At 68.0% G+C, this 41,356-nt stretch carries 43 protein-coding genes and 2 tRNA genes; 20 read left to right on the plus strand and 25 right to left on the minus strand.

The features are described from left to right. Positions 1-164: 164 nt before the first annotated feature. On the minus strand, positions 165-2,501 hold the full coding sequence (locus tag A3ES_RS0141065) for a polysaccharide lyase 8 family protein (RefSeq protein WP_020392673.1): 2,337 nt from the start codon (positions 2,499-2,501) through the stop codon (positions 165-167). 126 nt (positions 2,502-2,627) lie between these two features. Between A3ES_RS0141065 and A3ES_RS50215 the strand changes: the two genes are divergently transcribed. Then, entirely contained in the window at positions 2,628-3,686 is a 1,059-nt protein-coding gene (locus tag A3ES_RS50215) for a GntR family transcriptional regulator (RefSeq protein WP_020392674.1), read from the plus strand. Positions 3,687-3,907: 221 nt separating this feature from the next. Here the strand turns inward: A3ES_RS50215 and A3ES_RS0141075 are convergent, their stop codons facing one another. Then, entirely contained in the window at positions 3,908-4,789 is an 882-nt protein-coding gene (locus tag A3ES_RS0141075; protein WP_020392675.1) for a hypothetical protein, read from the minus strand. Beyond that, a complete protein-coding gene (locus tag A3ES_RS0141080; RefSeq protein ID WP_020392676.1) occupies positions 4,786-5,358 on the minus strand; it encodes an RNA polymerase sigma factor in 573 nt (190 codons plus the stop codon). Before A3ES_RS0141080 ends, A3ES_RS0141075 begins: the two co-directional genes overlap by 4 nt. Positions 5,359-5,642: 284 nt before the next feature. Between A3ES_RS0141080 and A3ES_RS0141085 the strand changes: the two genes are divergently transcribed. The 4 genes from A3ES_RS0141085 (at position 5,643) to A3ES_RS0141100 (ending at position 12,229) form a co-directional block, all read left to right on the plus strand. Next, positions 5,643-6,470 (plus strand): SAM-dependent methyltransferase, encoded by an 828-nt coding sequence (locus A3ES_RS0141085; protein WP_020392677.1) that lies wholly within the window; start codon positions 5,643-5,645, stop codon positions 6,468-6,470. A 133-nt stretch (positions 6,471-6,603) separates the two neighbouring features. Then, positions 6,604-7,026 (plus strand): hypothetical protein, encoded by a 423-nt coding sequence (locus A3ES_RS0141090; RefSeq protein WP_157631028.1) that lies wholly within the window; start codon positions 6,604-6,606, stop codon positions 7,024-7,026. A gap of 677 nt (positions 7,027-7,703) precedes the next feature. Next, entirely contained in the window at positions 7,704-11,318 is a 3,615-nt protein-coding gene (locus A3ES_RS0141095) for a CARDB domain-containing protein (RefSeq protein WP_020392679.1), read from the plus strand. A 155-nt stretch (positions 11,319-11,473) separates the two neighbouring features. After that, entirely contained in the window at positions 11,474-12,229 is a 756-nt protein-coding gene (locus tag A3ES_RS0141100; protein ID WP_026163675.1) for an SDR family NAD(P)-dependent oxidoreductase, read from the plus strand. On the opposite strand, the gene A3ES_RS0141105 is transcribed toward A3ES_RS0141100, so the two are convergent. From A3ES_RS0141105 to A3ES_RS0141115, 3 genes are all read right to left on the minus strand, one after another. Continuing rightward, entirely contained in the window at positions 12,217-12,495 is a 279-nt protein-coding gene (locus A3ES_RS0141105) for a hypothetical protein (protein WP_020392681.1), read from the minus strand. The two genes, A3ES_RS0141100 and A3ES_RS0141105, sit on opposite strands and share 13 nt — an antisense overlap. Before the next feature lie 82 nt (positions 12,496-12,577). Next, the gene (locus tag A3ES_RS50220) at positions 12,578-14,122 is read right to left on the minus strand and encodes a LuxR C-terminal-related transcriptional regulator (protein WP_020392682.1); all 1,545 of its coding nucleotides are present in this window, start codon (positions 14,120-14,122) and stop codon (positions 12,578-12,580) included. Between the two features lie 83 nt (positions 14,123-14,205). Then, positions 14,206-14,934 carry an LmeA family phospholipid-binding protein gene (locus A3ES_RS0141115; RefSeq protein WP_020392683.1) on the minus strand — a complete coding sequence of 243 codons (729 nt, stop codon included), beginning with the start codon at positions 14,932-14,934 and terminating at the stop codon, positions 14,206-14,208. A 31-nt stretch (positions 14,935-14,965) separates the two neighbouring features. On the opposite strand from A3ES_RS0141115, the gene A3ES_RS50225 reads away from it, so the two are divergent. After that, entirely contained in the window at positions 14,966-15,403 is a 438-nt protein-coding gene (locus tag A3ES_RS50225; RefSeq protein ID WP_020392684.1) for a VOC family protein, read from the plus strand. Here the strand turns inward: A3ES_RS50225 and A3ES_RS0141125 are convergent. Then, positions 15,351-15,776, minus strand: a complete 426-nt coding sequence (locus tag A3ES_RS0141125; RefSeq protein WP_020392685.1) for a DUF1707 SHOCT-like domain-containing protein — start codon at positions 15,774-15,776, stop codon at positions 15,351-15,353. The two genes, A3ES_RS50225 and A3ES_RS0141125, sit on opposite strands and share 53 nt — an antisense overlap. Next, positions 15,773-16,456, minus strand: coding sequence for a PadR family transcriptional regulator (locus A3ES_RS0141130; RefSeq protein WP_020392686.1), 684 nt, complete (start codon positions 16,454-16,456; stop codon positions 15,773-15,775). Before A3ES_RS0141130 ends, A3ES_RS0141125 begins: the two co-directional genes overlap by 4 nt. 162 nt (positions 16,457-16,618) lie before the next feature. On the opposite strand from A3ES_RS0141130, the gene A3ES_RS50230 reads away from it, so the two are divergent. Then, on the plus strand, positions 16,619-16,987 hold the full coding sequence (locus tag A3ES_RS50230) for a hypothetical protein (protein WP_020392687.1): 369 nt from the start codon (positions 16,619-16,621) through the stop codon (positions 16,985-16,987). 67 nt (positions 16,988-17,054) lie between these two features. On the opposite strand, the gene A3ES_RS0141140 is transcribed toward A3ES_RS50230, so the two are convergent. From A3ES_RS0141140 to A3ES_RS50235, 6 genes are all read right to left on the minus strand, one after another. Continuing rightward, positions 17,055-19,091: an AAA family ATPase gene (locus A3ES_RS0141140; protein WP_020392688.1), complete on the minus strand. Its 2,037-nt coding sequence runs from the start codon at positions 19,089-19,091 to the stop codon at positions 17,055-17,057. 501 nt (positions 19,092-19,592) lie between these two features. Then, a tRNA-Arg gene (locus tag A3ES_RS0141145) sits at positions 19,593-19,665 on the minus strand. A 34-nt stretch (positions 19,666-19,699) separates the two neighbouring features. Continuing rightward, positions 19,700-20,998 (minus strand): S1 family peptidase, encoded by a 1,299-nt coding sequence (locus A3ES_RS0141150; protein WP_237745187.1) that lies wholly within the window; start codon positions 20,996-20,998, stop codon positions 19,700-19,702. 91 nt (positions 20,999-21,089) lie between these two features. Continuing rightward, positions 21,090-21,710, minus strand: a complete 621-nt coding sequence (locus A3ES_RS0141160) for an META domain-containing protein (RefSeq protein ID WP_020392691.1) — start codon at positions 21,708-21,710, stop codon at positions 21,090-21,092. After that, entirely contained in the window at positions 21,707-22,201 is a 495-nt protein-coding gene (locus tag A3ES_RS0141165) for a SigE family RNA polymerase sigma factor (protein WP_020392692.1), read from the minus strand. Before A3ES_RS0141165 ends, A3ES_RS0141160 begins: the two co-directional genes overlap by 4 nt. Before the next feature lie 242 nt (positions 22,202-22,443). After that, positions 22,444-23,046: a hypothetical protein gene (locus A3ES_RS50235; RefSeq protein ID WP_237745188.1), complete on the minus strand. Its 603-nt coding sequence runs from the start codon at positions 23,044-23,046 to the stop codon at positions 22,444-22,446. A 210-nt stretch (positions 23,047-23,256) separates the two neighbouring features. Between A3ES_RS50235 and A3ES_RS0141175 the strand changes: the two genes are divergently transcribed. The 3 genes from A3ES_RS0141175 to A3ES_RS0141185 all read left to right on the plus strand — a co-directional run bounded on the left by A3ES_RS0141175 (position 23,257) and on the right by A3ES_RS0141185 (position 24,724). Beyond that, positions 23,257-23,937, plus strand: coding sequence for a hypothetical protein (locus A3ES_RS0141175; RefSeq protein WP_020392694.1), 681 nt, complete (start codon positions 23,257-23,259; stop codon positions 23,935-23,937). A gap of 54 nt (positions 23,938-23,991) precedes the next feature. Beyond that, positions 23,992-24,132: a hypothetical protein gene (locus A3ES_RS55300; protein WP_020392695.1), complete on the plus strand. Its 141-nt coding sequence runs from the start codon at positions 23,992-23,994 to the stop codon at positions 24,130-24,132. 109 nt (positions 24,133-24,241) lie between these two features. Further along, a complete protein-coding gene (locus A3ES_RS0141185; protein ID WP_020392696.1) occupies positions 24,242-24,724 on the plus strand; it encodes a GNAT family N-acetyltransferase in 483 nt (160 codons plus the stop codon). 61 nt (positions 24,725-24,785) lie between these two features. Here A3ES_RS0141185 and mscL read toward each other — a convergent pair whose 3' ends face one another. From mscL to A3ES_RS50240, 4 genes are all read right to left on the minus strand, one after another. Further along, entirely contained in the window at positions 24,786-25,187 is a 402-nt protein-coding gene (mscL, locus tag A3ES_RS0141190; protein ID WP_020392697.1) for a large conductance mechanosensitive channel protein MscL, read from the minus strand. Positions 25,188-25,339: 152 nt separating this feature from the next. Then, positions 25,340-25,963: a CpaB family protein gene (locus A3ES_RS0141195; protein ID WP_026163676.1), complete on the minus strand. Its 624-nt coding sequence runs from the start codon at positions 25,961-25,963 to the stop codon at positions 25,340-25,342. Positions 25,964-26,027: 64 nt separating this feature from the next. Then, on the minus strand, positions 26,028-26,378 hold the full coding sequence (locus A3ES_RS57480; RefSeq protein ID WP_083934023.1) for an FmdB family zinc ribbon protein: 351 nt from the start codon (positions 26,376-26,378) through the stop codon (positions 26,028-26,030). Positions 26,379-26,477: 99 nt separating this feature from the next. After that, positions 26,478-26,945 carry a DUF1203 domain-containing protein gene (locus tag A3ES_RS50240; protein ID WP_020392700.1) on the minus strand — a complete coding sequence of 156 codons (468 nt, stop codon included), beginning with the start codon at positions 26,943-26,945 and terminating at the stop codon, positions 26,478-26,480. A gap of 96 nt (positions 26,946-27,041) precedes the next feature. Between A3ES_RS50240 and A3ES_RS0141210 the strand changes: the two genes are divergently transcribed. Continuing rightward, positions 27,042-29,576 (plus strand): penicillin acylase family protein, encoded by a 2,535-nt coding sequence (locus A3ES_RS0141210; protein ID WP_020392701.1) that lies wholly within the window; start codon positions 27,042-27,044, stop codon positions 29,574-29,576. On the opposite strand, the gene A3ES_RS50245 is transcribed toward A3ES_RS0141210, so the two are convergent. Further along, complete coding sequence (locus tag A3ES_RS50245) at positions 29,573-30,649, minus strand: serine hydrolase domain-containing protein (RefSeq protein ID WP_020392702.1); 1,077 nt, start codon at positions 30,647-30,649, stop codon at positions 29,573-29,575. The two genes, A3ES_RS0141210 and A3ES_RS50245, sit on opposite strands and share 4 nt — an antisense overlap. Next, positions 30,649-31,224: a 5-formyltetrahydrofolate cyclo-ligase gene (locus tag A3ES_RS0141220; RefSeq protein ID WP_020392703.1), complete on the minus strand. Its 576-nt coding sequence runs from the start codon at positions 31,222-31,224 to the stop codon at positions 30,649-30,651. The genes A3ES_RS50245 and A3ES_RS0141220 overlap by 1 nt, the downstream gene beginning before the upstream one ends. A gap of 70 nt (positions 31,225-31,294) precedes the next feature. Here A3ES_RS0141220 and A3ES_RS0141225 point away from each other — a divergent pair, with 70 nt between their 5' ends. Together A3ES_RS0141225 and A3ES_RS0141230 are read left to right on the plus strand one after the other, a co-directional pair. Further along, positions 31,295-32,683 carry a UTP--glucose-1-phosphate uridylyltransferase gene (locus A3ES_RS0141225; protein WP_026163677.1) on the plus strand — a complete coding sequence of 463 codons (1,389 nt, stop codon included), beginning with the start codon at positions 31,295-31,297 and terminating at the stop codon, positions 32,681-32,683. Next, on the plus strand, positions 32,676-33,146 hold the full coding sequence (locus A3ES_RS0141230; RefSeq protein WP_020392705.1) for a GNAT family N-acetyltransferase: 471 nt from the start codon (positions 32,676-32,678) through the stop codon (positions 33,144-33,146). Before A3ES_RS0141225 ends, A3ES_RS0141230 begins: the two co-directional genes overlap by 8 nt. Here the strand turns inward: A3ES_RS0141230 and A3ES_RS0141235 are convergent. Beyond that, complete coding sequence (locus A3ES_RS0141235) at positions 33,106-34,173, minus strand: ArsR/SmtB family transcription factor (RefSeq protein ID WP_020392706.1); 1,068 nt, start codon at positions 34,171-34,173, stop codon at positions 33,106-33,108. The two genes, A3ES_RS0141230 and A3ES_RS0141235, sit on opposite strands and share 41 nt — an antisense overlap. Positions 34,174-34,286: 113 nt before the next feature. Between A3ES_RS0141235 and A3ES_RS50250 the strand changes: the two genes are divergently transcribed. The 7 genes from A3ES_RS50250 to A3ES_RS0141270 all read left to right on the plus strand — a co-directional run bounded on the left by A3ES_RS50250 (position 34,287) and on the right by A3ES_RS0141270 (position 39,612). After that, the gene (locus A3ES_RS50250) at positions 34,287-35,645 is read left to right on the plus strand and encodes an alpha/beta hydrolase (protein WP_063746055.1); all 1,359 of its coding nucleotides are present in this window, start codon (positions 34,287-34,289) and stop codon (positions 35,643-35,645) included. A 52-nt stretch (positions 35,646-35,697) separates the two neighbouring features. Continuing rightward, on the plus strand, positions 35,698-36,924 hold the full coding sequence (gene glp / locus A3ES_RS0141245; RefSeq protein WP_026163679.1) for a molybdotransferase-like divisome protein Glp: 1,227 nt from the start codon (positions 35,698-35,700) through the stop codon (positions 36,922-36,924). Beyond that, positions 36,921-37,403 carry a cyclic pyranopterin monophosphate synthase MoaC gene (moaC, locus tag A3ES_RS0141250; protein ID WP_020392709.1) on the plus strand — a complete coding sequence of 161 codons (483 nt, stop codon included), beginning with the start codon at positions 36,921-36,923 and terminating at the stop codon, positions 37,401-37,403. The genes glp and moaC overlap by 4 nt, the downstream gene beginning before the upstream one ends. Next, the gene (locus A3ES_RS0141255; protein WP_020392710.1) at positions 37,400-37,888 is read left to right on the plus strand and encodes a MogA/MoaB family molybdenum cofactor biosynthesis protein; all 489 of its coding nucleotides are present in this window, start codon (positions 37,400-37,402) and stop codon (positions 37,886-37,888) included. Before moaC ends, A3ES_RS0141255 begins: the two co-directional genes overlap by 4 nt. Positions 37,889-37,929: 41 nt before the next feature. Beyond that, positions 37,930-38,505, plus strand: a complete 576-nt coding sequence (locus A3ES_RS0141260) for a GNAT family N-acetyltransferase (protein WP_272944665.1) — start codon at positions 37,930-37,932, stop codon at positions 38,503-38,505. A 98-nt stretch (positions 38,506-38,603) separates the two neighbouring features. Next, entirely contained in the window at positions 38,604-39,437 is an 834-nt protein-coding gene (gene sepX, locus A3ES_RS0141265) for a divisome protein SepX/GlpR (RefSeq protein ID WP_020392712.1), read from the plus strand. 102 nt (positions 39,438-39,539) lie between these two features. Beyond that, a tRNA-Ala gene (locus tag A3ES_RS0141270) sits at positions 39,540-39,612 on the plus strand. 127 nt (positions 39,613-39,739) lie between these two features. Here the strand turns inward: A3ES_RS0141270 and A3ES_RS0141275 are convergent. The 4 genes from A3ES_RS0141275 to A3ES_RS0141285 all read right to left on the minus strand — a co-directional run. Then, positions 39,740-40,141, minus strand: a complete 402-nt coding sequence (locus A3ES_RS0141275) for a hypothetical protein (protein ID WP_020392713.1) — start codon at positions 40,139-40,141, stop codon at positions 39,740-39,742. Next, a complete protein-coding gene (locus A3ES_RS0141280; protein WP_020392714.1) occupies positions 40,141-40,731 on the minus strand; it encodes a nucleotidyltransferase domain-containing protein in 591 nt (196 codons plus the stop codon). Before A3ES_RS0141280 ends, A3ES_RS0141275 begins: the two co-directional genes overlap by 1 nt. A gap of 36 nt (positions 40,732-40,767) precedes the next feature. Further along, positions 40,768-41,163, minus strand: coding sequence for a TOTE conflict system archaeo-eukaryotic primase domain-containing protein (locus A3ES_RS57340; protein ID WP_420323166.1), 396 nt, complete (start codon positions 41,161-41,163; stop codon positions 40,768-40,770). Beyond that, a partial coding sequence (locus A3ES_RS0141285; protein WP_020390813.1) for an integrase core domain-containing protein occupies positions 41,097-41,356 on the minus strand: 260 nt, incomplete at its 5' end. The genes A3ES_RS57340 and A3ES_RS0141285, both read right to left, overlap by 67 nt.

A 41,356-nucleotide genomic window follows, 5' to 3' on the forward strand; every position in this document is an offset into this window, starting at 1 on the left:
CCCCCCGGGACCTGTCCACAGCCCCCAAGCGCCGCTCACACGCCCCATCACCGCATCCGCGCGAAGAACAACCACGCTACCGACCCCAGCGAACCGACCCACCACCGCACACACAGGCCCCTCCCGCGCTTCCCGCCCCCAAACCTCCCTTGTTCAGCAGGCTCCTAGAACCGCAGGGTGACGTAGCGGGTCGACCCGGCTGCACCGGTGACGTCGACGGTCACCTCGGTACTGCGGCCTGCGCGACGGGTGGTGACGCCTGGGTCGGCCTTCACCACCTGCAGTGAGGGCAGCATGATCGTCAGCCGGACAGTGGTCGCCAGCTGCGTCGGATCGGAGATGCCCAGCTCCATGTCTCGCCCGCGGACTCGCCGGATCACCGAGCACGGTGTCGCCGCCTGGAGGTCTCCCACTCGGTCGGGCTTCCAGAAGTTGGCCAGCGTCAGCCCTAGCGACGGGTGGAGCACAGCTTGAGCTGTCGCCGTGTTTCGCAGTACCAGGATGCCGGGGGAGCGGGAGAGCTGCTTGGTCCGCGCAGCAGAGGCTCCCGGTGCCAGCAGATAGCTGTACGCCGCTCCGGATGGGTCGGTGCCGTGGTCGAGCCACATGGTCACGTAGCGGCGAGTGATCGCGGTAGTGGGACCGCCCGTGTTGACGTCACGCCAGGAACCCGTCCGTGCCTCGCGTCGGAGCTGCAGGGCCAACCCACTCGGGAACACGTAGCCACCGACGCCGTCCAGGTGGGCCCAGCGGGCGTTGCCGACCGTCGCCGAGTCACCTAGCGCGGGGACACGGTTGACGTCGTCCACGGTCAAGGCGTTGGTGCCGTCGCTGTGGAGGTTGCGGTTCTCGATCACTGTCTCCACGGGATAGCCACTGCTGCCAGTGATCCCAGCGCCCAGCGCTACGACGTACTCGTCGAGGCAGAACCAGGACTTGCGGGCGCGCATGGGAGAGACAGGCCCCTCCAGCTCTTGCCCGACGGCTGCGTAGCCGTCGAGGGTGCTGCCGCCGACCCAGGTCGCTGTCGGCGGGCGGGCCGCGCCCCACTCGCCGCCGGCCTTCGGTGGCAGCGGGAGCTTGTCCACTGTGATGCCGGGCAGCCGGGTGCGATCCACAGTCGGCCAGAAGGCATCGGCGTACTGGCCGTTGTCCTTGTCGTACAGGTAGGTCATGCCGGAGCCGGTGTGGTAGCCCTGCTCGTTCTCGCCGTTGCCGGATTCGTAGTACGCGATCCGGCGGCTGGCCATCGAGATCGAGTACGCCCAGCCGGAGCGGCGGTGCACTGAGCGGTCCATGCTCGCGAACAAGGTGTGCCCGTCGCGTTCGGAGGCCGGTGTCACTCCGCGCAGCGACTTCACCAGTGCCACGCGCGGAATGGTTGCCCCTGACAACATGTTGCCGAAGGTATCGCGCTGCAGCCAGCCGGCCACCGCGGATCGCCACTGGGTCGCGAGCGTGGTGTCGACACCTTGTGCGAGACGCAGGATCGCCTCAGCTGCCGTGTAGCCGTCGTTGTGATCGGAGGCGTTGTGGCGCGAGACGGCGCGGCCGCGGACGAAATCCATCATCCGTGCGTCGTGGACGACCGGAAGATAGGCCTTCGCGACCGAGTCGAACAGGATCTGCCGCTTCGGGTCGGTGACCTGCCACGGCGAATTCGCCAGCAGGGCAAGGAGTTTGCCGATCCCGCTCAGCAGGACGTGGCCGTACGTGCCGGTGTAGGCGACCCAGGTGTGCTGCACGAACGAGCCGTCCCGGTAGAAGCCGTCGCCACTCGTCACGTACTGCCAGGTGTCGCTGAGACCGTCCCGGGCGTGGGTCAGTTTGGCCTCGTCGTCGGTGACGAGCGCACGCACGATGATCGCCTGGCAGAGGTCGACCCGGTTGGCTCCGGTGGACAGCACTCTGCGCGCCGGCGGGAACATCCAGTACGGGTCGGGGACGAAGTGGTCGATGGCCGCGCAGTACCGTTCGCGCGCGGCCGGCGCCAGTTCGGCGTACAGGAGGACCATCGTGCTGGCGAGTGGGCGGGTGGCGCCGATCTCCCAGGACCACCAGTTGCCGAACTCGGCCGTGCCGGGCTTGTAGATCAGCTGGTACATCGACTCCAGTGCGGCCTGGAGGTCGGCGAGCAGGGACGGGCTCGAGTGGTACGCCGAACCGGGCGTGGCCCAGGCGGTCGCCAGCTGCTCCAGCCGGACGTAGGTGTTGGCGATCGACGGGTCCACCGTCAGCGGGTAGTCGGTGAAGACGGCCGTGCGGGTCGTCGAGCGATCGAGCTTGGCGAGCGAGGCCCTGGCTGCGTTGTCGAGGCGAGTCAGGGCGGCGGCGTAGTCGGGGTCGGCCGGGTCGAGCGACGCGCCACCGGTCAGATCGGCCGCCCACTTGGCGCGCAACGCGGCGAAGTCAGCGGGAGCAGCTGTGGCGGTCGGGACTCCGAGGTGCATCGCCGCGACGGTAGCGGTACCGGCGGCCAGGAACGTACGGCGGTTCAGCATGGCGGTTCCTTCAGAGAGGCGGATCACTGAGGAGTGCTGTTCGCATGAGTCTGTGGCAAGTCATTCCTTGCGTCAATGGATTCATGCTAATGAATTTCCGGAGGACGGGGCAGTAGAGTCGGCGCCGTGAGTGCGTCGGAGGCTGTGCGGGGGCAGAAGGCCCGGCATCTCGCCGCGGAGTTGCGGCGCGGGATCTCGGAGCTGCGCTGGCCGGGTGGGAAGCTCCCGACCGAACAGCAGTTGGCTGGCGAGCAGGGCGTCAGCCTGAACACTGTGCGCCGGGCGGTCGACCTGCTGGTCCAGGACGGGCTGGTCTACCGGCGGCAGGGCTCCGGGATGTACATCGCGAGCAACGAGACGGGACCGCTGATCGGCGTCGCGGTGCCGTCGATGACGTATTACTACCCGCGCATCATCGTCGGGATCGAGCGCGAGCTGGCCAAGCACGGCGCGCAGATGCTGTTGCGCAGTACGGAGTGGGACTCGGCCGAGGAGCGGCTGGCCATCGACGGGCTGATCGGGGCCGGAGTCGCAGGGCTGATCCTCGCGCCCGATGGGCCGTCAGGGCTGGCGGAACTCGAGGACCTGGAGCTGCCAATCGTGCTGGTCGAGCGAGGCTTGGAGGATCCCGCGACGCTGCACGAGTTCGTCGGCTCGAACCACGCGGCGGGTGCGCGAGCGGCGCTCAAACACCTGCATGGCTTGGGACATCGCCGCATCGCCTATCTGGAACGCGTCAGCCCGCACACCGCCCCGCAGATCCGCGCCGGCCTCGGCGATGTTCCTGTTCTGATGGAATCCCGCGATCGCTGGACCAGCGCGGGCGTCGACGAGTTCCTCGACGAAATGCTGCGCCAGAAGGCGACGGCGGTGCTCTGCTTCGCCGACCGCGAAGCGACCCTGTTGCTGAACGCGGCACTTGCCCGCGGCATCGACGTACCGGGGGAGTTGTCGGTGATCAGCTATGACGACGAGGTCGCCGACCTGTCCGAAGTACCACTGACCGCCGTTTCCCCTGCAAAACTTGAGGTCGGACGAGTCGCAGTAGAACTCCTACGAGCCCGCCTGGCCGACCCCGCCGCCCCCCGCCGTCAGCAGTCCCTGGTCCCACGCCTCGTAGTACGAGCCTCTACTGGACCACCCGGAACCACAGGTTTGTTGCCATTGGCATCTGGGCTGCGCTGAGGCGTTCGAGCTTGACCGGCGTCCCACCAGCAGCGGCCCGATCCGCCCGATCAGGTCAGCCACCTCGGGGTTCGGCCCGAGGTACGGGGTCATCCACTGGATGTCCCCGCCCGCGCCGCGATGTAGCCGTCCAGCGACATCGTCACCGCATACAGCACCTTCGCCATGGTTCCTCCCACTGCTCGCCGGTTTCCCATCAAGACGAGCGAGCGGGCGAAAACTCATCGCGGCAGGTAGTTCCAGATGTAGCTGCGCTTGCAGGTCTTCGGATCGGGACGCGGGTTGTCACTCATCCAGGCGACCAGCTTGCCATTGGGATCGACGTAGCAGGCGTTGCGGTTGCCGTGGAACTCTCCGTCGGTCCGCGGGCTGGTGTAGACGAGCTTGCCGGCGGCGTCGTAGCCGCGCGCGACCACCGGGATGGCGGTCGAGGGGGAGTGCGGACCACGGACCCGCACGTACGGGACGGGTGCGAAGTAGAACCCGTTGCGAAGCACTGCCTCCATGGGCGGCCTGGTGCCGACGTTGATCGTGATGCGGGCGATCGACTTGTCGTAGGGACCAGCGCCGACTATGTAGGTCTCCAACGCGCGGTACATCGTCTGGTCCTGGCCGAAGGTGAGCCCTTGGAGGATCTTGCCGGAACTGTCGATGCCGCAGACGCTCCATCCGTCGAGCTTGGTATGCACCACGACCCAAGTGGCCGTGTGGGTGGTGGGTCTCGCCTTCGGGAACCTGAAGGCGTCGACCACCTGGTACGGCTCGACCTGAGGGGGCAGGCCCGGCTTCTGGTGCTGGTTTTTCTCCGCACAGTCCTTCCCGTAACGCGCCTTGTCGGCCTCGTTGAGCGCTTCGACGGCAGGCCCGCGAGACGGCCCGTTCACCGCCGGCTCACTGCCCTGGTTCCGCAGCGCCGGTACGCCGATCGCGAGTCCGGCGGTCAGGGCCAGTACTGCCGCGGCTGCGGCCAGCGGAACGAAACGGCGGCGGGGTTCTCCTTCGTGGGACTCGTGTCCGACGATGGCGATCAGCTCGTCGCGCTGACGATCGCGGGTCGAGGGCCGGAGATCGTACTCCGGCGGAGGGGTGCTCAGGTTGTTCATGACTGGTTCTCCACGGCTGAAACGGGGGTGAGCTCGCGCAGGTGTTTGCGGGCTCGGGAGAGGCGGGACTTCACGGTGCCGAGCGGGACGTTCAGCGCGACGGCAGCGGCCTGCTGGTCGAGTCCGGCCCAGATGCAGAGCTCGACGATCTCCTGCTCCTGCTTGGGGAGCTTGCGGAGTGCGGTCCTGGCCCGGCGGATCTGCTGGTCGTCGTCCAGACGGCCGGCGACTTCGTCCGCGTGGTCCCGCTCATGGGAGACGAGGAGATGCGCGGCGGCGACTGCCCGGCGATAGCGCGCCTTCGAACGCCACTCGTTGCGGACGGTGTAGTCCGCCGTACGGAGCAGCCAGGGCAGCGCCGAGTCGCGATCGAGCTGGACCTCCGCGCGCCGACGCCAGGCGTGCAGGAACACCGCCGACGTGAGGTCCTCGGCGTCGCTCCAGGAAGCGGTGCGACGGTAGAGGAAGTTGTAGATCGCCCGGGCATGCCGGTCGTAGAGCTGCGCGAAGGCCTCCGCGTCGCCCTCGGCGGCGCGAAACCACAAGGCGCGGTCGGTGCTGGTTGCCATGGTCTGCCCATACTGCCCGGGCTGAAGGCCTATCACCGGCCCGGTCCGGTCGTTGTCCGGCGCATCCGCGCTCCCTTTCATCCAGCAGTTTGTCTGTGCGGCACGCCCTCTCTGTGTTCATCCACCCAAGGTGGTTCCCGACGGGGTCGGGTGGAATGCGGTTCCGTGGGGCAGGTCGGGGCAGTTGGCGGGCAGATCGCCGGTGAGGGTGTGCTGGCGGTGTACGGAGCGAATTGCTGCGATAGCCTCCGGTAATTGCGATTTTCGGATTCCGGGCGGTGGAAATGGACGAGGGTGCTGACGGCAGGCGCAGGTTCGCGCCGGACGTCGACATGCAGCGCCCGAGCGACGCCCGGGTGTACGACCTCCTGCTGGGTGGCAAGGACAACTTCGAGGCCGACCGGCAGCTCGCCCAGCAGGTCCTCAAGGTCGCGCCGGAAATGCCCGAGCTGCTCCAGGCGAACCGGCGCTGGCTGGCCGAGGTGGTCGAGCGCCTGCTCCGCGAGGCGGCCGTCGTCCAGTTCCTCGACCTCGGCTCCGGGCTGCCGACCTCGGACAACACGCACGAGATCGCGGCCCGGGTGAATCCTCAGGCGAGGGTCGTCTACCTCGACAAGGACCCGACGGTGATCCGGCACGGCCAGGCGCTGCTCGCCGACGACCGGCGCAGCTTCTTCGCCGCCGGTGACCTCACCAACCCCGCCGCGGTGCTCGCCGATCCGGTCGTCACCGACGCGCTGGACCTCACCCAGCCGGTCGCGGTGATCCAGTGCCTCGTGCTGCACCACATCCGGGACACCAACCAGGCCCGCGAGATCGTCACCGGGTACCTCGACGCGCTGCCCTCGGGGTCGTTCCTGGCGCTCACGCACCCGTGCAACCCGCGGGACGGGAGCCGGCGGGCGGAGTTCGCGACCGGGGTGGAGGACAAGCTGAGGGTCGGCTTCAAGGCCGTCACCTTCCGTACGCCGGACGAGATCGCCTCACTCTTCGACGGTCTCGAACTGCTCGACCCGGGGCTGGTCAGCCTCGGCGAGTGGTGGCCCGCGCCGGTGGTCGCCCCCGGTGGCGCCAGCCACCTGATCCTGGCCGGCCTCGCCCGCAAACCCTGACGAAACCGGGTGGCGGTTCCCCGCCGGGCCCGTCGATGATGGGTGCATGTCTGCTGAGAAGGCTGCTGCCGCTTTCTGATCCGCGCAACCTCCGCGTGATCGACGACCCCGCCTCGCGCCGGGTCCCTCAAGCGTGCAGTCTTTTCCTTCTCAGGGAGCCCTATGCCTCGCGGTCGAATGGCTGCTCGGCACCCTGTCCGGCCGGGCGACCGTGCACCTCACCGACAAGACCTACTTCACGGTCACCCGGCTGGTCGACCTGCTCATCGGCGAACCGTCGTACGCCGCGGGGACCAGCCTCGCGCTCGACCTCCACGACGAGCAGAGCGCGCTCACGCCGTACCGCGTCGCGCAGGTCGGTGCTCTATTGCGGACGGTCTCTCCAAGCCCAGAACCCCTGCTGGGCTTGACGATGCTGGACTCCCGCACCGACCCCCGAATCCAACTGGCCGGCTTCCTGGCCGGCGTCGCCCGCCACCTGGCCACCGCCGAACTCCGCAACCACGCAGACCCCCACCTCACCTCCCTTTCGCCCCCTGGCACACCGACGGGTTAGCCCCAAGCCAGTCAGCCAATGGTCCGGGGAGGTGCTCGCCGAGTCCGACCGGCGGGCAAGCACGGAATCAGTTGGTCGGCCGCTCGACCATGCGACCGCCGTACCGAAGCCGCGGACGGCTGCGCATACCCACCCCGGCCCCGATGCCCCGACACGCCGAGGGAAGCGTTTGCCGACCAGGGACGGGTATGCACGGGCGTCCGGACCCCTCCCGGCATCGCGCCTCAACGGGTTCTCGTGGTCGCCAACCCTTCGGCGTGACGTCCGGCCGGGTGGTGGCCGAGCTCTGGTTCCCGCCATCTCGGCCCTCGCCGACCGACGGCACCCGACCATTCGCCACCTTTTGACCACCCCGAGCCACCTTGCGCACCGGCCAGGCACCCAACTCGCCGTACGACGCCCAGCCCGTGCCCAAGGTCGATCACCTCTCGCCGGTTGCGGAGGAAATGTCCCGGATCGGGGGCAAAACCCTCCGAGGGGTTAACCCCTCGGAGGGGCGAGCCGGGGCGGGTTGTTTGGGGTTGGGGGTGGTGAGGCGTTGACGAACGGTGAGCGTGGCTGCAATCTTTGGCTACCGTCTCGCAAAAAACTTGCAGGAGTCGCGCAAGTTACTAAGAGTGCTTCGCAGGTTTGAGGCGGCGATTAGGTCCACCGTCCCCCCGCCCCTTAGGACTCTCATGAAACGCAAGCAGCCCCCACGGCTGATCGCAGCCCTGCTCGCCGCCGCCCTGATCGTCATCGGTCTCGTGCCGACCGGCGCCTCCGCCGCCGCGACGGCGGTCCTGACCAAGACTCTGACCGCCAACAGTTCGCTGGGGGACTACCCGGTCGGCAACGCCGGCGACGGCAACCAGAACTCGTACTGGGAGAGCTCCAACAACGCCTTCCCACAGTGGATCCGCGCCGACCTCGGCAGCTCCGTCGCCGTCGACCGGCTCGTGCTCAAGCTGCCCGCCCCATGGGGCGCGCGCACCCAGACGCTCACCGTCCAGGGCAGCACCAACGGCACGTCGTACTCCGATCTGGTGGCGAGCGCCGGCTACAACTTCACGCCCGCGAGCAACAACACCGTCACCATCACCTTCCCGGCGGCGACCACCCGGTACGTCCGGCTCAATATCACCGGCAACACCGGCTGGGCGGCGGGCCAACTGTCCGAGTTCGAGCTCTACGGGCCAGACACAGGCGGCGACAACCAGGCACCGACCGCGCCCGGCAACCTCGCGCTGACCGAGCCCACCTCCGGCCAGATCCGCCTCGCCTGGACCGCGTCGACCGACAACATCGGCGTCACCGGCTACACCGTCTACCGCAACAACGCCGCCGTCACCACGGTCGCCGGCAACGTGCTCACCTTCACCGAATCGCAGCCCGCGTCGGCGACCGTCGAGTACTACGTCCGCGCCCGCGACGCCGCCGGCAACGAGTCCGGCGACAGCAACCGGGTCCGCCGCAACGGCGAGTCGGACGGCACAAACCTGGCCAACGGCAAGCCGATCGAGGCCTCCTCATCGGTCCACAGCTTCGTCGCGACCAACGCCAACGACAACAACGTCGGCAGCTACTGGGAGTCCAACGGCTTCCCGGCCACGCTGACCGTCAAGCTCGGCGCCAACGCCGACGTCAGCTCGGTCGTCGTCAAGCTCAACCCCGACCAGATCTGGGGCTCGCGCACCCAGAGCATCGAGGTGCTCGGCCGCGACCAGGGCGCCACCGGCTTCACCTCCCTGAAAGCGCGCGCGAACTACGACTTCAACCCTGCCTCGGGAAACACCGTCGAGATCCCGGTCGCAGGCCGCGTCGCCGAAGTACGGCTGCAGGTCTTCAGCAACACGGGCGCTCCCGGTGCTCAGGTCGCCGAACTACAGGTGATCGGTACGCCGGCGCCGAACCCGGACCTGGTCGTAACCTCGACCACCTGGACCCCCGCCTCGCCGAGTGAGAGCACCCCGATCACGCTCTCCGCGACCGTCCAGAACATCGGCTCCGCCGCGTCCGGCGCGACCACCGCCAACTTCAACCTCGGCGGCACCGTCGTCGGAACCGCCGCAGTGGGCGCACTCGCCGCCGGCGCCTCGACCACAGTCTCCGTCAACGCGGGTACCCGGGCCGAAGGCACCTACAGCGTGACCACCACCGTCGACCCGACCAACACGATCGTCGAGCAGAACGACGCCAACAACACCTTCACCGCGCCTACGCAACTGGTGATTGCGCAGGCGCCCGGTCCCGACCTGCAGGTCTTGAGCATCACCTCCAACCCGCCCAACCCGGCAGTCGGCGCCCCGGTCACCTTCACCGTCGCGGTCAACAACCGCGGCACGTCCTCAGCCGCCGCCAGTACTACGCGTCTGACGGTCGGCAGCACCACTCTCAACGGCAGCACCGGCGCGATCGCGGCCGGCGCCACCGCCAACGTCGCCATCAGCGGAAGCTGGACTGCCACCAGCGGTGGAGCGACTCTCACCGCGACGGCGGATGCGACCAACGCCGTCACCGAGACGAACGAAACCAACAACGTCTTCACCCGATCGATCGTGGTCGGACGAGGCGCGGCGGTTCCGTGGATCTCGTACGAGGCAGAGGCCGCGAACTACCAGGGCACCCTGCTGGTCACCGACCAGTTGCGGACCTTCGGCCACACCAACTTCGCCACCGAGTCGTCCGGCCGGTCGTCGGTGCGGCTGAACAGCCAGGGCCAGTTCGTCGAGTTCACCTCGGCCAACCAGTCCAACTCGATCGTCGTCCGCAACTCGATCCCGGACTCGGCCAACGGCCAGGGCTTGGAGGCGACGATCAGCCTCTACATCAACGGCACGTTCGCGCAGAAGCTCAACCTGTCGTCGCGCCACAGCTGGCTCTACGGCAACAGCGACGGACCCGAGGCCCTGACGAACACGCCCGGTGGCGACGCCCGGCGGCTGTTCGACGAGTCGCATGCGCTGCTGTCCCAGTCCTACCCGGCGGGCACGAAGTTCAAGTTGCAGCGCGATTCGGGTGACACCGCGGCGTTCTACATCATCGACACGATCGACCTCGAGCAGGTGGCCGCGCCGTTGAGTCAACCGGCGGGCTGCACCAGCATCACGCAGTACGGCGCTGTCGCGGGGGACGGGATCGATGACGCGGACGCCATCCAGCGGGCCGTCTCCGACGACCAGAACGGCGTGATCAGCTGCGTCTGGATCCCGGCCGGCCAATGGCGGCAGGAAAAGAAGATCCTCACCGACGACCCGCTCAACCGGGGGCAGTTCAACCAGGTCGGGATCAGCAACGTCACCGTACGCGGCGCGGGCATGTGGCATTCGCAGCTCTACTCCACGATCGAGCCGCAGAACGCGGGCGGCATCAACCACCCGCACGAGGGCAACTTCGGCTTCGACATCGACAAGAACACCCAGATCTCGGATATCGCGATCTTCGGGTCCGGCCGGATCCGCGGCGGCGACGGCAACGCCGAGGGTGGCGTCGCGCTGAACGGGCGGTTCGGTACCGGCACCAAGATCACCAACGTCTGGATCGAGCATGCCAACGTCGGCGCCTGGGTCGGCCGCGACTACGACAACATCCAGGAGCTGTGGGGCCCGGCCGACGGACTGGAGTTCAGCGGGATGCGGATCCGCGACACCTATGCCGACGGCATCAACTTCAGTAACGGTTCGCGGAACTCGAAGGTCTTCAACTCGTCCTTCCGTACGACGGGAGACGACGCGCTGGCCGTCTGGGCGAACAAGTACGTGAAGGACCAGTCGGTCGACATCGGCCATGACAACTCGTTCACCAACAACACCGTCCAGCTGCCCTGGCGCGCGAACGGCATCGCGATCTACGGCGGCTACGGCAACAAGATCGAGAACAACCTGATCTACGACACGATGAACTACCCCGGCATCATGCTCGCGACCGACCACGACCCGCTGCCGTTCTCGGGCACGACGCTGATCGCGAACAACGGCCTGTACCGCTGCGGCGGCGCGTTCTGGAACGAGGACCAGGAGTTCGGCGCGATCACCCTCTTCCCGTCCAACCTGCCGATCCCGGGCGTCACCATCCGCGACACCGACATCTCCGACTCGACGTACGACGGAATCCAGTTCAAGACCGGCGGCGGCGAGATGCCGAACGTCGCCATCACCAACGTCCGGATCGACAAGTCGAACAACGGCTCCGGCATCCTCGCGATGGGCGGCGCCCGAGGCAACGCCAACCTCTCCAGCGTCACCATCACCAACTCCCGCGACGGCGACATCACCAAGGAACCAGGCTCAACCTTCACCTTCTCCGGCCAGTAGCCGTCCCGACCGACAGGAAGTAGTCCCCGTACTGCGGCCGGGCGCCCCTCCCGTGAGCGTGGCGCCCGGCCGAACGGCCGACTACTTCCTGTCGGTCGGTACAGCCACACCCTCGGGCAGGATGGCAGGGACCATCGGCGAAGGGGTGTGTTGGGATGAGCGTTTGCATTGTGACTGGTGGGGGAGGGCCGCGGATCGGGAATGGGATTTGCCGGGCGTTGGTGGGTAAGGGGTGGGACGTGGTGGTTGCCGATCGGGAGTTGGCGGCTGCTGAGGCGGTGGTTGAGGAGTTGCGGGCGGCCGGTGGGGTCGCAGTACCGATGGGGCTTGATGTCACGGATGCGGAGTCGGTGCGGGAGGTTGTGGCGGCGACCGTGGCTGAGTTCGGGCGGATCGATGCCTTGGTCAACAGTGCCGGTGTCGGGCTGCGGAAGGATGGGGCCGAGGCGACGCCCGAGGAGTTCGATCGGTTGCATGCGATCAACTACCGCGGGCCCTGGACGTGCGTCAAGGAAGTACTGCCGGTCATGCTCGCGAACGGTGGCGGCAGCATCGTCAACATCGGGTCCGTCCACGCGGCCGGTGCGGCCGAGACCTTCACCCTGTACGCCGCTACGAAGGCGGCGCTGGCCGCGTTGACTCGTGGGATCGCGCGGGACTACGGACTGCGCGGCATCCGCTGCAACATCGTCCATCCGGGTGCGGTCGAGAGTCGCGGCAACGCTCATCTGCTCGACGAGTTCGTCGCCAACCGTCAGATGTTGCCGACGGCAATCGAGTCGATCGACATCGGCAACGCGGTCGCCTTCCTGATCTCAGCGGACGCGCGGGCCATCACCGGCGCCGAACTCTTCGTCGACGCCGGTACGACGGCAATGCTCTTCGAGCAAGAGCACTCTCAGCGGGTATAGGTACGGGCCACGTCGATGCCCAGGACCGCGGGAGCGCCCGACGGTTCGGGGCCGAGGGCCTTGGCCAGCGCCGGGCCGAGGCGTTCGGCGAAGAAGCGGTCGGCGTGCGCCTTCGACTCCCACAACGTGACGACGCGCAGGCCGTCCTCCGACGATCCGGCGTAGCGGGCTTCGAGGCCTTCCGGCTCGGTACCGATGTGCTCCATCACCTGGTCGAACTGGTCGATCGAGGCGTAGGGCGGGGTGGCGACTGCGATCCATTGCATGACTGGCTCCTCTGCTCGGGCGGCCGGGTCCCGGCCACACGAGTAACGCTAGGAATCAGCCGCCGATCGCGAATCCGCCGAATCACTCATCGGAGTACTCAAAACCACCGCGAGTCGCCCACGTCGCGATCTGGCTGCGGGTAGCGAAGCCGAGTTTGGTCAGGATGTGCTGGACGTGGTTCTGTGCGGTGCGCTCGGAGATGACGAGCTTGGCCGCGATCTGCTTGTTGGTGAGGCCGTCGGCGACCAAGGCGGCGACTTCGGTTTCGCGGGTGCTCAACGCAGTACGGGTGATCAGTGGTTTGTCCTGGTAGGCGGTCATGCCGAGGGAGTCGGCCAGCCGGGCCGCGTCCTGGGCGTGGGCCTCGGCGCGGGCACGATCGCCCGGTTGGTTGCGGTCGAGCAGGGCTCGTGCGAGGTGGTACTGCGCTTCGGCGACGAACCCAGGTGCACCGGCGCAGTCGGCCTGGTGGACGGCCGCGGTCAGGTCCTCGATGGCGTCATCCAGCCGACCGAGTACTGCGGCGCCGCGGCCGAGAGTCAGCTCGATCGGGCCCATGTAGGCGACTCCGTTGCCTGCGGCGTGTTCGCCCCGGAAGGGTTCCAGCCGTCGCAGGAGTTCCTCGAGGTCGTCGTACCGGCCGATGCCGGCACAGGCGAGGGCGGCGTACACATAGCCGGGGAGGACGAAGAAGGCGGGCAGCGACCAGGTTTCGATGGGACCTGCTTGCCGGTACGACGCGGCGGCCTCGTGGGTGAGGCCGGCGCACGTCTGGAGGTAGGCGCGGGACAGGTGAGCCATCATGGCGAAGCGCGGTGGTGGATCGGACGCTTGTTTGGTGATGTCTTCACTGACCCCGAGATGGCCTGCCAGAGCGACGAGCAGGGCTACGTGTGCGCCGGTCGCGGGCGCCTTCTCGACTACTCGCATCCGCTCGAATCCGCGCCGGCTGAGCGCGGCAGCCTCGGCGTTCCGGCCGCGGGCCTGGGCGATGCAGGCGGCGACGCGATCGTGGTGCCAGGCGCTGACCGGGCCGCCGACGCGGTCGACGGCGACCTTGAGCGCGGGGAGTTCCTCGGCCGCGGCGGCGAGTCTGCCGCTCTCGATCAGGGCATCGAGTCGCCAGAGTTCGCCCCACATCGCCGCGCGAGGACTGTCCGTCCGTTGGGCGAGGTCGAGCATTTCTGTTGCTAACAGCAATCTTTCGGCCCGGCCCGCTGGTCCCGGACAGGCTTCTTGTCTGGCGTGCAACGCATCGGCCAGCGCTCGGTCGTCGAGCAGCACGACCAGTCCTTGGGCTCCCGCGGCCGTTGCGATCGCCTCAGTCACCGCTTCGAACAAGCGGAACCGATCGTCACCCGCCAGTACGCCGTCGGCATCGACCTTGAGGCCCTTCAGCACCTGTCGCCACGGCCAGTAGGCGGGCGCTCCTTCGCCTTCGATGCAGCGCCCCGACACCACCGCGGCGCCCGTCGCCAAGGCGCTCCCGGCAAACTCCTGCGCCAGCCGGGTCTTGCCGATCCCGGCCTCGCCGCCGCAGATCACCACCCGGCCGCGGCCGGCCTGCGCTTGCTCCAGCCGGCCCCGCAAGGCCCCGAGTTCGCGCCCCCGCCCAACGATCCCCATCCGCCTAGCATCACCCCTCACCGTGTACTTCGGGAAGGCCGGTGGATCGTTGCCTTGGCTATCGAAGCCCTTGCCGCCCACGCCTAGGCGCCGGCTAGCTCCAGGTTCGAGGCGGTGGCGGTGAGGACGACCGATTGGCCTTCGACGGCGATCTGTTGGACGGTGGCCTTGAACGGCAGTTTCGGTACGGCGATGCCGCGGGAGAGTACGGAGCTCACCGTGCCACGGAGGGCTTCGGGAATGCCTTCCAGGGCGAGCTTGTCGACAACCAAGACGATCCGGCCGTTCCGTACCTGGGGGAGGACCGTCGCGGACGCGTCCATGCCGCGGACCGTCACCTGGGCCACCAGCTTGCCGCCGACGATCCGCAGCTTCATTGCCTCGATGCCGCTGGTGTTCGCGGTGAGCTTCGCCAGAGCGGCCGGCGACAGGCGCAGCTTGAGATCGGCCTTCTCCACCGTGACTGCCGCACTAGTGTCCCCGGTCAGCAGCTCCCGCGGGATGTGGATCTTCTTCATCTCCACGGTCAGATCCTCGGCCGGGATCTTCTCGATCGTCGGCTCCCGCATCGTCAGCGTGACCTGATCGAACTCGCTCCTGGCCACCTGCGGCAGGAACCCGAAGCCACCGATCTCCACCGACGTGTCGGCTGCGCGTACGTCGTACTGGGCGGCCTCGTCAGCGGCAGCCGTCGCGAGCCGGTCCTCGGCGAGCGACTCACCGACCCGGTCAGCGGCGACGCCGAGGCCGGCCAGGATCAGCAGGGTGACGATCAGCGCCCGGAGTGCGCGCCGTGGTCTCGAAGAGCTCATGCTGGCCGAGCCTAGACGTAGCGTTGTAACCATGGACCGGCTCGGGTACGTGATCCTGTACGTCGCCGACCTCGAAGCGTCGATCGCGTTCTATCGGGACGTGATCGGTCTGCCCTTTCGCTTCGTCGACGCGGGCTACGCCGAATTCGGTACCGAGGGGACGCGCTTCGCCCTCTATGAGCAACGGCGCGCCGAGTGGCTGACCGGCCGGCCCGTCACGCCCGGCCCGGCCGCTGAGGTCGTGCTGCTGGTGGAAGACGTCGACGCGGCAGCCCGCCGTGTCGAGTCCCTCGGCGCCACGATCCTCTCCGGCCCGGCCGACCGCCCGTGGGGCCACCGCACGGTGCACCTGGCCGACCCGGACGGCTTCATCGTCGAACTGGCCGAGGAGATCCCGCGGCGGCGGACCCGTTCGCCTAACCCCGGCGGTGGCCCTGATGCCAGTGACGGTGACGAGCAGGGCCGCTGAACAAGGCGATCCAGAACAGCATCCACAGGAGCCACGGAGCAGCCAGTACTACGGCTGACACCACCAGGCCGACCATCAGCACCGGCACGATCATCAAGAACGGCGGTGGTCCGCCGGTTCTGAGTCTGGGATGGCCTGCCCTGAAGCCTCGGTGGTTCGCTGCCGGAGCAGCGGTCAGGTCGGGGAGGTCGGCGAACAGGAGTTCCACCTCATCGGCGTACCGGGCCTGTGTCGCCTGGTTGCTGCGCTCCTCGAACTCCTCCTGCGTCAGCCGCCCGGCCACGAAGTGCTCACTCAGCGAGGACACGGCCTCGTCTCGCTCGGCATCACCGATGCGAAGGGAACCGCCCCGAACAGCTAGCGGCTCGCTCATGACCGGTCCTGCTCGTCGTCGGCGAGGATCGTGTACAGCGTGCGCCGTAAGGTGATCACTGCGTCGCGTGCCTTCGCCTGCTGCTCGGGCGAGCCCGCGGCCATGATCTGCCACATCGCCGTCGCCACCTGCCCGAGGATCGGCTTCAGCCCGTTCTCGTCGTCATCGGCAGGAGCCGACATCGCCTCCCACGGAGCCGAGACCTCGTCGGCATGCTCGGCCACATACGTGCGACCCTCATCCGTCAGCGTGAACGTCCGACGGCCGGTTGCCGCGTCCGCTGTCACCAAGCCTTCATCCTCGAGCTGCTGCAGGGTCGGATAGATCGACCCCGGACTGGGCTTCCAAACTCCGCCACTGCGCTCGGCAACCTCCTGAATGATCTGGTATCCATTCATCGGCTGCTCCGCCAGTACTGCGAGGATCGCCGCCCGCACGTCTCCGCGCCGGGCCTTCGGACCCTTGAACCCGCGCGGGCCGGCCCACGGCGGTCCACCGAATCCGGGCCCACCGAACATCCCCCAGGCCCCGAACGGATGCTGCCCGCCGAACGCCTGCTGCCCTCGCGCCGTCCGCCGGCCGGTCATCGCGGCCAGCAACTCTTCCTTGATTTCCTCGAACCCCGAACAACCCCGCCGCCCGAACCCGGGCCATCCGCCGATGTACGCCGATCCCGTCATCACAACCACTCCTCACCGAGCCATCACGATAATCCGACGATATATCGCGAACCGTCGTCACCCAAGGGCCGATGAGCAGCCCGCGCGGGTTTGGCCCCGGTTGCTAAGTTGGTGGTTCTGCCCGCTCCCCTCCATGCCGACAACCCACTGAAGGGTCATGAGATGAGCATCTTCGACAAGTTCAAGGACAAGGCCACCGAGCTGATACAGGGCGCAGGCGACAAGGTCAGCGAAGCCACCGGTGTAGACCTGAGCGGAGTCACGGACAAGGTCACCGAAGCGACCGGCGTGGACCTCGGCGGCGTCGCCGACCAGGCCACCCAATCCGCGGAAGGCCTCACCGAAACCGCCCAGGGCGTTGGCGAAGAGGCTGCCCAGGGGCTTGGTGAAACCGCCCAGGGCGTTGGCGAAACCGCTCAGGGGTACGCCGACACCGCCGGCGACCAGCTCGCCGGCGCGACCGGCATCGACGTACCGACCGACGGCATCGTCGACCAGGCCGCCGACCAGCTCCGCCCCAACCAGCAGTAAGCCAGTCCCCGACGGCCCCACCGGTTCGCAGCACCGGTGGGGCTTTTTGGTGTACCAGGTTGGTGACTCAGGTCCCGGGCTTCTGGAAGAGGTAGTCCTCGGCTCGCATGGAGGCGGCCGGCTTGATGTCCTCGGGGAGGAGTTCGCGCAGGTCGCGCTCGGTCAGGCTGTCCGGGTCGCGGAGTGCGAGCCGGGTCGCCTGGTTGGAGATGGCCTCCTCGAGCATGTTCCGGATGAACCGGCCGTTGCCGAAGCTGTGGCCGCGGGGAGCCGGCGGGATGACCCGGCGTACCGCGGCCAGCACGTCGTTGGTGTGGATGATCCCCTTCTGCCGGGCCTGGAGTGCGAAGATGTCGACCAGTTGGTCGGTGTCGTACTCGCTGAAGGAGAGCAGCTTCGGGAACCGCGACGCGAGTCCGGTGTTCGACTCCATCAACCGCTGGATCTCGCGGTGGTAGCCGGCGAAGATCACGACGACGTCGTCGCGGTGGTCTTCCATCATCTTCAGCAGCGTCGCGATGGATTCGAGGCCGAAGTCGCCCGGGGTGTTCTCCGGGACCAGCGTGTAGGCCTCGTCGACGAACAGCACCCCGCCGATGGCCTCGCGGAACTTGGCCGCCGTCATCGGCGCGGTCTGGCCGACGGCGGACCCGACCAGGTCGGACCGGTCGACCTCGACCACATGGCCCTTCTCGAGCACATCCAGCTCTTTGTAGATCCGGGCGAGCAACCGGGCGATGGTGGTCTTGGCGGTACCGGGCTTGCCGACGAAGATCATGTGCCGGGCGCGTTCCTGGGTCGGCAGGCCGAGCTCCCTGCGGCGCTGGTTGGTCTTGATCTCGGCCACCATCCGGCGAACCGAGTCCTTGACCGACGCCAGCCCGATCAGCGCTTCCAGCTCAGCCTGCGCGCCTATGTAGGCCTCTGGCTTCAGGGCCTCCGACTCGTCGGCCTCGGAAGCAGCAGGCATGGCTTCTTCTGGTACGTCGCTGGCCGCAGGCTCGGGCAGCTCTTGGGTCGCAGGCTGGGCCTCGGGCAGCGGTTCGGCGTACTTGCTGGTGTCCGGCTCTTGGCTGGGTAGCTGGATCGGTGTGTAGCGCTCGCGGTCGAGGAGCTGGAAGAACGCGGTCAGGTCGGGGACCTCTGGGTCCGGCCACGGCCCGTTCTCGAGTACTCCGGCCAGGTGTACCGACACACGAGTGGCCGCGGCCGCCCACGACCGCGCGAGCACCTGCTGGTCTTGGGCTACCGCACGCGCCAGCCACTCGGTGTTGCGGGCCACCCAGGCGTGCGGGTCGAAGCCGTCCCTGAGCTCGGCGAGAGCATGCTCGACATCCCAGCCGGCGACCCCGAGGATCTGCCCCACTGCCGGCGGCTGGCTACCGAGCCCAGTGGCCCGAATCAGCCTGGCCAGCAGGTGCGGGAAGTCCCGGGCGTCGTCATCCGCCACAGCGGCCGACAGCTTGTCGTGAGCGTCCCGCAGCGTCTCCAGCGAGTACTGCAGAGCTGACGAGGTGCCGGCCAGTTCCGGGAGCACTGCGCGCTCGGCGTTACTGAGTACGCCGGTTCGCCAGTGCTGGACGATTGTCTCGTAGTCGGCCGTGCAGTGTGCCCGGGTGGCATCGCGGTCGCCTAGTACCCGGTCAAACACGGCAGTCAGAGCCTGGGCGCGGGCAGCCATGGGTGGGGCGTCGACGAACAGGCTCATCACGTCACGGGACAGCTGCAGCGCCTGCTGTCGCCCCCCTTCAGGGAGGCCACGTGCTCCGGCCACTGCCTGCAGCGGCCAGTCGGTAGCCGCGACCTGGACCAGGTGCCCAGCGCCGCCGTACCGGACAGACGGCCGGTGGAAGTCCCGGGTCAGCTCGGCGGCGATGTCGGCGCACTCGCCCTGGAGCACAGGGACCCAGCCGGTGAGCAGTGGGGCGACCTGATGGGTAAACCACACCGCTGCGGGCGTTCCGTCGACAAAGTCCGGGAAAGCGCCCGGCGGCGGCCGCAGGCTGGTCGAGTCCTCGGCCCAGGCGCGGAGCTGCCCCCGAACCCCAGCTAGCCACTCCTCCGGCACTTCCCACGGCTGATCGGCAGCAAGAACATCAAGCACGAGCGGTCTCCGGGTGCGCTGAGCCACAAATTTCCTTCCCGCCCACCGGGCACCTAGCTCCAACTACACACGGACCACTTCGCCCGCCCACTTTAGTGCGTAACCAGCCGACCCCCACTCCCGGTGCCGCCACCAGAGTGAGCGGTACAAACGGATCAACACCCACCCAAGCCCAGCCAGTACTCCAACGATCCTCATCGACCAGATCTCCCTCTCGGCATCGCCTCCGAATATCCGTGGCACCGATTAGATCGGCGATTGGCGACGAAACTGGCCTCGGTGAGGATTTCTGTGGACAACTCCATAGAGTGGTGACGCGGTGGAGGCTGTGTCCGATCAGGATCGCTGTGCGCCGTGGACGGCACGAAGAACTGGCCGGCGAACCCGATCGGCCCGGCGGAAGCTCGGCCCGCGAGCGGCGACGGAGGAGCCGCGGATTGGGTGGGTGGGAGCTGCGACGGAGGAGCTGCGTGGGGGCTGTTCGGCGTACGAGGTGGTGGGTGCCCCCGGCAGGATTCGAACCTGCGACGCACGGTTTAGGAAACCGACGCTCTATCCCCTGAGCTACGGGGGCGCACGAGGTGGAACGGGGGTAAGCGTAGCGGACGTCAGCCGGTGATTGCGGTGATGCCCAGGTGGCCGGCGATGGAGGCGTAGCGTTCGGCGTACAGGGTGGTGCAGCGGGAGGCTGTGCAGCCGGAGCCGGCGAAGGTGATGCCTCGGATGGTTGCTCCGGTGGAGCCTGAGCGGGTGTAGACGGGGCCGCCGGAGTCGCCGCCGATGATGGCTACGGCGTTGCCGCGGGTGGCGCGGATGACGTACGTCGTACAGCCGTCGGGGTCGCAGTACTTCGCGCTGAGCGACTTGACGGTGATGCCGCACAGCGAGGTGCTGAAGGAGCCCGACTGGCAGACGGACGCGCCGAGGGCCGGGTCGCCGGCGCCCTTGACGGTGCGGGTGTCGGCCGAGTCGCCGGGGCCGTCGGTCCAGATCTTGGCGCCGTACGAGCTGCCGGTCAGCAGGGACTGGTCGTAGTCGGGGTAGTTCGTCCGGACCGTCGTGGTGCCGTAGTAGTTCGTGCCGGAGCGCCAGACCGTGCCCTTGCCGCCGCAGTGGCCGGCGGTGACCGAGCCGCGCTGGCCGCTGGATCGCTTGATGACGGAGAAGCCTGCCGTGCAGTTCTTGGTCGCGGACGTGATCCGCGCACCGCCCCAGTGACCGCCTTTCGCGGTGTCATTGAGCCGGGACATCCGCTGAGCGGCCCCGGCCAACGCCCGTACGCCGTCCAGCGACTGCAGCGCCTCGACCGCGGCGGCAGAAGTGGTTGCCTTGTCGTACTCGACCACGACATCCTCGGAGGCTGGATCGAGGTCGGCGGTGTAGGTGCTCTTGGCCGCGTCGGTCCATGAGCGTGCGCCGACCCGGTTCCAGGCGTCGGCGATCGAGCGGGCGGAGCGGCAACTGCGCTCGACGCCGAGCATCTTCATGCCGACGGCCGGCACGTTCTTGGAGACGGCGGCCTGGTACTTCTTCTCGTCGGCCACCGAGTCGTCGATGACAACCTTGTAGCCGGTCTCGGCCGACCCCAGTACGCCGACGATGCCCTGGCTCAGCCCGTACGGCAGGCCGGACGTCGGACGCCCAGTAGCGTCAAGCGGCTCGATCGACCGTATGGCGGTCGTCACGCCCTCGCCGATCGCCTGGCCGAGCGGGCGTGGGTCCTTCGCCGAGACGGGCTGGGAGAGCCTCGCCGAATTGGAGGACGTCGCCTTCGGGTCGGCGTGGTTGCACACCGCTGTCTTGGTCACAGCCGTCGGCGCAGCGGTCGATGGCAGCGCCGGGACGGAGACGGCCGCCAGTGACACTGAGCAAAGCGCGAGCAGCGGGACGGTAGCTGAGAGTCGCACTTAGCTCCCCAATCGGTGGACGGCCTCCGTAATCGTCCGGTCAGGGACTGCTCATAGTCAATAGCCGATCACCGTCCGCAAGCAAATTTGACTACCGTGCGCGAGCGTATCTCGCAACTTCACGCCCGTCGCCGGCGAAGAATGTCAGGTTGGTCTTGTCGCTCGTGATCCGCGTGGTGGCCAGCAGTACCGCGGTGTGCGGGACGTTTTCGCAGCCGACCAGGCGCTGGCCGTTCGACTTGCTGGTGAACTCGCCGCGCTGGCCGATCGAGTAGGTGCCGCTGAGCGCGTTGCAGCCGTCGGAGCCGATCCAGGTCCCGTCGGCGTTGAAGGTGATGATCGGGTCCTCCGGGCGCGCCGTCTTGAGCGCGGTGAAGCCGTTCAGTCGCACTGGGCGCCAGCTCCCGGTCACTGTCTGCGCGGTGGCGGCAGGAGCCGAAGCGTTCGAGACGGCAGGCGTCGGATTGCTGGCTGCCGGCTGTGGGTCCGACTGGGACGAGCTGTGCAGGCTGAACCCGATTGCAGCGATCACGGCCACCGCGGCAGCCGCAGTACCGGATGCCAGCCACGTACGCCGTTGCGCGTTCTGCGCGCCGGCGGTGGCGCGGCCGGCCAGGTCGGCGGCCAGCGGGACGGAAGCCGCGGCGCGCTCGAATGTGGCGCGCAGGCCGTCCTCTAGTTCTAGCACTGTCTCGAGCTCTGTCTTGCTCACGACAACCTCTCATCAACACGGTGGGACTGCCTCGTCTTGCGGAGCGCGGCGAGGGCTCTACTCGCGGTCGCGCGCACCGAGGACGGTTTGATGCCGAGCAGATCGGCGATCGTGCGGTCGTCCAGGTCCTGGTAGTAGCGCAGCACCAGGACGACCCTTTCCCGGGCCGACAGCGTGGCGAGGGCTCGCCAGAGGTCGTCGGAGTTCACGATGTCCGTGGCCGGATCCGGCACCGTGCGATCGGTGTCGAGGTCGGCCGCCGGGGCCTCGGTGAAGGACCGGCGACGCGTCATCGACAGGTAGGAGTTGATCAGGATCCGGCGCACGTAGAGATGCGGATCGTCCGCCCGCTGCACCTTGCGCCAGGACCGGAACGCCTGCATCAGCGCGATCTGGGCCAGATCCTCCGCCCGCTGGTAGTCGCCGGAGATGGTGAAACCGAGACGCACCAGTTCCTGCCCGCGCGCGGACGCGTACTCCTCGAACTCCACTCGCAACTCCCCAGCTGGGCGCAAAACACCTCACACCTATTAGACGCAGTGTGCTACCCAGGGTGCTGCACAGATTCACACACAGTTCCATCTCACCCCGGCGGGGACGCCTGGGGCGGGTTGTGGGTGCGCAGCAGGCGGGGCTCTGCCACCCACCTTGCGGGTCGACCCCAGAGGTGACCCGCAAGGCGGGCGGGGTGACCCCGGCCCGGACGGCTTCGGGGGGCGCGTCCGGGGCAGGGTCAGCGCAGGCCGAGCGCCTTCACCAGCTCGGGAGTGACCTGCCGCGGCGCGGCGAGCTCACCAGGCTTGCCTTGACCTTCGAGAGAGGTTGCCACCAGCTGATGGCAACCGAACGCCTCGGCCGTGTACGAGAGCACGCCGCGGTCGTTGTCGGTGAACCGCAGAACGTAGGTCGGGCCCAGTTCCTTGGTGCACATGGCCGGCTTCTTGGCCACCGGCTTCGCGCTGTTCACCAGAGCGAAGAGATCGGTCGCCTGCTTGGCGGTCCGCTTGGTGGTGACGGTGGCGTAGTCCTGGCCGGCCGCCTGGGCGTCGTACTGGCAGATCGTGACGCTCACCGGCTGGAACAGGGACTTGGCGGTCCCCTTGCCCCAGACGGCCTTGCTGATGGCTGCACGGACGGCGGTGATGGTCTCCGGGCAGTCCATGCTCGGTGTTCCGCTGGGTGTGGCGGTAGGGGTGGGCGTTGTGCCGGGGGTGGTCGGCGTCTGGCTGGGCTGGGCGCCGGCGCCGGAGCTCTCGTTACCGCAGGCGGCGGTAAATCCGAGAACTGTCACGACGAGCGTCGCCCCGATGAAGCCCCGTGTCCTTGATGCACTCACGACTCGGTCCTTCCGGGTTGGGCAAGGAGACCCATCATGGTCGAGGAGGATCTCACTGGTCGTGGCAGAACTGTCACGGCACGGCCTCTATCTGGTCACGAGGCGGATCGAGTGCCAAAAGCAGCAGTTCTGTGACGCGTGCGGCCTGTTCGGTCCGCCGCAATGGGATGATCTGGCGACAACCGGACTGACCCGACCGGAAGGACGGACGTGGGCAAGAGGAAGGACGCGGCCGAACTCGCGCGTCGCGAGCGGGAGGAATGGCAGCTCGGTCAGGACTGGGCACGCTGGCTGATCGGCGGCAACACCCCACAGCCGCTCACGCTGTACGGAATCGTCCTGGAGCAAGGGGAAACCGCGTACCTGCAGACCCCGGCGCACTACGCCCGCCTGTACGCCGGGAGCGGGCGCTACACCACCAGCGGTGGAGTGTTCATCGGCAAGCCGGGCATGGTGCTCGGCATGATGGCGGCGAACGCGGCGGTCAACGCGAGCCGGAAGGCGGCTGCCCGGCGCAATACCCAGGTGCTCTGGCGCGATCTGCAGGAAGTCCCGACGATCGCGACGAACTACCGGTTGATGTGCCACTTGCCGGGCCGGGGCTGGCTGAGCTTCTACTACAACGCGGTCCAGGAGTTCTATCCCGATCCGGCTAACTGGACGGTGACGTTCGGCTTCCAGAACGCCGAACCGCTGCGCCTCGGCGGCCTGGCCGTGCCCACGCTGTCGGTACTCACCGCGTGGTGTGTGCTCGGCGATCGCTGGCAGCAGGAGCCCGGCATCGCGCCGCTCGTCCAGGCGGCGACCGCGCCGCAGGTTCAGGCGGGGGAGCAGCAGGCGGAACTGGAGGGGCGGCAGCAGAATCTGCCCCGGATTCCCGGCCAGGATTGATCGCATTCCCGGTCGTGCGCTCCGGTTCCTTCTGAGCGCCGGTAATCTGGAGGCATGACGAGCCCGTACGAAGACGACGAGCCGCTGCTGCCCGAACAGACCCGGGACGACGACCCGCGCGCCTGGGGCGAGAACGACTCCGGCAGCGAGGACGACGACGAACGAATCCTGCGCGAGGTCCCGCCGCACCACTGAGCAGCGAGGGCTGCAGCGCCTGCACGATGGAGCAATCCGCTGGCCGCACTTCCCCGCGGTACCGGACAATCCGTTCCACCAACGGGGTGGGTTTGCGGAGGGAGTTCCGATGGAGTTGCGGGCGTTCGAGGGTGAGCACACGGCTCTTGTGGCTGGCTGGGCGAGCTCGGCGCAGGAGGTCTTGTTGCTGAGTGGCCGCGACGAGTACCCGTTCCCGGCCGACATCTCGACCAGTTGGCGGACGATCTCCGACGACATCCAGGCCTACCTGTACTTCGACGGCGAGACCCCGATCGCGTACGGCGAACTGTGGCTCGACGCCGAGGAGGACGAGGTCGAACTCGCCCGGCTCATCCTGGCGCCCGACCTTCGCGGCAAGGGCATCGGCACCGAGTTCGTCCGCGCTCTGCTCGCACAGGCCCTCTCCGCGGGCTACGCCGACATCTTCCTCCGCGTCCGCCCCGACAACGAACCCGCCATCCGTGCCTACCTCCGCGTCGGCTTCCACTCCGTCGCCGAATCCCTCGCAGCCGAGTGGAACGCCCCCCAACCCATCAACTACACCTGGCTCCAATACCCAACCAGCAGCTAACAAGCCTGGCGGGTGGTGTGGCGTGGGCAGGGGCGTTCGGCGTCGTGCTGCGGGCGTGGGGTTACTGGCGGGCGCGGAGGGCGTCGCGGATTTCTACTAGGAGTTCCTGGTCCATGGTGAGGGGCTCGGGCTCTTCCTCGGGGGTGCCGGCTTTGGCGGCGCGGCGGTCTTGGAGCTTCTTCATCGGGACGACCAGGACGAAGTAGACGACGATGGCGGTCAGGAAGAACACCACGAAGGCGTTCACGATGGCGCCGAAGTCGATGATCGTCTTGTCGTTCTTGTCGTTGAGCTGGACTGCCAGGCCGTTGACGTTCGAGCCGCCGATCGCGGCGATCAGCGGGGAGACGAGGTTGTCGACCACGGTCTTCACCACGGTGGCGAAGGCGGTGCCGATCACGACTGCGATCGCCAGGTCGAGGACGTTGCCTCGCATCAGAAATTTCTTGAAGCCCTCGAGCATGACATTGCCTCCACGGTGCGGGGCCCGGGCGGGCCCTCGGCTGGGTTACCCCGCAAAACGTAGGCGTCGGCTCACTGGATGGCGAGGGACCGCGCCGCGACCTCACGGATCGCCACCGCACCTGTCCGATAAGTGACCAGCCGACCAGTCGATCAGCTTGTGTCAGGGATCACGGCGAAGGTGATGCGGGTGTTCGCCGTAGCCTGGGCGATCCGGCCGATGACGTCGCGACTCGCGGCGATTACGACCAATGCGCCTGACGTTGCGGTGGTTGAAGCCCGTGGGGCGGGTAGGGCGATCACGCGGACCGCGCTGGCCAGTGGGGTAGCGGAGTCGCCGGGCGTGCTTGTGGCGGCGTACAGGTCGATTTGGTCGCCGACCTGGAGGAGAGCGGTCAGGTCGGCGTCGTCGACGCGCACCGGATAGGCGAATTGGCCGGCTGGTAGTGACGCGGGTGTGAGGAATCGGGCGTCGGTGAGTGGCTCGCCAGAGCGTACTGGCCCTGCGAGGACGCGTCGGGTCAGGTCAGTGCCTGGGCGGAGAGCACCGGCGGGCACGACCGAGGGAGGTAGTCGCACGGTGCGCAGGTCGCGCGCGGCCGGTGGCGAGCCGCCGGTCAGATCTCGGGCGGCGGCCAGCACGGCCACGGTCGGTGTTGGTGGTGGGGAAACGGCCGCTAGGCCGCAGTACACGGCTGCCGCCGCGGACAGCGCGGCCAGGAGACGACGGTGCCGGCGAGCGGCTTTGAGGAGGGCACGGGGGAAAGGTTGGCTCATGCCAGAGAAAGTACGAGCCTTCGAGCGCCGTTCCCTCGTTATCCACAAGGGAATCCGGAAAAGTTCAGGCGGCGCTGGTCTTGCTGGCCGACGACGACCCGGAGGTCGACGACGACGAGTCCGACTTCGACCCTGAGGAAGACGCCGAAGCCGACGAGTCCGACGACGAAGCCGAGGAGGACGAAGACGAGGACGAAGCCGACGCCTCGCTCTTCGCGGGCACCGTGCTGGTCCCGGACGAGCGGCTGTCGGTGCGGTAGAAGCCCGAGCCCTTGAAGACGACGCCGACCGCGTTGAAGACCTTGCGCAGGGTCCCCTGACACTCCGGGCAAACCGTCAGGGCATCGTCGGTGAAGCTCTGGCGGACCTCGAGCGAGTTGTCACACTCGGTGCACTGGTACTGGTACGTCGGCACGTGGATTCCCCTTCAGGCCGCTGGCACTCCTACTACTCGACTGCTAATAATGCGTCACGGGCCCGAAGTATTCCAACTTCGGGCCCGCCAGCACCCGGTCTAGGCCGCTTTGCGCCGGACGGAGAAGTTCCAGCACCCGGCGATCACGTTGCGCACGTGGACGAGCGCGACCTCGGGATCGTCGAACAGCCGCTTCAGCTCGCCTTCGCTCTCACCGGGCTCGGCCAGTACGCCGTCCAGCATCTGCCCGGCGGCGTCGTACGGGCGCAGTACAGCGTGGCGGTCGGCGAAGTCGGCGGGGAAGTCCGGGCCGGTGAAACCCGGGCAGGGGCCGACGTGGACGAAGACCGGCCCGACCTCGGCGTACGGGCCGCCCAGGGAGGATGGGCGGTGCGAGATGAGGGCGATCTGCTCGCCCTCACCGGACAGCGTCAGGCAGCAGCGCAGCGGCGCGCCGGCCCCCGAGGTCCGGGCAACCAGCGGGTTGCCGAAGTCGTCGTGGCCGTTGCAGCGGATCCGGTCCAGATCGGTGGCAGGGACGGGAACGAACTCGAGTTCGGTGATCATGCGGATGGAACGCGAAGGGGCCCGAAACCGTGAGGGTTGTCCACAACCGGGGGAGCAGCATTTGGGGTGCGGGGCCGCATTCTCTAGGTTTGGTCCGTGCGTCGCCTGCTGCGAGTCATCATCCTGTCCGGAATCGTGATCGCCACCTTGCTCCTGGTGGTGGCCGGGACCGGCATTTTCGTCGTCCGCCATTCCTTCCCCAGCTACGACGGGACGGTCGAGCTGACCGGCCTTGACGCGGACGTGGAGGTGGTCCGCGACGGCAATGGCATCCCGCAGATCTATGCCGACCAGCCGAGCGACCTGTTCGCCGCGCAGGGCTACGTTCACGCTCAGGACCGCTTCTTCGAGATGGACTTCCGTCGCCACGTCACGGCCGGCCGGCTGGCCGAGCTGTTCGGCAAGGACGCGCTGGAGACGGACAAGTTCGTCCGCACGCTCGGCTGGCGCCGGGTCGCGGAGAAGGAACTCGGCCTGCTCACACCGACCACCCGGCAGTATCTGGACGACTACGCGCGCGGCGTCAACGCATACCTGGGCACGCACGCGGGCTCGGGCCTCAGCCTCGAGTACGCCGTACTGTCGCTGAAGGGCACCGACTATCACCCGGAGCCGTGGACCGCGGCCGACTCGCTGGCCTGGCTGAAGGCGATGGCGTGGGATCTCGGCGGCAACATGGACGACGAGATCACCCGCACCAAGCTCGCCGCGAAGTACCCGGTCTCCAACATCGCCAGCCTCTATCCGGACTACCCCTACGACCGCAACGAGCCGATCATCCCGACCGGCACGGTGACCAAGGGCGGCACGTTCACGGCCGCCCCGCCCGGCGCCGAAGCCCGGCGCGCCATGCTGACGAAGGATCTGCTCAAGTCGCTCGACACCGTCGACAAGGTGGCGAAGGGCCTGCCGCAGCTGATCGGCCGCGGCGACGGCATCGGCTCGAACTCCTGGGTCGTCTCCGGTGAGCACACCACGAGCGGCAAACCGCTGCTGGCCAACGACCCGCACCTCGGCGCGACGATGCCGGGCGTCTGGACCCAGGTCGGCCTGCACTGCAACAACGTCGGCACCCGCTGCCCGTACGACGTGTCCGGGTTCAGCTTCTCCGGCCTGCCGGGGGTGGTGATCGGCCACAACGGCTCGATCTCGTGGGGTTTCACCAACCTCGACCCGGATGTGGCCGACCTGTACCTGGAGAAGTTCAGCGGTCCCGACGCCGTCGTCTACGACAACAAGGTGCGCCCGCTGGTCAAGCGCGAGGAGACGTTCAAGGTCGCCGGTCAGGACAAGGTCGAGAAGATCACCGTCCGGGAGTCCCGGCACGGCCCGATCATCTCCGACGTCGGCGACGACCAGCGCGAGGCCGGTGAGCTGGCGGCCAAACGGCTGAAGTCCCCGGAGGCGTACGGCGTCGCCCTCCAGTGGACCGCGCTGACTCCGGGCCGGACCGCCGACGCGCTGTTCGCGATCAACCGGGCGCAGAACTGGAAGGACTTCCGGGCCGCCGCGGCGCTGTTCGAGGTCCCCTCGCAGAACCTCGTATACGCCGACCGCGAGGGCCACATCGGGTATCAGGCGCCCGGCCGCGTCCCGATCCGCAACGTCGGCGTCGGCGACTGGCCGGTGCCGGGGTGGGACTCGCGGTACCACTGGAAGGGCTACATCCCGTTCGAGGCGATGCCGACCGAGGCCGACCCCGACGACGGCATCATCGTGACGGCGAACCAGGCGGTCGTACCGAAGACCTACCCGTACCACCTGACCGACGACTGGGACTACGGCTACCGGTCGCAGCAGATCCTCGACCGGATCCGCGCGGCCGGCAAGCTGGACGCGAACGCGATGGCCTCGATCCAGCTCGACACCAAGAACCGCAACGCCGAGGCGCTGGTCCCGTACCTGCTGCACGTCCAGATCAACGACGAGTTCGACCGGCAGGGCCAGGACACGCTGCGGAACTGGGACTTCACCCAGCCGGCCGACTCCGCGCCGGCGGCGTACTTCAACATCGTCTGGCGCAACCTGCTCGAGCTGACCTTCCATGACCAGTTGCCGGAGGGGGCCTGGCCGGATGGCGGGTCGCGCTGGTTCGAGGTGATGCGCAAGCTGATCACCCAGCCGAACAGCACCTGGTGGGACAACCTGGGCACCCCGCAGCGGGAGAGTCGCGACGACATCCTCCGGGAGGCGCTCGTCAACGGCCGGTCCGAGATCACCACCAAGATGGCTCGCGAGCCTTCGAGCTGGAAGTGGGGCCGGCTGCACAAGCTGACGCTGACGAACCAGACGCTGGGCGAGTCGGGCATCGGCGTGGTGGACAAGCTCTTCAACCGCGGCCCGTACGAGCTGGGGGGCGGGTCATCGCTGGTCAACGCGACCGCGTGGGACGCGTCGAAGGGCTACGGGGTGACCGCGGTGCCGTCGATGCGGATGGTGGTCGACCTGTCCGACTTCGACAAGTCGCGCTGGATCAACCTGACCGGTGTGTCCGGCCATGCGTTCATGTCGAACTACACCGATCAGACCAAGCTGTGGGTGCGCGGCGAGACACTGCCGTGGGCCTTCACCCGCGGCGCGGTCGAGGCGACCCGCAAGCACACCCTCACCTTCACCAAACCGGAGAACTAGAAGGCGTCCTCGAAAGCCGCGAAGAGCTCGGGCGGCCAGGTCCAGATCGCTCGTTGGGTCAGTAGCAGTACGACGGTCTGCTGATCCGGCGACGTCGACCAGAGCGTGCCGAGCCCGCCGGCCCAGCCGTAACGCCCGTCGCCGACCGATACCCCGAGCCCGAACCCCCAGCCGGTGTCCGGTCCAAGGAAGGCGACTCCAGCTGCTCGCTGTTCCGCGGTCAGCTGGTCCGTGGTCATCTGCCGCACAGTCTCAGCCGAGAGAATTCCGTTGCCTCCGGCAAGCATCATCTGAGCGAAAGCGTTGAAGTCGTCCGCGGTCGAGACCAGCCCGCCACCCCCATCGGGGAACGAGGGCGGTGTCGACCACTGGCTCCCGGCCGCGCTGTCGTACTCCTCGCCATCCAGGTACGCCGTCGTCAGCCGCGCGGGATCGCCAGCCGTGAACCCGGTGTCCCTCATCCCCAACGGCTCGAAGATCCGCTGCCGCAGGAAGTCTTCGAGCGACTGCCCCGCCGCCCGGGCGATCAGTACTCCGAGCACCTGCGCGCTGGTCCCGTAGAGCCACCGCTCACCCGGCTGGTACTGCAGCGGCAGCGTGCCGAGCCGCCGCATCCACTCATCCGGACCCAGCGGCGATCGAGGCTTCGGCGGCCCGAAGGTCCGTAGCTCGAGTCCTTCCTGGCGGGAGCGGATCGCCGGGTTGTCCGACTCGCCCAGCCCCATCCGGAACGTCAGCAGATCCCGCACGGTGATCGCCCGCAAAGCCGGCACCGTGTCGTCGAGCGGCCCGTCGGAGCGACGCAGTACGAGTGGCGAGGCGAGTTCGGGGAGCAGTTCGTCGACGGGCTCATCGAGCGCCAGACGACCTGACTCGACCAGGATCATCGTCGCCGCGGCCACGATCGGCTTGGTGAAGGACGCCACCCGGAACAAGCTGTCCCGCTGCATCGGCGCGCCGCCGAAGGCGAGCCGGCCGATCGCGTCCACTCGCGTCTCCCCGCCGCGGCTCACCAGCGCGACCGCACCCGCCAGCGCGCCGCTGTCGACGGACGAGGTCACCTGGTCGATCATCAGCTCAGCCCTTTGCCGGGAATCAGTTGAATCAGCCTAGTTGGCGTCAGGGCTGCCCCGACCGGTTGGTCGTGGGGATCGGCCGGGAGGGAGTCGACGATCTCGGAGTCGTGGACGACGGCCCAGGTCGGCGTACCGGGTGGGACGCGAGCGAGGGCCCGGTCGTAGGAGCCGCCGCCGCGACCCAGCCGTACGCCGTGGCGGTCGACCGCGAGCGCAGGGCAGATCACCAGTTCAGCGGTGGCGATCGCGTTGGCCCCGAGGTCCACCGGGGGTTCCGACAGGCCGAGCCGCCCCGGAACGAGGTCCGCCGCGCCCGGAGCGATACCCCAGCCGAGATCGTTGTCGGCGTACAGGACCGGCAGGAGCACCTCGCGGCCGGAGGCGAGCAGCCAGTCGATCAGCGGACCGGTCTGCGGCTCGCTGCCCATCGAGATGTAGAGCGCGATCCGCCGCGCGGCCACCACCTCGGCCTGCGCGCTGGCGACTGCCAGCAGCCCTGGCCCTGACGGCTCGGTCAGGAGCCGCCGGGCGGCCAGCAGTTGCGCACGGATGGCCGCCTTCGAAGAGAGCACAGCGTGATCCTAGGGTTGCGGAGTGACGTACTTAACGTCGCGGTGACATTGCCTAGCCTAGGGTTGGGACATGAGTGAGGCAGGTCTTCAACAGGCACAGGAGAAGATGCGCGCGGCCGGTGCCGCCGACGTCGCCATCAAGGTCTTCTCGCACTACTACCGGTTGCTCGAGTCAGGCCAGCAGGGCACGATCCGCGAGGACGACATCGAACCGGTGGGTGAACTGCCACACCTGGAGCACCTCGACGCGGACGAGGAGTCCCGCCGGGCCGCCCTCGCCGAGACCGTGGTGATCAAGCTCAACGGCGGCCTCGGTACGTCGATGGGCGTGACCGGCCCGAAGTCGGCGCTGCCGGTCAAGGACGGCCTGAGCTTCCTCGACATCATCGCCCGGCAGATCCTGGCCACCCGCAAGGCGTACGACGTACCGCTGCCGCTGGTCCTGATGAACTCGTTCCGGACCAAGCAGGAGTCGCTGGCGATCCTCAGCGAGTACGCCGACCTGCCGGTGGACGGCGTGCCGCTCGACTTCCAGCAGAACATGGAGCCCAAGCTGCTGGCCGACGACCTGACGCCGGCCGAGTGGCCCGACGATCCCGAGCTGGCCTGGTGTCCGCCCGGCCACGGTGACCTGTTCACCGCGCTGGTCGCGTCCGGCACCCTCGACGCCCTGCGGGAGAAGGGTTTCCGGCACGCGTTCGTCTCCAACGCGGACAACCTCGGCGCGACGCCGGACGGCCGGATCGCCGCCTGGATGGCCGAGCACGAGGTCCCGTTCGGGATGGAGGTCTGCCGCCGGACCAGGTCGGACCGCAAGGGTGGCCACGTCGCCGTCCGGAAGTCCGATGGGCGGCTGATCCTGCGCGACAGTGCGCAGGTGCACCCGGACGACACGTTGTACTTCCAGGACGTCACCCGGCACCGGACCTTCAACACGAACAACCTGTGGATCGACCTCGACCGCCTCGCCGAGCTGATGGCCGGCCACGACGGCGTGCTCGGGCTGCCGATCATCGTCAACCGCAAGACCGTCGACCCGGCCGACTCCTCCTCGCCGAAGGTGATCCAGCTGGAGACCGGGATGGGGACCGCGATCGAGACCTTCGAGGGCTCGCAGGCGGTGGTCGTCGACCGGCGCCGGTTCAAGCCGGTCAAGACGACCAACGACCTGCTCGTACTGCGCTCCGACGTCTACGACCTGAACGAGGCGGGCGACCTGACCACGACGCACGAGGGCGACGAGCCGTACGTCGACCTGGATCCGGACTACTTCAAGATCCTCGCCGACTTCGAGGCCCGGTTCCCGGCCGGCCCGCCGTCGCTGGTCCGGGCCGACCGGCTCGAGGTCCGCGGTGATGTTGCCTTTGGCAAGGATGTGGTGGTGCTCGGCGAGGTCGAGGTGGAGGCGCCAACAGGCGAACGCCGGGAGATCCCCGACGGGACCGAGCTCCGTGGATGATGTCTGGATCCGGCCGATGGAGCCGTACGACACGGACGAGGCCGCAGCGGTTTGGTGGCGGTCCCGGCACGCTGAGGGGTCGCAGTTGCCACCGGCGATCCACACTGCCGAACAGGTGCGCGGCTGGTTCGCCGAGGTGCTGCTACCGGACGGGCAGAGCTGGGTAGCGATGGACGACGGCCGGATCGTCGCCGTGCTCACGCTGGACGGCGACGACCTCGACCAGCTGTACGTCGACCCGGAGTTGGCCGGCCAGGGCGTCGGCTCGACGCTGGTGGATCTCGCCAAGGACCTGCGGCCCGGTGGGCTAGCGCTGTGGACCTTCCAGAGCAACACCCGGGCCCAGGCGTTCTACCGGCGGCACGGCTTCACCGAAGTACGGCGTACCGACGGCGCTGCCAACGAGGAGCGGGTGCCGGACATCAGGATGGTGTGGGGCGCGCATCCCGAAGCGGCGTCGTGAGTCTGTCTGCGGCGGGCGTCCTGGCGTAGTAGACCTCCCGGCCGAGGCGGCGGCGCTCTACTAGGCCACTGCTGTGTAGTCGTCCTAGGTGGTAGGACACGGTGGCTTTGGACAGGCCGAGACGGGCGGCAAGGCTGTGTCCCGGCTGGGGGATCTCCAAGGCGGCTATCAGGCGATGGCGAGTGCCTAGGCCGTCGTTCAGCAGCTCCACGGGAGAGTCGCCCGTGGTGTGGGGACCGATGACGACAGCGCGGCCTCGGCAGGGATAGCCGATCAGTAGATCGTCGCCGGAGATGACGACTGCCCGGCCGCGGTCGAGCAGTACCGAGGGTGCCAGCACGATGCGATGGTGCAGGCGCGTCAGGTCGAGTTCGAGCGGGGAGTCGAGCTGTGCAGCCTGCCCGTCCCAGTCCTCGCCGTCGACGAGTTCAACGGCCGCAGAGGACATCCCGGCCGTCTTCACGAGCTGCAGCCGGTGCATGACGTCGGTCTCGGTCACTGAGCGGATCACCGGCCAGGTCGGCGCCAGGAGCACCTGCCACGCTTCTGCCAAGGCCTGCTGGACAGCATCCAGCAGCGGAGCACTCTGGCCATCCCAAGCCGCTTCGACCAGCGACGTCGGCTCCTTACGCCACTTGTCGGCTACAGCCGGTACTACGCCCAGGTGGCAGGCGAAGGTCTCGTCGACCGGTCCAAGCCGGTAGGTGAGGCGTAGGTGCGCGCGCAGGTCGTCAAGCGGAGTGGCGGCGATGGCGGCCAGCTCAGTCTCGGCGGTAGGGCGGTACTGGTCTGTTAGCGGCATGAGGAAGTCCGGGACGGAGTGTGTCGCGGGATCGATCAAGTCGAGGAGCAGCGCGCGGTTCGCTGGTGAGACCTGCGACCAACGCCGTGGGAGCCATTTCGGTGGCTGGTGTGGACGCTGTTGGACCCACAGCACGGCTTCGACCACGTGCATCATCGGTGACACCGTGAACCGCAGTGTGGACAACTGGCGGTCGTTCAGGCCGAGCCGGATCATCTCAGTCATCATCGCTCGTGGTGGGGTCGGCCGCGAGAGTTCGAAGGTCTCGAATGGATGGCGGCCGGTCCTGTGGGCGAGGTGAGGTGTGCCACCAGCGCCTGATCGGTTTGGAGCCCACGATGCGCCGACACCTGCTTTTAGCGACCACCCTGATCGCTGGCCTGATGGCCGGCGGAAGTACGGCTCAGGCGAGCAACCCGGCGTGGACTGGGCTCAGCCCGTGTGCACAGCCCGAGTTGGCTGCCTATCTGTGCGGAGAGCTGACCGTCAGGCTGGATCGGGATGACCGGCGGAGTAAGACTCTTGACCTGCCCGTCCTGGTGGGAGGGAATCCGCAGGCGAAGCGCACGATGCTGATGCTCACTGGAGGACCTGGGCAGCCAGGCCCGATCCTTGCGCCGCGAGTGCTTCAGGCGTTCGAGGGGATCAAGAACGACTACCGCATCGTGATGCTCGACCAGCGAGGGACAGGCGCGGACGCACTGAACTGTCCCGAGCTCCAGAGCGAGCGTGGCGGCAGCGACCTCCGTGTGCCGAGCAGGGCCGCAGTGCTGGCGTGTGCAGCGACTCTGGGCGCCGACCGTGAGCACTACGCGACTACTGACTCCGTTGCCGACTTCGAGGACTTACGGCGAGCACTCAAGGTCGACCGGTGGGCAGTCAACGGTGTCTCCTACGGCACGTACACCGCTCAGCGGTACGCCGCCGCACACCGGTCCAGAGTCACCCACCTCGTACTGGACTCGACAGTGCCGGTCGATTCCTTCCGGGCTGAGCTAGTGGAGACCTTCGGCGAGTTCGCGCGAGTGCTACGGGACGTCTGCGCGGCTCCCGGCCGAAACTGTCCCGGCGACCCTGCGGCCGACTTGGCGTCTGTAGTACGGCAGGACCCCGCTCTCGGCCCAAAGCTGCTCGAGGCGATCACCATGATGGGCTACGTCGACCCGGCCCGCCTCCTGTTCGCCCCGGAGGCACTGCACGCGGCGGCTGGTGGTGACAGCACCCGGCTGCGAGACCTCTTCGCACTGGTCGACCGCTTCAGCCAGACGCCGGCATCGCAGTACAGCCAGGGACTCCAAGCGGCGACTCTCTGTCTCGATCTGGACTTCCCCTGGGGTGGTGCCCAGTCGCCTGAGCACAGCAGGGCCCGTAAGGCCGATCGGGCCGTCAGCAAGCTGACTCCCGAGCAGATGTGGCCGTTCAACGCCGCAACGGCGCGGGGGAATGGCGAGATGGTGATGTGCGAGTACTGGCCCAAGGTCAAGGACTCTGAGGTCCACGGGCTGTCACTGCGAGGAGTCAACGCTTTGCTGCTGCACGGCGAGCGCGACCTCGGTACGCCGCTGGTCTGGGCGCAGGAGGCTCAACGGGACGTCCCGGGGTCGCGGCTGGTCGTAGTACCGGATGGTGGTCACTCGCTGCAGGTCAGCGGAGCGGGCACTGTTCGGCAGACCGTCACGGAGTTCCTCTTGCGCTGATCGGCGGATGCGTGGTCTAAGGCGGCTACCCCGAGCGACTAGAGTCGCTTGCGTGAGACGGAGTGTGGACGAGCATCTGGAAGCAGTACTCGGCAGGGTGAGGCCGCTGCCGCCGTTCGAGCAGCCGTTGATGGAGGCGCTCGGGCTGGTGCTCTGTGAGGACGTCGTGTCGCCGGTTAGCTTGCCTGGCTTCGACAACTCGGCCATGGACGGGTACGCCGTACAGGCGGGCGACCTGGCCGGTGCTGCCCCGGAGAACCCGATCACCCTGCCCGTGGTCGGCGAGATCGCCGCCGGGCGGAGTGAGCCGATCGTGGTGACTCCGGGTACGTGCGTACGGATCATGACGGGCGCACCGATGCCCCGCGGCGCCGACAGCGTCGTACCGGTCGAGTGGACCGACGGGGGAGCCGCGTCCGTCCGCATCGTGCAGCAGCCGGCGCTAGGAGCCTCCGTACGCCGTGCCGGCGAGGACCTGCGGGCCGGCGACAAGGTGATGGACCGCGACACCGTGCTGAGCCCGCGACAGATCGCAGTACTCGCTGCGGTCGGCAGAGCTCGAGTGAAGGTGCGTCCGCGGCCGCGAGTAGTAGTGGTCTCCACTGGCGCCGAGCTGCGCGAGCCGGGTACGCGGCTGGGCGACGGGCAGATCTACGACTCCAACAGCTACACGCTCGCTGCGGCCGCTAGGCAGGCCGGTGCTGTCGTGTACCGCGTGGGCATCGTCGATGACGACCCGAAGAAGATCATGGACACGCTGTCGGACCAGCTGGTCCGTGCGGACCTGGTGATCACCTCTGGTGGCGTCAGCAAGGGCGTGTACGACGTAGTCAAGGAAGTGCTGACCAAGCTCGGCACTATCGACTTCCCCGAGGTCGCCATGCAGCCGGGCAAGCCGCAGGGCTTCGGTGTGATGGGTGACGACGAGGTGCCGATCTTCACCCTGCCGGGCAACCCGGTGTCGGCGTACGTGTCGTTCGAGGTGTTCGTCCGGCCCGCACTACGCAAGCTGATGGGTGCGATGCCGTACCGGCGTCAGGCGGTGCAGGGCGTCGTACTGGACGGGTTCTCGTCGCCTGCCGGGCGGCGGCAGTTCGTCCGGGCAGCGGCCACCTCCGGCGATGAGGGCTGGATGGCCAGTACAGTCGGCGGGCACGGCTCGCACCTGCTCGGCGGGTTGAGCCGCTCGAACGCGCTGATCGTGGTGCCCGAGGACGTCACTGCTGTCCGGGCCGGCGAGCAAGCGGAGCTCTGGTTGCTGGACGAGGAGACCGGATGACGGAACCTGCCGGGGGGCTGACCCACGTGGACGCCACCGGTGCCGCCCGGATGGTCGACGTCTCGGAGAAGACGGCCGGCGCCCGGCGGGCCGTTGCCTCCGGCAAGGTCCTGGTATCGGCAGAGGTGGTCGCGGCGCTGCGTGGCGACGGCGTACCGAAGGGGGACGCACTCGCTGTCGCACGGATCGCCGGGATCATGGGAGCGAAGCGGACGCCGGACTTGATTCCGCTGTGCCACCCGATCGCCATCACTGGGGCGAAGGTCGAGCTGGAGGTGACAGACGACGCAGTACTGATCGTTGCCGCCGTCAAGACCACCGACCGGACCGGAGTGGAGATGGAGGCGCTGACAGCTGTAGCGGTCGCTGGGCTTGCAGTGATCGACATGGTGAAGGCACTCGATCCGGCGGCTGTGCTGTCCGACGTACGGGTGGAGCTGAAAGAAGGCGGCAAGACCGGGCACTGGGAGCGGCCGTGAGGGCTCTGGTCGTCAGCATCTCGAACCGTGCCGCCGCTGGGGTCTATGAGGACACCACTGGGCCGCTGATCGCGGAACGACTCGCTACATGGGGTTTCGCCGTCGACGGGCCGCAGGTAGTGCCCGATGGGGCACCGGTGGGTGATGCGTTAGTGGCGGCAGTCGCAGCGGAGTACGACGTCGTAGTGACGACAGGTGGCACTGGCATCTCGCCTACGGACGAGACGCCGGAGCGCACGCGAGCAGTGCTCGAGACGGAGATCCCGGGCATCGCTGAGGCCATCCGTGCCTATGGGATAGGCCAGGGCGTTCCTACTGCGGCGCTGTCGCGAGGACTGGCCGGACTAGCCGGCCGGACGGTGATCGTGAACCTGCCGGGCTCCCGTGGTGGCGTCAAAGACGGCCTGGTCGTGCTGGAGCCACTACTGCGACATGCGGTCGACCAGGTGCGTGGTGGAGACCACCCTCGGTCGGACCAGGACTGATGGCGGTCGTGCACTGGCCCGTGGAACTCCAACACGGGCAGGTGACCCTGAGGCCGCTCAAGGCCACCGACGGCCCCGAGTGGAGCGCCGCACGCCAGCGGAACATCAGCTGGCTCCGCCCTTGGGACGCGACGCAGCCGCCCGGTGCAGACGACGGTGCACGTACCTTCCGGGCAATGGCTCGCGACTGGAACCGCCAGGCCCGCTACGGCCGCATGCTGCCCTTCGTCATCACGTACGCCGGTGCTGCGGGCGCGGGCGCCAAGGCGAAGCGGCCACTCGTCGGGCAGCTGACAGTGTCGGGAATCACCTATGGCTCAGCGCGTTGGGCGAACCTCGGCTACTGGGTCGACGAGCAGTACGCCGGCCGCGGGATCGTGCCGGCAGCCGTCGCGCTGGCTGCCGATCACTGCTGGTTCACGCTCGGACTGCACCGCCTCGAAGTCGCGATTCGCCCCGAGAACAAGGCAAGTCTGCGGGTGGTGGAGAAGCTCGGCTTCCGCTATGAAGGAGACCGGCCGCGCTTCCTGCACATCGACGGCGACTGGCGCGACCATCGCATCTTCGCCCTCAACGCCGAGGAAGTCGGGCCCGGCCTGGTAGCACGATTGCGCTGATCACGCTGCGTGCTTATTCACACCAGTCACACGAGTCTTCTTGCGACACACCGGCGCACGTACCGGACCTGAACCTCCCGGGGTCTTAGCGTCGTCGCATGGGGACGACAGGGCTGATCTATGTGGCGATCGTCGCCGCGTGGGCCGCTTACCTCGTCCCGATGCTGCTGAAGCGCAACGACGAGGCCAGCGCGCGCCGCTCGGCGGAGAAGTACTCGTCGTCGGCTGCGCGCGTGCTGTCGCGGCAGTCCGACGTCCAGGCGCGCTCGCGGTACGTCGTACGACCACCAGGCTCGCCTGACGCATCGCCTGAGGCGGCGTCGCCGGATGAGGGCACCGAGGATCTGTCGCCGCCGACGCGATACGTCCCGAACCGAGCCCGCCGGGTGGCCGCTATGCGCCGCCGGCGGGTGCTGTCGATCCTGACCCTTTCGCTTTTGACAGTCACGGCACTGGCGAGCTTCCAGATGCTGGCGTGGTGGACGCTCTCGATGCCGACGACGCTGATCGCGGCGTTCGTCGTACTCACTCGCGTGCAGCTTCGGCGCCAGGCCCGCGAGCGGTCCGCCGTGGCCGCCGAGCGCCGGGCGCGGCAGGAAGCCCACCACGATCGCGGCCCGGCTAAGGCACCGTCGCCTGACCACGAGCTGACGATCGAGGTCAAGCTGCCGGTCGCCGCGGAGCCCGTTGCCGCGACGAAGCCTGCGCCGCCCGCCGAGGGCCTCTGGGACCCGGTGCCGGTGACGCTGCCGACGTACGTGATGAAGGAGAAGGCACCGGATCGGACGGTCCGCACGATCAGCCTGTCCGGGCCGGAGGTCTTCTCCTCAGCCCGCACCGCCGACCCCGAGCCGGAGGCGGCCCCCGTCGTACCGGAGCCGGCCCCGGCCCCCGTCGAGGAACCCGAAATCCGCCGCGCCGTCGGCGACTGACCAAGCCCGCAAGGCCCTCCCGGGCCGAAGCGCTCCCGGTTTCAGAGAGCGACCGATCGCGTGTTAGAGTTTCGCGGTCGCAACGGAACACCGCGACAAGCTGGGGCTGTGGCGCAGTTGGTAGCGCGCTTCGTTCGCAACGAAGAGGCCAGGGGTTCGAATCCCCTCAGCTCCACCCAGGTCAGAGGCCCTTTCCGAGTCATCGGGGAGGGCCTTTCGCTTGCCGTACAGCAGTGAAGTACAGCTCGCCAGCGAATGCGCCGACGTATCGGCCACCTGGTCCGGTGCGTCAACGTGGCCGGTCAGCGTCCGAGGCGCACGATCTCGACCGCAAGCTCCACCAGTGTGCGCGCCCGGCGGACCAGAGGTTCGGCCTTGATCGCGGTCACCACATCAGTCCCGTACTCGACATCACCTTTGGCCGAGACCAATTCACGCAGCGCCCTTTCGCCTGCGGCGGCCTCGGCCCGCTTGGCCAGCGACTGTCGGAGTTCCTTCGCCGCGGTGGCGTGATCCTTCTTCTTGCTTGTCGAACCGGTGAGCGCGGTGACGATCGCATCCTTCGCGCTGATTCCGGCGTGGATCGCGTCGCCGGCTGCCGGGGTGTACCGCATGGCGGCAAGGTTGGCTTCGGCCGAGGCGAGATACTCCTCGGCCTTCTTGAGGAAGCTCTTGGCGTGGTTGCGCTGCTCGGCCGTGGCCATCATGCAGCTCCGTGCTTGACGCGCGGCTTGGCGCCGATCAGCGCGACGCCGTCACGGAGGATGTCGCTGACGACCGGCTCTCCCGAGGCAGCCAGCCGATTGAAGTCGGCCTCGGTCAAGACGAGGACATCGCAATCGTTGCCGAGACGCATACGGACACTGTCCTCAAGCTCAACGCGGTTGTCCCAGTCGGGCGGCGCAATGACTGCTAGGTCGATATCACTGTCCGGCGTTGCCTCTCCGCGAGCGATCGACCCGAAGAGGAGCACTGCCTGCACGTCGCCGTCGGTCACCGCGCTGACCGCTTCTCGCAGGGCTGCCACCGGGTCCAGCAGAGTCCGCAGCGGAGCCACAGAGGCGTGCTCCTCGTTGATGGTGTGTACGCCGGCCCGCCCGATGGTCTGGGTCTCCGCCAGGCCGAGCTTGGTCAGCGACTTCAGGGCTTCTTGGACAGTCCATAGGCTGTAGTCGTCGCTGAGCAGGCTATGGATCTGTCGCCCGGTCAGGGGTGTGTCGGTGCGCAGCAGGGCCGCAAGCACTGCGCCACGTGCCCCGGGGATGATCCCGCCGAACGGCTCATTGAAGAACATATGACCAAAGTACCAGTCATATGAAAGGTGTAGCAGTCACATGACAGGTGACGTTGGCGAGCAATCCCTAGGTGCTGTCGCACCGTCCTGGCGCGCCTTGCCGTGCAGAGGCGCGGCGATCAGATTCCCGACACCGCCCGCCGGTAGCACATCCTGTGATGGGAACAACCGGTCGTAGCTGGCCAGGTCCATGCGACCACGCACCGCCATCGCCTCCCGTAACAGGGCGGTACCGAGCCTGCGAGCAGTTTCGGCGGGCACGGGCGCGGTGAAGAACACCCACGCGTGCGCGCCCACGCCCGAGCGCGATACCTCCAACGCCGCTGGCACGGGCCTTACCCCCGGTTCATGGACACGGTGGTGGATTACGCCGCCGACGGGAGCGTAGCGGGGTAGAGGGTTTCGTAGGTGTTCGGGGAGTGGTAGCGGCACCAGGAGTGCCGCCTGCGGGTGTTGTAGCGGGTGACCCAGCGGAACACTTCGCGGCGGCAGGTGGCCTCGTCGGGCCAGGAGTTGTGGTCTTGGAGGATCTCTCGCTTGAGGGTCGCGTTGAACGACTCGGCGAGTGCGTTGTCGGCGCTCGTGCCGACCGCACCCATGGACTGGGTCACGCCGAGGGCGTTGC

This window comes from Kribbella catacumbae DSM 19601, from assembly GCF_000372465.1.
Lineage (GTDB): Bacteria > Actinomycetota > Actinomycetes > Propionibacteriales > Kribbellaceae > Kribbella > Kribbella catacumbae.

Coding starts and splice junctions, on each gene's coding strand:
- mscL (WP_020392697.1), bottom strand. CDS start 25,187: ATGCTCGAGGGCTTCAAGAAATTTCTGATGCGAGGCAACGTCCTCGAC.
- A3ES_RS0141065 (WP_020392673.1), bottom strand. CDS start 2,501: ATGCTGAACCGCCGTACGTTCCTGGCCGCCGGTACCGCTACCGTCGCG.
- A3ES_RS0141130 (WP_020392686.1), bottom strand. CDS start 16,456: ATGACGGGATCGGCGTACATCGGCGGATGGCCCGGGTTCGGGCGGCGG.
- A3ES_RS0141085 (WP_020392677.1), top strand. CDS start 5,643: ATGGACGAGGGTGCTGACGGCAGGCGCAGGTTCGCGCCGGACGTCGAC.
- A3ES_RS0141185 (WP_020392696.1), top strand. CDS start 24,242: ATGGAGTTGCGGGCGTTCGAGGGTGAGCACACGGCTCTTGTGGCTGGC.
- A3ES_RS55300 (WP_020392695.1), top strand. CDS start 23,992: ATGACGAGCCCGTACGAAGACGACGAGCCGCTGCTGCCCGAACAGACC.
- A3ES_RS50245 (WP_020392702.1), bottom strand. CDS start 30,649: ATGATCGACCAGGTGACCTCGTCCGTCGACAGCGGCGCGCTGGCGGGT.
- A3ES_RS0141280 (WP_020392714.1), bottom strand. CDS start 40,731: ATGTTCTTCAATGAGCCGTTCGGCGGGATCATCCCCGGGGCACGTGGC.
- A3ES_RS50220 (WP_020392682.1), bottom strand. CDS start 14,122: ATGGGGATCGTTGGGCGGGGGCGCGAACTCGGGGCCTTGCGGGGCCGG.
- A3ES_RS50225 (WP_020392684.1), top strand. CDS start 14,966: ATGGACCGGCTCGGGTACGTGATCCTGTACGTCGCCGACCTCGAAGCG.
- A3ES_RS0141100 (WP_026163675.1), top strand. CDS start 11,474: ATGAGCGTTTGCATTGTGACTGGTGGGGGAGGGCCGCGGATCGGGAAT.
- A3ES_RS50250 (WP_063746055.1), top strand. CDS start 34,287: ATGCGCCGACACCTGCTTTTAGCGACCACCCTGATCGCTGGCCTGATG.
- A3ES_RS0141195 (WP_026163676.1), bottom strand. CDS start 25,963: ATGAGCCAACCTTTCCCCCGTGCCCTCCTCAAAGCCGCTCGCCGGCAC.
- A3ES_RS0141275 (WP_020392713.1), bottom strand. CDS start 40,141: ATGGCCACGGCCGAGCAGCGCAACCACGCCAAGAGCTTCCTCAAGAAG.
- A3ES_RS0141080 (WP_020392676.1), bottom strand. CDS start 5,358: ATGGCAACCAGCACCGACCGCGCCTTGTGGTTTCGCGCCGCCGAGGGC.
- A3ES_RS0141225 (WP_026163677.1), top strand. CDS start 31,295: ATGAGTGAGGCAGGTCTTCAACAGGCACAGGAGAAGATGCGCGCGGCC.
- A3ES_RS0141115 (WP_020392683.1), bottom strand. CDS start 14,934: ATGAGCTCTTCGAGACCACGGCGCGCACTCCGGGCGCTGATCGTCACC.
- A3ES_RS50240 (WP_020392700.1), bottom strand. CDS start 26,945: ATGATCACCGAACTCGAGTTCGTTCCCGTCCCTGCCACCGATCTGGAC.
- A3ES_RS0141095 (WP_020392679.1), top strand. CDS start 7,704: ATGAAACGCAAGCAGCCCCCACGGCTGATCGCAGCCCTGCTCGCCGCC.
- A3ES_RS0141125 (WP_020392685.1), bottom strand. CDS start 15,776: ATGAGCGAGCCGCTAGCTGTTCGGGGCGGTTCCCTTCGCATCGGTGAT.
- sepX (WP_020392712.1), top strand. CDS start 38,604: ATGGGGACGACAGGGCTGATCTATGTGGCGATCGTCGCCGCGTGGGCC.
- A3ES_RS50230 (WP_020392687.1), top strand. CDS start 16,619: ATGAGCATCTTCGACAAGTTCAAGGACAAGGCCACCGAGCTGATACAG.
- A3ES_RS0141235 (WP_020392706.1), bottom strand. CDS start 34,173: ATGACTGAGATGATCCGGCTCGGCCTGAACGACCGCCAGTTGTCCACA.
- A3ES_RS0141105 (WP_020392681.1), bottom strand. CDS start 12,495: ATGCAATGGATCGCAGTCGCCACCCCGCCCTACGCCTCGATCGACCAG.
- A3ES_RS0141075 (WP_020392675.1), bottom strand. CDS start 4,789: ATGAACAACCTGAGCACCCCTCCGCCGGAGTACGATCTCCGGCCCTCG.
- moaC (WP_020392709.1), top strand. CDS start 36,921: ATGACGGAACCTGCCGGGGGGCTGACCCACGTGGACGCCACCGGTGCC.